At 75.1% G+C, this 54,795-nt stretch carries 63 protein-coding genes and 1 riboswitch (2 of these 64 cut by a window edge); of the genes, 33 read left to right on the forward strand and 30 right to left on the reverse strand.

Annotated elements, in window-relative coordinates:
- A protein-coding gene (locus HLA93_RS11590; RefSeq protein ID WP_222194532.1) for a DUF3140 domain-containing protein crosses the window boundary here: on the reverse strand, positions 1-190 show its 5' portion. The gene continues 164 nt to the left of window position 1, outside the view; 190 of the gene's 354 nt are visible here — the first part of the coding sequence; its start codon is at positions 188-190; its stop codon lies beyond the left edge, outside the window.
- Positions 191-241: 51 nt separating this feature from the next.
- Between HLA93_RS11590 and HLA93_RS11595 the strand changes: the two genes are divergently transcribed.
- The 11 genes from HLA93_RS11595 to HLA93_RS11640 all read left to right on the forward strand — a co-directional run bounded on the left by HLA93_RS11595 (position 242) and on the right by HLA93_RS11640 (position 7,003).
- Complete coding sequence (locus tag HLA93_RS11595; RefSeq protein ID WP_222194533.1) at positions 242-754, forward strand: DUF6328 family protein; 513 nt, start codon at positions 242-244, stop codon at positions 752-754.
- Between the two features lie 32 nt (positions 755-786).
- Entirely contained in the window at positions 787-1,710 is a 924-nt protein-coding gene (locus HLA93_RS11600) for a ribokinase (RefSeq protein WP_222194534.1), read from the forward strand.
- Positions 1,711-1,761: 51 nt separating this feature from the next.
- Positions 1,762-1,926, forward strand: a complete 165-nt coding sequence (locus HLA93_RS11605; protein ID WP_222194535.1) for a hypothetical protein — start codon at positions 1,762-1,764, stop codon at positions 1,924-1,926.
- Positions 1,927-2,280: 354 nt separating this feature from the next.
- Positions 2,281-3,306: a metal ABC transporter solute-binding protein, Zn/Mn family gene (locus tag HLA93_RS11610; protein ID WP_222194536.1), complete on the forward strand. Its 1,026-nt coding sequence runs from the start codon at positions 2,281-2,283 to the stop codon at positions 3,304-3,306.
- Positions 3,303-4,100, forward strand: a complete 798-nt coding sequence (locus HLA93_RS11615; protein ID WP_222194537.1) for a metal ABC transporter ATP-binding protein — start codon at positions 3,303-3,305, stop codon at positions 4,098-4,100. The genes HLA93_RS11610 and HLA93_RS11615 overlap by 4 nt, the downstream gene beginning before the upstream one ends.
- 3 nt (positions 4,101-4,103) lie before the next feature.
- Positions 4,104-4,985: a metal ABC transporter permease gene (locus tag HLA93_RS11620; protein ID WP_222194538.1), complete on the forward strand. Its 882-nt coding sequence runs from the start codon at positions 4,104-4,106 to the stop codon at positions 4,983-4,985.
- Between the two features lie 78 nt (positions 4,986-5,063).
- A complete protein-coding gene (locus HLA93_RS21540; RefSeq protein ID WP_281425274.1) occupies positions 5,064-5,189 on the forward strand; it encodes a hypothetical protein in 126 nt (41 codons plus the stop codon).
- 155 nt (positions 5,190-5,344) lie between these two features.
- Entirely contained in the window at positions 5,345-5,980 is a 636-nt protein-coding gene (locus HLA93_RS11625; protein ID WP_222194539.1) for a TetR/AcrR family transcriptional regulator, read from the forward strand.
- A 69-nt stretch (positions 5,981-6,049) separates the two neighbouring features.
- Complete coding sequence (locus tag HLA93_RS11630) at positions 6,050-6,472, forward strand: hypothetical protein (RefSeq protein WP_222194540.1); 423 nt, start codon at positions 6,050-6,052, stop codon at positions 6,470-6,472.
- Positions 6,473-6,509: 37 nt separating this feature from the next.
- Positions 6,510-6,662 (forward strand): hypothetical protein, encoded by a 153-nt coding sequence (locus HLA93_RS11635; RefSeq protein WP_222194541.1) that lies wholly within the window; start codon positions 6,510-6,512, stop codon positions 6,660-6,662.
- 161 nt (positions 6,663-6,823) lie between these two features.
- A complete protein-coding gene (locus HLA93_RS11640) occupies positions 6,824-7,003 on the forward strand; it encodes a hypothetical protein (protein WP_222194542.1) in 180 nt (59 codons plus the stop codon).
- A gap of 66 nt (positions 7,004-7,069) precedes the next feature.
- Here HLA93_RS11640 and HLA93_RS11645 read toward each other — a convergent pair whose 3' ends face one another.
- The 4 genes from HLA93_RS11645 to HLA93_RS11660 are packed head-to-tail and all read right to left on the reverse strand — an operon-like array spanning position 7,070 to position 10,788.
- A complete protein-coding gene (locus HLA93_RS11645; protein ID WP_439957979.1) occupies positions 7,070-7,693 on the reverse strand; it encodes a response regulator in 624 nt (207 codons plus the stop codon).
- On the reverse strand, positions 7,690-8,988 hold the full coding sequence (locus HLA93_RS21805) for a sensor histidine kinase (RefSeq protein WP_222194543.1): 1,299 nt from the start codon (positions 8,986-8,988) through the stop codon (positions 7,690-7,692). The genes HLA93_RS11645 and HLA93_RS21805 overlap by 4 nt, the downstream gene beginning before the upstream one ends.
- The gene (locus HLA93_RS11655; protein ID WP_222194544.1) at positions 8,970-9,794 is read right to left on the reverse strand and encodes an ABC transporter permease; all 825 of its coding nucleotides are present in this window, start codon (positions 9,792-9,794) and stop codon (positions 8,970-8,972) included. Before HLA93_RS11655 ends, HLA93_RS21805 begins: the two co-directional genes overlap by 19 nt.
- A gap of 46 nt (positions 9,795-9,840) precedes the next feature.
- Positions 9,841-10,788 (reverse strand): ABC transporter ATP-binding protein, encoded by a 948-nt coding sequence (locus HLA93_RS11660; RefSeq protein WP_222194545.1) that lies wholly within the window; start codon positions 10,786-10,788, stop codon positions 9,841-9,843.
- A gap of 176 nt (positions 10,789-10,964) precedes the next feature.
- Here HLA93_RS11660 and HLA93_RS11665 point away from each other — a divergent pair, with 176 nt between their 5' ends.
- Both HLA93_RS11665 and HLA93_RS11670 read left to right on the forward strand, forming a co-directional pair.
- A complete protein-coding gene (locus tag HLA93_RS11665) occupies positions 10,965-11,906 on the forward strand; it encodes a 3-methyladenine DNA glycosylase (protein ID WP_308128073.1) in 942 nt (313 codons plus the stop codon).
- Positions 11,907-11,923: 17 nt separating this feature from the next.
- A complete protein-coding gene (locus tag HLA93_RS11670; RefSeq protein ID WP_222194546.1) occupies positions 11,924-12,763 on the forward strand; it encodes a tyrosine-protein phosphatase in 840 nt (279 codons plus the stop codon).
- A gap of 174 nt (positions 12,764-12,937) precedes the next feature.
- Here the strand turns inward: HLA93_RS11670 and HLA93_RS11675 are convergent, their stop codons facing one another.
- The gene (locus tag HLA93_RS11675; RefSeq protein WP_222194547.1) at positions 12,938-13,093 is read right to left on the reverse strand and encodes a hypothetical protein; all 156 of its coding nucleotides are present in this window, start codon (positions 13,091-13,093) and stop codon (positions 12,938-12,940) included.
- Positions 13,094-13,398: 305 nt separating this feature from the next.
- Complete coding sequence (locus HLA93_RS21545) at positions 13,399-15,096, reverse strand: phosphoenolpyruvate--protein phosphotransferase (protein ID WP_222194548.1); 1,698 nt, start codon at positions 15,094-15,096, stop codon at positions 13,399-13,401.
- 225 nt (positions 15,097-15,321) lie between these two features.
- Between HLA93_RS21545 and HLA93_RS11685 the strand changes: the two genes are divergently transcribed.
- The 4 genes from HLA93_RS11685 to HLA93_RS11700 are packed head-to-tail and all read left to right on the forward strand — an operon-like array spanning position 15,322 to position 19,565.
- Positions 15,322-16,095 (forward strand): DeoR/GlpR family DNA-binding transcription regulator, encoded by a 774-nt coding sequence (locus HLA93_RS11685; RefSeq protein WP_308128074.1) that lies wholly within the window; start codon positions 15,322-15,324, stop codon positions 16,093-16,095.
- Positions 16,092-17,120: a 1-phosphofructokinase family hexose kinase gene (locus tag HLA93_RS11690; RefSeq protein WP_222194549.1), complete on the forward strand. Its 1,029-nt coding sequence runs from the start codon at positions 16,092-16,094 to the stop codon at positions 17,118-17,120. Before HLA93_RS11685 ends, HLA93_RS11690 begins: the two co-directional genes overlap by 4 nt.
- Before the next feature lie 17 nt (positions 17,121-17,137).
- Entirely contained in the window at positions 17,138-19,273 is a 2,136-nt protein-coding gene (locus HLA93_RS11695; RefSeq protein ID WP_222194550.1) for a PTS fructose transporter subunit IIABC, read from the forward strand.
- Positions 19,274-19,304: 31 nt separating this feature from the next.
- Positions 19,305-19,565, forward strand: a complete 261-nt coding sequence (locus tag HLA93_RS11700; RefSeq protein WP_222194551.1) for an HPr family phosphocarrier protein — start codon at positions 19,305-19,307, stop codon at positions 19,563-19,565.
- 71 nt (positions 19,566-19,636) lie between these two features.
- Here the strand turns inward: HLA93_RS11700 and HLA93_RS11705 are convergent, their stop codons facing one another.
- The 4 genes from HLA93_RS11705 to HLA93_RS11720 all read right to left on the reverse strand — a co-directional run bounded on the left by HLA93_RS11705 (position 19,637) and on the right by HLA93_RS11720 (position 22,746).
- Positions 19,637-20,257 (reverse strand): flavodoxin family protein, encoded by a 621-nt coding sequence (locus HLA93_RS11705; RefSeq protein WP_222194552.1) that lies wholly within the window; start codon positions 20,255-20,257, stop codon positions 19,637-19,639.
- Between the two features lie 107 nt (positions 20,258-20,364).
- Positions 20,365-20,823: an SRPBCC family protein gene (locus tag HLA93_RS11710; protein WP_222194553.1), complete on the reverse strand. Its 459-nt coding sequence runs from the start codon at positions 20,821-20,823 to the stop codon at positions 20,365-20,367.
- Positions 20,824-21,004: 181 nt separating this feature from the next.
- Positions 21,005-21,415, reverse strand: coding sequence for a hypothetical protein (locus HLA93_RS11715; RefSeq protein WP_222194554.1), 411 nt, complete (start codon positions 21,413-21,415; stop codon positions 21,005-21,007).
- A gap of 149 nt (positions 21,416-21,564) precedes the next feature.
- Positions 21,565-22,746 (reverse strand): AGE family epimerase/isomerase, encoded by a 1,182-nt coding sequence (locus tag HLA93_RS11720; protein ID WP_222194555.1) that lies wholly within the window; start codon positions 22,744-22,746, stop codon positions 21,565-21,567.
- Positions 22,747-22,894: 148 nt separating this feature from the next.
- Between HLA93_RS11720 and HLA93_RS11725 the strand changes: the two genes are divergently transcribed.
- Both HLA93_RS11725 and HLA93_RS11730 read left to right on the forward strand, forming a co-directional pair.
- Positions 22,895-23,836: a hypothetical protein gene (locus HLA93_RS11725; RefSeq protein ID WP_222194556.1), complete on the forward strand. Its 942-nt coding sequence runs from the start codon at positions 22,895-22,897 to the stop codon at positions 23,834-23,836.
- 5 nt (positions 23,837-23,841) lie between these two features.
- A complete protein-coding gene (locus HLA93_RS11730) occupies positions 23,842-24,216 on the forward strand; it encodes a GntR family transcriptional regulator (protein ID WP_308128075.1) in 375 nt (124 codons plus the stop codon).
- Positions 24,217-24,375: 159 nt separating this feature from the next.
- On the opposite strand, the gene HLA93_RS11735 is transcribed toward HLA93_RS11730, so the two are convergent.
- From HLA93_RS11735 to pdhA, 3 genes are read right to left on the reverse strand one after another with little or no spacing between them, the layout of a single operon-like run.
- The gene (locus HLA93_RS11735; RefSeq protein ID WP_222194558.1) at positions 24,376-25,860 is read right to left on the reverse strand and encodes a dihydrolipoamide acetyltransferase family protein; all 1,485 of its coding nucleotides are present in this window, start codon (positions 25,858-25,860) and stop codon (positions 24,376-24,378) included.
- 3 nt (positions 25,861-25,863) lie between these two features.
- Positions 25,864-26,841 carry an alpha-ketoacid dehydrogenase subunit beta gene (locus tag HLA93_RS11740; protein WP_222194559.1) on the reverse strand — a complete coding sequence of 326 codons (978 nt, stop codon included), beginning with the start codon at positions 26,839-26,841 and terminating at the stop codon, positions 25,864-25,866.
- Entirely contained in the window at positions 26,841-27,980 is a 1,140-nt protein-coding gene (gene pdhA / locus HLA93_RS11745) for a pyruvate dehydrogenase (acetyl-transferring) E1 component subunit alpha (protein ID WP_222194560.1), read from the reverse strand. Before pdhA ends, HLA93_RS11740 begins: the two co-directional genes overlap by 1 nt.
- Before the next feature lie 217 nt (positions 27,981-28,197).
- On the opposite strand from pdhA, the gene HLA93_RS11750 reads away from it, so the two are divergent.
- Positions 28,198-28,686 carry an Lrp/AsnC family transcriptional regulator gene (locus HLA93_RS11750; protein ID WP_222194561.1) on the forward strand — a complete coding sequence of 163 codons (489 nt, stop codon included), beginning with the start codon at positions 28,198-28,200 and terminating at the stop codon, positions 28,684-28,686.
- Positions 28,687-28,704: 18 nt separating this feature from the next.
- On the opposite strand, the gene HLA93_RS22030 is transcribed toward HLA93_RS11750, so the two are convergent.
- Positions 28,705-28,956 carry a DUF3253 domain-containing protein gene (locus HLA93_RS22030; protein WP_222194562.1) on the reverse strand — a complete coding sequence of 84 codons (252 nt, stop codon included), beginning with the start codon at positions 28,954-28,956 and terminating at the stop codon, positions 28,705-28,707.
- Between the two features lie 79 nt (positions 28,957-29,035).
- Here HLA93_RS22030 and HLA93_RS11760 point away from each other — a divergent pair, with 79 nt between their 5' ends.
- Genes HLA93_RS11760 through HLA93_RS11770 form a run of 3 tightly spaced genes read left to right on the forward strand, consistent with a single transcriptional unit; the run spans position 29,036 to position 30,023 of the window.
- On the forward strand, positions 29,036-29,272 hold the full coding sequence (locus HLA93_RS11760) for a hypothetical protein (protein WP_222194563.1): 237 nt from the start codon (positions 29,036-29,038) through the stop codon (positions 29,270-29,272).
- Between the two features lie 40 nt (positions 29,273-29,312).
- On the forward strand, positions 29,313-29,831 hold the full coding sequence (locus tag HLA93_RS11765) for a hypothetical protein (protein WP_222194564.1): 519 nt from the start codon (positions 29,313-29,315) through the stop codon (positions 29,829-29,831).
- A 54-nt stretch (positions 29,832-29,885) separates the two neighbouring features.
- Complete coding sequence (locus tag HLA93_RS11770) at positions 29,886-30,023, forward strand: hypothetical protein (protein ID WP_222194565.1); 138 nt, start codon at positions 29,886-29,888, stop codon at positions 30,021-30,023.
- Here the strand turns inward: HLA93_RS11770 and HLA93_RS11775 are convergent.
- The 4 genes from HLA93_RS11775 to HLA93_RS11790 all read right to left on the reverse strand — a co-directional run bounded on the left by HLA93_RS11775 (position 30,008) and on the right by HLA93_RS11790 (position 33,732).
- Positions 30,008-30,742: an aspartate/glutamate racemase family protein gene (locus HLA93_RS11775; protein ID WP_308128076.1), complete on the reverse strand. Its 735-nt coding sequence runs from the start codon at positions 30,740-30,742 to the stop codon at positions 30,008-30,010. The genes HLA93_RS11770 and HLA93_RS11775 overlap by 16 nt on opposite strands.
- The gene (locus HLA93_RS11780; RefSeq protein ID WP_222194566.1) at positions 30,739-32,064 is read right to left on the reverse strand and encodes a serine hydrolase domain-containing protein; all 1,326 of its coding nucleotides are present in this window, start codon (positions 32,062-32,064) and stop codon (positions 30,739-30,741) included. The genes HLA93_RS11775 and HLA93_RS11780 overlap by 4 nt, the downstream gene beginning before the upstream one ends.
- An 8-nt stretch (positions 32,065-32,072) precedes the next feature.
- Positions 32,073-32,414: a DUF3817 domain-containing protein gene (locus tag HLA93_RS11785; protein ID WP_222194567.1), complete on the reverse strand. Its 342-nt coding sequence runs from the start codon at positions 32,412-32,414 to the stop codon at positions 32,073-32,075.
- A 184-nt stretch (positions 32,415-32,598) separates the two neighbouring features.
- Entirely contained in the window at positions 32,599-33,732 is a 1,134-nt protein-coding gene (locus HLA93_RS11790; protein ID WP_222194568.1) for a C40 family peptidase, read from the reverse strand.
- A 16-nt stretch (positions 33,733-33,748) separates the two neighbouring features.
- A riboswitch (cyclic di-AMP (ydaO/yuaA leader) is annotated at positions 33,749-33,903 on the reverse strand.
- 447 nt (positions 33,904-34,350) lie between these two features.
- On the opposite strand from HLA93_RS11790, the gene HLA93_RS11795 reads away from it, so the two are divergent.
- Positions 34,351-35,970 carry a phytoene desaturase family protein gene (locus HLA93_RS11795; protein WP_308128077.1) on the forward strand — a complete coding sequence of 540 codons (1,620 nt, stop codon included), beginning with the start codon at positions 34,351-34,353 and terminating at the stop codon, positions 35,968-35,970.
- 153 nt (positions 35,971-36,123) lie between these two features.
- Positions 36,124-36,957 (forward strand): YhjD/YihY/BrkB family envelope integrity protein, encoded by an 834-nt coding sequence (locus HLA93_RS11800; RefSeq protein WP_222194569.1) that lies wholly within the window; start codon positions 36,124-36,126, stop codon positions 36,955-36,957.
- An 18-nt stretch (positions 36,958-36,975) separates the two neighbouring features.
- Here the strand turns inward: HLA93_RS11800 and HLA93_RS11805 are convergent, their stop codons facing one another.
- From HLA93_RS11805 to HLA93_RS11815, 3 genes are all read right to left on the reverse strand, one after another.
- Positions 36,976-37,557, reverse strand: coding sequence for a putative glycolipid-binding domain-containing protein (locus HLA93_RS11805; protein ID WP_222194570.1), 582 nt, complete (start codon positions 37,555-37,557; stop codon positions 36,976-36,978).
- A 92-nt stretch (positions 37,558-37,649) separates the two neighbouring features.
- Positions 37,650-38,504, reverse strand: a complete 855-nt coding sequence (locus HLA93_RS11810) for a PPK2 family polyphosphate kinase (RefSeq protein WP_222194571.1) — start codon at positions 38,502-38,504, stop codon at positions 37,650-37,652.
- A 22-nt stretch (positions 38,505-38,526) separates the two neighbouring features.
- On the reverse strand, positions 38,527-40,596 hold the full coding sequence (locus HLA93_RS11815) for a HelD family protein (RefSeq protein WP_308128078.1): 2,070 nt from the start codon (positions 40,594-40,596) through the stop codon (positions 38,527-38,529).
- Positions 40,597-40,696: 100 nt separating this feature from the next.
- Between HLA93_RS11815 and HLA93_RS11820 the strand changes: the two genes are divergently transcribed.
- Entirely contained in the window at positions 40,697-41,428 is a 732-nt protein-coding gene (locus HLA93_RS11820; protein ID WP_222194572.1) for a PRC and DUF2382 domain-containing protein, read from the forward strand.
- 236 nt (positions 41,429-41,664) lie between these two features.
- The gene (locus tag HLA93_RS11825) at positions 41,665-43,494 is read left to right on the forward strand and encodes an NAD(P)/FAD-dependent oxidoreductase (protein WP_308128079.1); all 1,830 of its coding nucleotides are present in this window, start codon (positions 41,665-41,667) and stop codon (positions 43,492-43,494) included.
- 37 nt (positions 43,495-43,531) lie between these two features.
- Here HLA93_RS11825 and HLA93_RS11830 read toward each other — a convergent pair whose 3' ends face one another.
- The 4 genes from HLA93_RS11830 to HLA93_RS11845 form a co-directional block, all read right to left on the reverse strand.
- A complete protein-coding gene (locus HLA93_RS11830; protein WP_308128080.1) occupies positions 43,532-44,200 on the reverse strand; it encodes an acVLRF1 family peptidyl-tRNA hydrolase in 669 nt (222 codons plus the stop codon).
- The gene (locus HLA93_RS11835) at positions 44,197-45,456 is read right to left on the reverse strand and encodes an alpha/beta fold hydrolase (protein WP_222194573.1); all 1,260 of its coding nucleotides are present in this window, start codon (positions 45,454-45,456) and stop codon (positions 44,197-44,199) included. Before HLA93_RS11835 ends, HLA93_RS11830 begins: the two co-directional genes overlap by 4 nt.
- Positions 45,456-46,670 carry an MFS transporter gene (locus HLA93_RS11840; protein WP_222194574.1) on the reverse strand — a complete coding sequence of 405 codons (1,215 nt, stop codon included), beginning with the start codon at positions 46,668-46,670 and terminating at the stop codon, positions 45,456-45,458. Before HLA93_RS11840 ends, HLA93_RS11835 begins: the two co-directional genes overlap by 1 nt.
- 290 nt (positions 46,671-46,960) lie before the next feature.
- Entirely contained in the window at positions 46,961-48,775 is a 1,815-nt protein-coding gene (locus HLA93_RS11845) for a phosphoenolpyruvate carboxykinase (GTP) (RefSeq protein ID WP_222194575.1), read from the reverse strand.
- A gap of 180 nt (positions 48,776-48,955) precedes the next feature.
- Here HLA93_RS11845 and HLA93_RS11850 point away from each other — a divergent pair, with 180 nt between their 5' ends.
- Positions 48,956-50,125, forward strand: a complete 1,170-nt coding sequence (locus tag HLA93_RS11850; protein ID WP_222194576.1) for an NADH:flavin oxidoreductase/NADH oxidase — start codon at positions 48,956-48,958, stop codon at positions 50,123-50,125.
- A gap of 58 nt (positions 50,126-50,183) precedes the next feature.
- Here the strand turns inward: HLA93_RS11850 and HLA93_RS11855 are convergent, their stop codons facing one another.
- Both HLA93_RS11855 and HLA93_RS11860 read right to left on the reverse strand, forming a co-directional pair.
- On the reverse strand, positions 50,184-50,684 hold the full coding sequence (locus HLA93_RS11855) for an SRPBCC family protein (RefSeq protein ID WP_222194577.1): 501 nt from the start codon (positions 50,682-50,684) through the stop codon (positions 50,184-50,186).
- Positions 50,681-51,010 (reverse strand): ArsR/SmtB family transcription factor, encoded by a 330-nt coding sequence (locus tag HLA93_RS11860; RefSeq protein ID WP_222194578.1) that lies wholly within the window; start codon positions 51,008-51,010, stop codon positions 50,681-50,683. Before HLA93_RS11860 ends, HLA93_RS11855 begins: the two co-directional genes overlap by 4 nt.
- An 84-nt stretch (positions 51,011-51,094) precedes the next feature.
- Here HLA93_RS11860 and HLA93_RS11865 point away from each other — a divergent pair, with 84 nt between their 5' ends.
- The 3 genes from HLA93_RS11865 (at position 51,095) to HLA93_RS11875 (ending at position 52,278) form a co-directional block, all read left to right on the forward strand.
- Entirely contained in the window at positions 51,095-51,331 is a 237-nt protein-coding gene (locus HLA93_RS11865) for a hypothetical protein (protein ID WP_222194579.1), read from the forward strand.
- A 113-nt stretch (positions 51,332-51,444) separates the two neighbouring features.
- Positions 51,445-51,687, forward strand: a complete 243-nt coding sequence (locus HLA93_RS11870) for an acyl carrier protein (RefSeq protein WP_222194580.1) — start codon at positions 51,445-51,447, stop codon at positions 51,685-51,687.
- A gap of 90 nt (positions 51,688-51,777) precedes the next feature.
- On the forward strand, positions 51,778-52,278 hold the full coding sequence (locus HLA93_RS11875) for an FBP domain-containing protein (RefSeq protein ID WP_222194581.1): 501 nt from the start codon (positions 51,778-51,780) through the stop codon (positions 52,276-52,278).
- Between the two features lie 6 nt (positions 52,279-52,284).
- Here HLA93_RS11875 and HLA93_RS11880 read toward each other — a convergent pair whose 3' ends face one another.
- Positions 52,285-52,758, reverse strand: coding sequence for an NUDIX domain-containing protein (locus tag HLA93_RS11880; RefSeq protein ID WP_222194582.1), 474 nt, complete (start codon positions 52,756-52,758; stop codon positions 52,285-52,287).
- Positions 52,759-52,808: 50 nt separating this feature from the next.
- Here HLA93_RS11880 and HLA93_RS11885 point away from each other — a divergent pair, with 50 nt between their 5' ends.
- Both HLA93_RS11885 and HLA93_RS11890 read left to right on the forward strand, forming a co-directional pair.
- Positions 52,809-53,771 (forward strand): NAD(P)H-dependent flavin oxidoreductase, encoded by a 963-nt coding sequence (locus tag HLA93_RS11885; protein WP_222194583.1) that lies wholly within the window; start codon positions 52,809-52,811, stop codon positions 53,769-53,771.
- Positions 53,772-53,774: 3 nt separating this feature from the next.
- Positions 53,775-54,227 (forward strand): GNAT family N-acetyltransferase, encoded by a 453-nt coding sequence (locus tag HLA93_RS11890; RefSeq protein WP_308128081.1) that lies wholly within the window; start codon positions 53,775-53,777, stop codon positions 54,225-54,227.
- A 44-nt stretch (positions 54,228-54,271) separates the two neighbouring features.
- Here the strand turns inward: HLA93_RS11890 and HLA93_RS11895 are convergent, their stop codons facing one another.
- Positions 54,272-54,795, reverse strand: the 3' portion of a protein-coding gene (locus tag HLA93_RS11895; protein ID WP_308128082.1) for a DsbA family oxidoreductase. 214 nt of this gene lie beyond the right edge of the window; 524 of the gene's 738 nt are visible here — the last part of the coding sequence; the start codon falls outside the window, past its right edge — the gene reads right to left on this strand; its stop codon occupies positions 54,272-54,274.

Genomic DNA, 54,795 nt, shown 5'->3' on the forward strand with positions numbered 1-54,795 from the left:
TGTGCAGCAGCTGCACGATCCGCCGGCCCGACTCGTGCCCGGTCGACTCCCCGGAGCCGTCCTCCTTCTGCCCCACCGACTGCGACTCCTCGGTGGCCAGCCACTCCTCCAGCTCGCCGGCGGTCATGTTCACCGCCTCGCCGAACTGGCGGCGGATCGTGTCGGCGTCCTCGGCCTGGTGCTCGGGCATGGGTGGTCTCCCCCGGGTGTCGATCGACTGCGCCTGCGGTACCGCAGCCAGGTGGCCGAGAAACGGAGCACCGCCGAACGGAGCGATGCCGAGCGGTCGGCGCGCGCCCGCGGCGAGAGCCCGGACGAGGTGCTGGACCGCAACGTCAACGAGGTGCTGCAGGAGATCCGGGTGGCGATCACCGCCGTCCAGGTGCTGTTCGCCTTCCTGCTGACCCTGCCGTTCCAGTCGCGCTTCGCCGACCTGGGCACCTTCGGGACGACGGTCTACGCGGTGACGATGATCAGCACCGCGCTGGCCACGGTGGTGCTCATCGCCCCGGTCTCCTTCCACCGGATGCTGTTCCGGCGGCGGCAGAAGGCGGCGATCGTGCAGTTCGCCGACCGGTCGCTGGTGGTCGGGCTGACCCTGCTGCTCACCGGCATCGCCAGCGCGGTGCTGCTGGTGCTGGACGTGGTGCTCGGCCGTGGCCCGGCGATCACGGTCTGCGCCGTCATCGTCGCCATCGGGCTGGTCACCTGGTACGGACTGCCGCTGCGGCAGCGGGCCATCGGGCCCTCCTAGGCTCCTCCCGTGCTGATCACCGGGAGCTCCCCGTGTCCGTGACCGTGGTGGGCAGCCTCAACGAGGACGTCGTGGTGACCGTCGACCGGCTGCCCGGCCGGGGCGAGACCGTCATCGGCTCGGCCGTCGCCGTGCTGCCCGGCGGCAAGGGCGCCAACCAGGCGGCTGCCGCCGGCCGGCTGGGCACCGGCGTGCACATGGTCGGCCGGGTCGGCGACGACCCCGCTGCCGGCCGGCAGCTGGCCGCGCTGGCCGACTGCCGGGTGAACGTGGGCCGGGTGCACCGCACTCCCGGAGCACCCACCGGGACGGCGACCATCCCGGTGGAGGCCGACGGCGGGGAGAACCTGATCGTCGTGGTGCCCGGGGCCAACGCCGAGCTCACCCCGGCCGACGTGGACGTCGAGTCGGTGCACCGGGCCGGCGTGCTGCTGCTGCAGCTGGAGACCCCGCTGGCCACCGTGCAGGCCGCCGCCACCGCCACCCGGGGCACCGTCGTCCTCAACCCCGCACCCCCGCAGCCGCTGCCGGCCGAGCTGCTGGCCCGGGTCGACGTGCTGGTGCCCAACGAGCCGGAGCTGCGCCGGCTGGCCGGCGCCGCCGAGGGCGACCTGACGCTCATCGACCTCGCCGGGCTGGCCCGCGGCCTGGCCGCCACGGACGTGGTGGTCACCCTCGGCCCGCGGGGCGCGCTGGTGGTGCCCGGTTCGGGCCCGGTGCTGCTGCAGGCGCCGCCGCCGGTCCAGCCGGTGGACACCACCGGCGCGGGCGACTGCTTCTGCGGGGCGCTGAGCAGTGCGCTCGACCGCGGCGAGACGCTGGCCGACGCGGTCCGCTACGCGGTCACCGCAGCCGCCCTCTCCACCACCGGGGCCGGTGCCCGCGGCGCGCTGCCCGACGACGACGCGGTCCGGGCGCTGTTGCCCCGCACCCCCGCGGCCACCGACGTCGGCTGAGACCTGCGGCGCGATGGTTGCCGCCGGGCGGGCCGGGGCACGGGGGCGGACATGACCGAGAGCACTGGACGCACCCCGCACACCGAAGAGCCCGCCGAGGGCGAGCAGCCGCGCGAGCACGGCGAGGACGCCGGCCGGACGCCGCACACGGAGCAGCCCGCCGAGGGCGGCCTGGAGGAGGGGCTGGACCCGGAGAGCCGGGTCACCGGGGTCTGACGCCGACCGGTCCGGGCCGGCACCGGTTCAGTCGCGTCGCGGCTGGTCGGTGCCCGGCTCGGCCGGGGAGCTCGGCTGCGGGCGCGGGTCAGGAGCAGGACCGGGCGCGGGAGCAGGCGCGGGCGCGGCCGGACGGCCCGGTGCCCGAGGCGCGCGGCGCGGCGGAGCGGTCGGCGGGCGGACCGGGGTCCGCCCCGGCTGGACGGGCACGTCCCGGACGCTAGCCGAGCGGGCCCGGACGGCGGCCGGTCGGGCGTGGGCCGGTGTGGCGGGGCCGACGTCGACGGAGAGTCGTCTCGGGGTGATACTGATTGTGACGACCATTCCCAGTAGCCGCCCCAGTGAGGACCCACCGTGCCCCGCCTTGCCCTCTCCCGCCGCCCGGCGCTCACCGCCCTGGCCGCCACCGCCACGCTGACCCTGGCCGCCTGCGGCGGGTCCAGCGGCGCCGGGACCACCACCAGCGAGGCCGACGCCGACAGCTGCCCCGGCGAGGTGCTCGACGTCGTCGTCTCGGTGAGCCAGTGGGGCTCCGTCGTCGAGCAGCTGGGCGGCGACTGCGCCAACGTCACCACCGTGCTGGCCTCCTCGGCGGTCGACCCGCACGACTACGAGCCCACCACCGCGGACATCGCCGCCTTCTCCGACGCCGACCTGGTCGTGCTCAACGGCGCCGACTACGACCACTGGGCCGCTGACGCCGTCGCCACCGCCGACTCCGACCCGGTCGTCGTCGACGCGGCCGAGGTCGTCGGCATCGAGGCCGAGGAGCACGCAGAGGAGGAGCACGCCGAGGAGGAGCACGCCGAGGAGGAGCACGCCGAGGAGGAGGGCCACCACCACGGCGGGGTCAACCCGCACCTGTGGTACTCCCCCGAGTACGTGCAGGACGTCGCCGCCGAGGTGACCGCGCAGCTCAGCGAGCTCTCCCCCGACGCCGCCGACCACTTCGCCGAGCAGGCGCAGGCCTGGGAGTCCGACCTGCAGCCCTACCTGGACGAGCTGGAGAGCCTCCAGACCGCCGCCACCGGGCGCTCCTACGCCGCCACCGAGAGCGTGTTCCAGTACACCGCCGACGCCATCGGCCTGACCGACGCCACCCCCGAGGGCTACCGGGACGCCGCCAGCAACGAGGCCGACCCCGCGCCCGGCGACGTGGCCGCCTTCGAGACGGCGCTGTCCGACGGCTCGGTGGACGTGCTGGTGTACAACTCTCAGACGGAGGGCAGCGTCCCCGAGCAGCTGCGCGCCGCGGCGGAGTCGGCCGGCGTGCCGGTCGTCGAGGTCACCGAGTCGGCGCCGGACGGGGAGTCGTCCTTCGTGTCCTGGCAGCTCGAGCAGCTGCAGCAGCTCTCGAACGCACTCGGTGGGGGTCAGTGACCGACGTCCCGACGACCGAACGGGCCGCCGCGCGGCCACCGGCGCTCGTCCTCGACGACGTCTCGGTGGTGCGCGGCGGCCGTGTCGTCTGGTCACAGGGCACGCTCACCGTGCCCACCGGCGCCGTGGTCGGGGTCATCGGCCCCAACGGAGCCGGCAAGACCACGCTGTTCCAGCTCGTCCTCGGCATGCTGCCCCCGGCCGGCGGACGGATCGAGGTGCTCGGTCGCACCCCGCACCGCGGTGACCGCCGGATCGGCTACGTGCCGCAGAACTACACCGCCGCCCTCGGCGAGACGGTGCGCGCCCGCGACCTGGTCATGCTCGGCGTGACCGGCGGCCGCTTCGGGCTGCGCCGAGCCTCCGCGGCCGAGCGGGCCCGGGTGGACGACGCGCTGGCCCGGGTCGGCGCCCTGGGCTACGCCGACCGCCGCATGTCGGAGCTCTCCGGTGGCCAGCAGCAGCGGGTCGCCATCGCCCAGGCGATCGTGGACGACGCCGAGCTGCTGCTGCTGGACGAGCCGCTGGCCAACCTGGACCTGCGCAACCAGCACGAGGTGGTCGCACTGCTCGGCGAGCTCACGCGCGAGCGCCGGGTGACGGTGATGGTGGTGGCACACGACCTCAACCCGCTGCTGCCGGTGCTCACCGACGCCGTCTACCTGCTCGACGGCCACCCGCACCACGACCCGATCGACGCCGTCGTCACCGAGGACCTGCTCACCCACCTGTACGGCACCCCGGTCCGGGTGGTGCGCACCGCGCAGGGCGATCTCTTCACCCGGGGCGGATGAGCCGTGGTCACCTTCCAGGAGAACTGGCTGCAGGTGCTGCAGACCACGTTCATGCAGCACGCCCTCATCGGCGGGTCGATGGTCGCGCTGGCCGCCGGGCTGATGGGCTGGTTCGTCGTCACCCGGCAGAACGCCTTCGCCGCGCACGCGCTCGCCCACATCGGCTTCCCCGGCGCGACCGGCGCGATCCTGGTCGGCGCCCCGGTGACGCTGGGCCTGGCGGTCTTCTGCGTCGGCGGCGGGCTGCTGATCGGGCTGTTCGGCAAGCGGGTCGCCGACCGCGAGGTGGCCACCGGCACGATCCTGGCCTTCGCCACCGGCCTCGGCGTGCTCTTCGCCTCGCTGGCCACCGCGAACGCCAGCGCCACCACGAGCGTGCTGTTCGGCAACCTGCTGGCGATCTCCACCGACCAGCTGTGGGTCTTCGGCGGGTTCACCGCGGTCGTCGTCGGCGTGCTCGCGGTCATCGCCCGCCCGCTCGTCTTCTCCTCGGTGGACCCGACGGTCGCCGAGGCGCGCGGGGTCCCGGTCCGGGCGCTGGGCGTGGCCTTCGTCGTCCTGCTCGCGCTCACCATCACCATGGCGGTGCAGGTCGTGGGGACGCTGCTGCTGTTCGCGCTGGTGGTGACCCCGGCGGCGGCCGCCCTGCGGATGACCGCCCGGCCGGGGCTGGTCGCCGCCATCGCGGTGGGCATCGCCCTGGGCAGCGTGTGGCTCGGCCTCGTGCTCTCGGCGATGGTCAACCTGCCGCCGAGCTTCTTCGTCACCACCCTCGCCGTCCTCACCTGGGTGGTCACCCTGCTGGTGACCCGGGACCGCGCGCCGCGCCAGACCACCGCCCCGGTGCTGGACGGGCCCCAGCTGGTCTCCGAGCGGGCCGGGTGATCGACGTCTCACCGCCTGACGGGGGGCAACCCGGTCGGGGACGGTTTTCGCCCCGCTGACCGGGGGAAGGTCGCAGGCATGCACGTAGACGACCGCGACCAGCAGACGGACGACGCCCGCACCCCTCTCACCGGCCAGGAGCAGACTGCCCAGCAGGCGGTCGCCCGGATGCTGGCCAACCCGCGGCGGATCCGCCGCACCTGATCGCGCGCGGGGGCCGCGAGCGCGGGGAGTCCCACTCGCCTCACCCACCCCCGCCGCCCCCCGGCGCCTCTCCCGCCCCGGACGTGCTGGTCAGGGCCCCGTTCCCGTCGGCGTGCCGCGAACCGCTCCGTCACGCCGTGCTGCACGATCGGGTCGTGACCGCCGCAGCCCTCCCCCTGCACACGTCCGAGGACGGTTCAGCTCCGGCCCGCCGCACCCGCGCGGAGCGGCAGGAGATCGTCCTGGACACCGCGGAGCGCCTGTTCTCCGCCCGCAGCTCGCGCAGCGTGGGCATGGACGAGCTGGTCCGCGAGACCGGCCTGGGCAAGATGACCGTCTACCGGCTCTTCAAGAGCAAGGACGACCTGGTCGGCGCCTACCTCTCGCGCAAGGCCGCCACGGTGCTGTCCTACATCGACACCGAGCTCATCCGGCTGCAGGGCGACCCCCGCGCCGCGCTGCTGTCCGTGGTCGACGCGGTGGAGCGGGACGTCACCCGCACCGGCTTCCGCGGCTGCCCGTTCACCAACGTCAGCAGCGAGTACGACGACCCGCAGCACCCGGCCCGCAGCGCGGCCGCCGACTACAAGTACGAGCTGCACATGCGGCTGCTCGGCCTGGCCGGGGAGCTGGTGCCCATCGGCGCCGAGGACCTCGCGGCCCAGGTGCACCTGATCATCGACGGCATGTACCTCTCCGGCGGGCTGCTCGGCCCCGACGGCCCGGCCTCGCACGGCCGGCAGCTGGCGGAGAAGCTGATCGACACCGCGATCCGGGACGCCACCTCCTGACGGTGGACCCCGCTGCCCCTGCAGCGGGGCCGACGGGCAGCGCGGCGCGGGGACCCGCAGGATCGGTGCATGACCGACCGCTCGCGCCCCGACCTCGACGACGACACCGTCACCGCCCTCGGCAAGCTCTCCGAGGCGCTGGAGACCGTGGAGCAGGCCCGTGGCCTGCTGTACGGCTTCCACCAGCTCACCGGCAAGGCCGACCTGCTGCTGCAGGACGCCGTCGCCGGCCTCCGCGACGCCGGGCACACCGAGCTCGCCGACGACCTCGACCGCGACCTGGTCGGCCGGAACGTGATCGCCGACCGGTGGACCTTCCAGATCGTCGAGGACTACGACGCGAACTACTGGTCCACCTTCCGGGACTTCGACCAGCGCGCCCGCGACGAGCTCTCCGGTGGCGACCGGCACGTGTTCGAGGCGCGGATGAAGCAGCGCGAGCGCACCGCCGGGCACCCGCGCCACGAGGCCGGCCCGGTGCTGGACGACTGAGGTCGCCACGGCGCCGTCCACGCACGACACTCGGGCGATGACGAGCGCAGGGAACGAGCCGCGAGACGACCGGGACGTCGAGCCGCTGGGCGGCGCGACCTCGCCGCCCCCGGGGGACGACGACGCCGACGGCATGGCCGGCCCGGTCTACCCCCCGCCGGAGACCGAGCCCGACGCCCACCGGCACTGACCCCGCCCCACCCCGCGGGGTCACCGGTGCATGGCGCCCCGGGAACACGGGCATGGGCGAGGACACCGGGGAGCGCGGCGACCTCCGAGCGCACCCCGACCGAGCCCTCCCTGGCGCAGCGCGCCGACCCGTCCTGAGCCCCTGATCGAGAGGTCCACCCCATGACCGAGCCCACCAGCAGCGGCTACCACGACTCCCCGGCCACCTCCGACCCCGAGGGCGACCTGGTCGACGGCACCCCGGGGCACGACCGCGGCGACGGCGGCGAGAAGGACACCGTCCTGCTCACCGACGACGCCGCCCAGCGCGAGGACTCCGTCGCCCGCCCCGGCAACGACTGAGGAAGGACCCCGCCCTCCGGCTCCCTCGCAGGGGCCCGCGCCGAGCGTGCAAGGCGTGGGGCCCTCCTAGATCCAGCCGTGCCGGCGCGCGGCCTCCACGGCGGCGTGCCGGTTCGGCGCACCCAGCTTCGCGGCGGCCGCCGAGAGGTAGTTGCGCACCGTCCCGGCCGACAGGTGCGCCCGGGTGGCGATCTCCTCCACCGGCGCCCCTCCGGCGGCGAGCTCCAGGACGTCGGCCTCCCGCGGCGTGAGCGGGCTGTCGCCGGCGCTGATCGCCTCGGCCGCCAGCTCCGGGTCCACGTAGCGGCCACCGCGGTGCACCGTGCGCACCACCTCGGTCAGCACGGCGGCGCTGACCGTCTTGGGCAGGAACCCGCGCACCCCCGCCTCCAGCGCCCGCTTCAGGTGCCCGGGACGGCCGTGGCCGGTGACGATGACCAGCCCGCAGCCGGGCAGCACCGTGCTCAGCTCCCCGGCGACGCTGATCCCGTCGCGGTCGGGCATCTGCAGGTCCAGCACGGCGACGTCCGGGCCCTGCGCCCGCGCCATCGCGAGCGCCTCGGCGCCGGACGACGCCTGGGCGACCACCTCGAGGTCGTCCTCCAGCCCGAGCAGGGCGGCGAAGGCGGAGCGCACCAGGTTCTCGTCGTCGGCCAGCAGCACCCGGATCACGCCGCTCCCCCCGGTCACGTCGTGCCCCCGTCCGGCAGTGTGGCGGTGAGGCAGAACCGGTCGCCGTCCCGGGCGGTGTCCAGCGACCCGCCGGCGCCGGCCAGCCGCTCACGCAGCCCGGCCAGGCCACTCCCCGGCCCGGCGCCGCCGGTGGACCCGGCCGGCACCCCGTCGTTGGTCACCGTCAACCGGACCTCCCCGCCTCCGCGCGCCAGCACGATCGCGCACTCGCCGGCCACGCTGTGCCGCAGCACGTTGGTCACCGCCTCGCGGACCACCCAGCCCAGCGCTGCCTGTACCGGCTCGGGCAGCGAGCCGGCGTCGTCCTCACCCTGCACCGTGCAGGCCACCCCAGCCGCGCGCAGCACCGAGCGGGCCCCGGCCAGCTCGCTGGTCAGGTCGGTGCTGCGGTAGCCGCGGACCACCTCGCGCACCTCCCGCAGCGACTCCTCGGCGAGCCGGTGGATGTCCGCCACCTCGTCGGCCGCCTCCGGCCGGGACCGGCGGACCAGCTCACCGGCCAGCTGGCTCTTCACCGCGATCGCCGACAGGTTGCGGCCCATCACGTCGTGCAGGTCCCGGGCGAACCGCAGCCGCTCCTCGGCCACCGCCAGCTGCAGCTGCACCCCCCGGGTGCGGTCCATCTCCACCACCACGTCCAGCACCCAGACGGAGAACCGGAAGGCCAGGACGACGCCGAGCGCCGCCACCGTCAGGGCGAGACCCTGCGCGGCGGCCGCGGCCGCCGGGCTGCCGGCGAGGTGGCTGGCGAACCCGCTCAGCACGCCGATCGTGACCGCGTGCGGGCTGAGCTGCCGGGTGGTCCAGGCCGTGGAGCACGCCGTCAGCACCATCCCCAGCGGCAGCGCCACCGACCAGGGGACGGCGGCGTTCAGCTCCTGCCCGTCGCTGCTGAAGGCCCAGACCCCGGCGGCGGCGGTCACGCCGGCGGCGGTGAACGCGGCGAGCACCGGACCGGGGGGCAGCTCGTCGCCGCGGCGGTGCGCGGCGAACCCGCTGCGGGTCACCACGATGCCCCCGGCCGCGGTGGCGACCGAACCGGCCAGGAACAGCGTCACGGGCAACCGCGGCGCCGGGCCGGCCGCCGAGCCCAGCACGGCGAGTGCGAGCAGCGGGAGCATCGCCAGGTACCCGTAGAACGACCAGCGTGTGTAGAGGTCCAGCCGCTGCGGGGCGCTGCGGCTCCTCCACCAGCGCGAGACGGTCGGCACGGCGGTCATGCTGCCGTACCGCTCGGGCCGGCTCCGGCGCCCCGGCGCGGGCACCGACCGGCTCAGCGGCGGGGTGCCCACCGGAACCACCGGACGGCGGCGAGCGTGCCCAGCGCCAGCCACCCGGCCAGCACGGCGAGCGGGAGGAGCGCGGCGGCCCAGGCCGCACCGCCGTCGACCAGCCTGCCGTCCCAGGTCACCCCGCCCAGGCCCAGCTGCAGCAGCTCGACGACCGGGGTCACCGGCAGGAACCGGGCGACCGCTGCCAGCGCGTCGGGGAACGCGCTGAGCGGGGTGATCAGGCCGGACAGCGCCGTCGTGGGGAGCACCAGCGGCAGGGTGGTGATCTGCGCGCTCTCCGCCGTCCGGGTGAAGGCCGTGCTCACCGCGGCCAGCACCGTCATGAGCGCGGCTCCGCCGAGCACAGCGATCAGCGGCAGCACAGGGTCCACCGGCGCGCTCCACTCCCCGATGGCCACCACGCCGGCCGCGACGAGAACGATCTGGCCGAGGGTGACGAGCAGGGTGGGGGCCGCGGTGCCGAGCAGCACCTCGGGCCCGGTCAGCTCACCGGTGCGCATCCGCTGCAGCACCAGCTCCTCGCGGCGGGCCACGTAGGTGGTGACCAGGTTGTAGTAGGTCAGGAAGACCAGCGTCACGCCGACGCCGGTGAGGATGAGCTGCGGCCCCAGCGGGACGTCGCTGGACAGGCCCAGCGCCGGGACGGCGGCCACCAGCAACAGCGGCACGACGACGGAGTTCACCAGCGCGGTGCGGTTGCGCAGGAACAGCCGGTTCTCCCCGGCGGCCAGGGCGGCGACGCGGCGCACCCGGCTGGGTGGGGCGACGGTGCGGACGGGGGCGGTCGGGGCGGTCGATGCGGTCATGGCGGGGTCCTCTCGGAGCGGGTGGCGGGCTTCGGGCCGGTGGACATCAGGGGGTCTCGGCGCCGGCGGCGACGGCGAGGAAGGCCTGCTCGAGCGAGGCGGCCCGGGCGTCGAGCGCCCGCAGCACCACCCGGTGCTCGGCGGCCCAGGCCAGCAGCTCGGCGAGCACCGGCTGCAGGGCGCGGGTGTGCCACTCCATGCGCGGCCGCTCGGCGACCACCTGGACGCCGGCCGGCCGCGGCGGCTCGGGGGCGTCCTGGTCGAGGGTGAACCGGATGGTGGCCGGCTGGGTCTCGGCGATCTCCTCCTGTGTCCCGGCCAGCACGATCTGCCCGTCGCGCAGCACCGCGACCCGGTCGGCCAGCTCCTCGGCCTCCTCCAGGTGGTGCGTGGTGAGCACCACGGCGGCGCCGCCGGCGACCAGGTCGTGCACCAGCCGCCAGACCTGCCGCCGGCTCTCCGGGTCCAGCCCGGTGGTCGGTTCGTCGAGCACGACCACGTCCGGGCGGCCGAGCAGCGCCAGGGCCAGGTCGAGCCGGCGCCGCTCCCCGCCGGACAGGCTGCGCACCCGGACGTCGGCGCGGCCGGTCAGCTGCACCTGCGCCAGGGCCTCGTCGACCGGGCGGGGGTCGGTGAGGGTGCCGGCCCAGGTGCGGAGGGTCTCGGCGACGGTCAGGTCACCGGGCAGACCACTGAACTGCAGCAGCACGCCCAGCCGCGGCCGTACCCGGGCCCGGTCGCGCACGGGGTCGGCGCCCAGGACTCGGACCGAGCCCCCGCCTGCCGGGGCGAGGCCCTCCAGCACCTCCAGGGCCGAGGTCTTGCCGGCCCCGTTGACCCCGAGCAGGGCGAAGACCTCGCCGGGCTGCACCTCGAAGGAGATGCCGCGGACCGCCTCGAAGTCACCGTAGCTGCGCCGCAGGTCGCGCACCTCGATCGCCGGGGCGGCCTCGGTCTGGACACGGGTGGGCGCGGGCGGGGCAGTGGGCTGCACGGGGACCTCCTCGGCGCGCCGCCGGCCACCGTCGGGCCGGTCCGTCGGACGCACCCCTGACGGTGCCGCCCCGGACCGGCCGGCACAGGTGCCTGCCGTCACCTCTTCCCGGCGCCACTGCACGGCCACCCCGTGACACGTGTCATGGCCGGCAGGTGCCCACCTACCCTGGGCCGGTGCTCCCGCTCGTCCACACAGCGTCGACCGCCCTGCCCGGGGCGCCGACCGCCCTGCCCGAGGCGGAGTGGACGGCGCGGGCCGCGGCGCACGAGCAGCGGATGGACCGCTGGCTGGTGCCGCACCGGGAGCGCCGCCGGGCCGGGGTCGCCCACCCGGTGCACGACTTCCTGTTCACCTACTACTCCGAGACGCCGGGCCGACTGCGGCGCTGGCACCCAGGCGTCGGCACCGCGCTGACCGGCGCACCCGCCGCCGACCGGCTGGCCTGGCCGTTCTACGCCGAGGTCGACGCGCTCACCGCCGACGGCCGGACCGTGCGCGCGGTGGGCCTGGACCTGCCGGCCTTCCTGGCCAAGCGGCGGGCCTCGGTCGGCTGGATCGAGGGCCTGCTGCGCGGCACCGCGGCCCGCCCCGGCCAGTTCGGCTGCTTCGGCATGCACGAGTGGGCGATGCTCTACCGCCCGGGCGCCGGCGAGGTGCGGCACGAGCAGCTGCCGCTGCGACTGGGGCAGGCCGGCACCGACGCCGTCGTCGAGCAGCACAAGGTGCAGTGCAGCCACATCGACGCGTTCCGCTTCTTCACCCGGGCCGCCGAGCCGCGCAACGCGCTCCGCCCGACCCGGGAGACCCAGCAGCAGCTGGAGCAGCCGGGCTGCCTGCACGCGACGATGGACCTGTTCAAGTGGGCCTACAAGCTCACCCCAGCGGTGCCCGGTGACCTGCTGGCCGACTGCTTCGCCCTCGCCGCCGACGTCCGGGAGCTGGACATGCGGGCCTCCCCCTACGACCTGCGGGCGCACGGGTACGCGCCGGTCGCGGTGGAGACGGCCGAGGGCAAGGCCGAGTACGTGGCCGCCCAGCGCGGCTTCGCCGCCCGCGGCGCGGTGCTCCGGGAACGGCTGCTCGGCGTGTGCGACGAGCTGCTCGGCGCGGCCTGACGTCGTACGGTCGAGGCGTGACGTCGACCCGCACCGACCGCTGGCTGCACCTGGACGGGACCACCAACACCCGCGACCTGGGCGGGCTGCCGACCACCGACGGCGGGACGACGCAGTTCGGGCGGGTCCTGCGCAGCGACAACCTGCAGACCCTGAGCGAGGCCGACGTCGCGGCGCTGGTCGAGGAGGTCGGCCTCACCGAGGTCGTCGACCTGCGCACCACCGCGGAGATCCTGCTGGAGGGCCGCAGCCCGCTCCGGGACGTCGACACCGTCGTCCACCGGCACTTCACCCTGCTGCCCGAGCGGGGCCGGCGCACCGACGTCTTCGCCGCCGAGGAGAGCGACGAGGAGGTGCGGGCGCAGTTGCCGGCCGACTGGGCGGAGTCGCTGCTCCCCCGCCAGGTCGCCCCGGGGGACGAGGGCGAGCCGCCCGCCGTCCGCTCCTACCTGGGGTACCTCACCGACGGCACCGAGAACGTGCTCGCCGCGCTGCGCTCCCTGGCCACCGGCGGACCCGGCGCGGCCGTGGTGCACTGCGCCGCCGGCAAGGACCGCACCGGCGTGGTCTGTGCCCTCGCCCTGGCGGTGGCCGGGGTGACCCCGGAGGCGATCATCGCCGACTACGCCCAGACCGCCGAGGTCATCGACGCGCTCGTCGCCAAGCTGGCCAGCAGCCCCACCTACGCCGAGGACATGACCCGGCGTGACGTGGCCAGCCACACCCCGCGGGCGGAGTCGATGCGACGCGTCCTGGAGCTGCTCGACGAACGCTGGGGCGGTCCGGTCGGCTGGCTGGAGCAGCACGGCTTCGGAGCCGAGGAACAGGCCGCGCTCCGCGCCCGCCTCCGCGACTGAGGAGGACCGTCCTCCTCACCCCTCGCGAGCTCGGGCGAGCCCCTGGACGGGGCCGCAGGTCGGCGACGACGCGCAACGCATGCCCCCGGACAGCAGAGGACCCCGGCTCCCTGAGGGAGTCCGGGGTCGCGGTGCGTTCCTGTGCTCGCCCTCGTCGTCGAGGGCGGGGGTCGATCAGCGCAGGACGTTGGTGAACTGGCTGCTGTTGGCCAGGGTCAGCAGCTCGTCGCGCATGGCGGGGCTGCTGGTGCGGGCGACGGCGGCGCTGAGGGCCCGCCGCGTACGCGACGCCTGCCGACGCTGACGCCAGCTGGAGGTCACGCTGCTCATGTCACTGCCTTCTTCCGGTGGTCCCGAGTGGGTGTTACACCTGCATTAAACCAGGCGCAACGGCTTCTATTCCATCGGATCCAAGGTCGTGTCGCTGAAGGTTCCGACGGATTCTTCACCCGAAGGGGGTATCGGCCATCGATCCGTCACCTGAGGGTCACTTGTCCAGCACCTACGCAGTGCAGTCGGTCACCTCGGCTGGGTGAACGCACCCGCATCCCGGACACGACGACGCCCCGCCGGTCCATCGACCGACGGGGCGTCGTCCTGGTGCAGCGTCCGGGCCCGGCACGCCGGGCGGGACGTCAGGAGGCGGCGGCGAGCACCTCGCGCACCGCGGCGCGTGCGGACGCCGGGTCCGCGGCGGCCAGCGCCGCCTCGGCGGCCCGCTGACAGGTGGCCAGGTCGACCGTCGCCAGCCGGGCGCCGACCCCGGCGACCGAGCTGGCCGCGCAGGACAGCGAGGTGATCCCCATGCCGACCAGGACGCAGGCCAGCACCGGGTCCGCGGCCGCCTCGCCGCAGACGCCCACCGGCTTGCCCGCCCGCTGCCCCGCGGCGGCCGTGGCCTGCACCAGCGCCAGCAGCGCCGGCTGCCAGGGGTCGGTCAGGTCGGCCAGGTCCGCCGACAGCCGGTCGGCGGCCAGCGTGTACTGCGACAGGTCGTTGGTGCCGATGGACAGGAAGTCCAGGTGCTCGAGGAACCGGTCGGCCAGCACGGCGACCGAGGGCACCTCGACCATCACGCCGGGGACCATGCCCCGCTCCCGCACCTGCGCGGCGAAGTCCGCGGCCTCGGCCACGGTGGCCACCATCGGCGCCATCACCCACGGCTGCGCGCCGGTCTCCCGGGCGGCCTGGGCGACGGCGTCCAGCTGGCGGGTGAGCAGGCCCGGGTCGCGACGGGCGGTGCGCAGCCCCCGGACGCCGAGGGCCGGGTTCGCCTCGTCCGGCGGGGTGGCGAAGGGCAGCGGCTTGTCCGAGCCGGCGTCCAGGGTGCGCAGCACGACCTTGCCGCCGGGGAAGGCGGCGAACACGTCGGCGTAGATGCCGGCCTGCTCCTCGACCGAGGGCTCCTCGCTGCGGCCGAAGAAGGCGAGCTCGGTGCGCAGCAGCCCGACACCCTCGGCGCGGGCGGCCGCGGCGGCCCGCGCCCCGGCGCCGTCCTGCACGTTGGCCAGCACGGCGACGGCGTGGCCGTCGCGAGTCGCGCCGGGGCCGCGGTACCCGGCCAGCGCGGCCGCCGCCTCCCGGGACGCGGCGACCCGGGAGGCGGCCTCCTCGGGCTCGGGGTCGACGGTGACCGTGCCGTGCTCGCCGTCCACCAGGACCACCGCGCCCTCGGGGACGTCGCCCAGCCCGCCGACGCCGACCACGCAGGGCAGGCCGAGCTGCCGGGCGATGATCGCGGTGTGGCTGGTCGCCCCGCCGAGCCGGGTGGCCAGGGCGACGATCCGGGTCGGGTCCAGGCCAGCGGTGTCGGCCGGGGCCAGGTCGTCGGCGAGCAGCACCGACGGGGTCTCCGGCGCCGGCACGCCGGGCTCGCCCTGACCGGTCAGCTCCGCGACGATCCGGTTGCGGACGTCGCGGACGTCGGTGGCCCGCTCGGCCATCACGCCGCCCAGGCTGCTGAACAGCTCGACGAACTGCTCCGCGGCCCCGACCGTGGCGGCCTCGGCGGAGGCGCCGTCGCCGATGCGCTGCTCGACGGTGGACAGCAGCCCGCGGTCCCGGGCCAGCTGCGCGGTGGTGTTCAGCACCTCGGCGCTGACCCCGGTGGCCGCGGCGGCACGCGCCGCCAGCCGCTCGGCGACCGCATCGGCGGCCGCGGCGAACCGGTCCTTCTCGGCCGCCCGCTGGTCCTCCGGGACGACCGGGCCGTCGGCCGGGGGCAGCTCGATCTCACCGACGGGGCGGACGACGGGCCCGACGGCGACCCCGGGCACCACCGGCGTGCCGGTCAGCACGCTCTCCTGGCTGAGGGCGGTCGGGGTGCTGGACATGGAGGCCTCACTGTCTGCTCGGACCCGCGGGCTCGGCGGGGACCGGGCTCGTCGTGGGGGTGGCGGTGGGAAGACTGTCGCAGCGACGATGATGCGGTCGGTGACCAGGGTCACCAGCGAGGCTTGACTTGTCAACTGATCCCACGTAGAACAACAGGAACAAAGCCCAGATGCCACACAGTCGGGCACAGGATCGCAAACCCGCACTGCGACGTTGCTCAGGGGGTGACCGTGTACGCCGAGGAACGCCAGCAGGCCATCGCCGGCCTGGTCACCCAGCGGGGCCGGGTCGCGGTCACCGCGGTCGCCGAGCACTTCGGCGTCACCACCGAGACGGTGCGCCGGGACCTCGCCGTCCTGGAGCGCGCCGGGATGCTCCGGCGGGTGCACGGCGGCGCCGTCCCGGTCGGCACGCTGACGGTGGTCGAGCCCGGGCTCGGTGAGCGGCGCACCACCCGGATCGAGGCCAAGCGCCGGATCGCCGCAGCAGCCCTCACGCTGGTGCCGCCGGCCAACGGCAGCCTGATCCTGGACGGCGGCAGCTCCACCGCCGCGCTCGCCGAGGTGCTGCCCGGCGACCGGTCCCTCGTCGCGGCCACCAACTCCGTCCCGATCGCCGCGCGGCTCTCCAACGCCCCCGGCGTGACGCTGCACGTGCTCGGCGGCCGGGTGCGCGGCGTCACCCAGTCCGCGGTGGGCGAGTCGACCGTGGCCGCCCTCGCCGAACTGCGCGCCGACGTGGTCTTCCTCGGCACCAACGGGATCAGCCTGGCGCACGGCTTCTCCACCCCCGACGAGGCCGAGGCCGCGGTCAAGCGCGCGATGACCCGGGCCGGGCAGCGGGTCGTGGTGCTCGCCGACAGCAGCAAGCTCGGCCGCGAGCACCTGGTGCGCTTCGCGGCCCTGACGGACGTCGACGTCCTGGTCACCGACGACGAGGCCGACCCGGCCGTCGTCGCCGAGCTCGAGCAACAGGGGATCGAGGTGCTCGTCGCATGAGGACGGACTCCGCACCGGCCGGACGTCGGGTGGTCACGCTGACCGCCAACCCCAGCCTGGACCGGACACTGGGCCTGCCCGGCCCGCTCGAGCGGGGCGCCGTCGCCCGGCTCGGCGCCCGCAGCTCGGTCGAACCCGGCGGCAAGGGCGTGAACGTCTCCCGCGCCCTCGCCGCCTCCGGGGCCGATGTCGTCTCGGTGCTGCCCGCCGCCGACGGCGACCCGATCGTCGTCGCACTGCAGGCACTCGGCCTGCCCCTGTCGACCGTGCCGGTCAACTCCCCGGTGCGCACCAACTACACGCTCACCGAGCCCGACGGCACCACCACCAAGCTCAACGAGCCCGGCGCCCGGCTGCACGAGCAGACCCTCGCCGCCCTGCAGGCCGCCGTCTGGGAACACGCTGCCGACGCCCGCTGGGTCGTGCTGTCGGGCTCGCTGCCCCCGGGCACCCCCGTCGACTGGTACGCCACCCTCGTGCGCGCGCTGCGCGGCACCGGCGCCCGGATCGCGGTGGACACCTCCGAGGCGCCACTGCTGGCGCTGCTGTCGGCCGGGCCGGACGCCGCACCCGACCTGCTCAAGCCCAACACCGAGGAGCTCGCCCAGCTCGCCGGGGTCGAGGAGGAGACGCTGACCGCCGACCCGGCCGCGATGCTGGCCGCGGTGGACTCGCTGCACGAGCGCGGCGTCGCCGAGGTGCTGCTCACCCTGGGCGCCGACGGCGCGCTGCTCTCCACCGCCGACGGCGGGCGCTGGTCGGCCCGGCCGCCCCGGGTGACGGTGCGCAGCACGGTCGGCGCGGGCGACTGCAGCCTGGCCGGCTACGTGCTGGCCGACCTCGCCGGCGCGGCCCCTGCCGAGCGGCTGCGCTCCGCGGTCGCCTACGGGTCCGCCAGTGCCGCCCTGCCGGGCTCCGCCGTCCCGACCTCCGGCCAGGTCGACCTGACCGCCGTGGAGGTCTCCGCGGGCCCGCCCGCGCACGCTGCTCCCGCCGCGGCCGCTCCGGTCGCCGGCGCTCGCTGACCACTCCCGGGGGAACCATGTCCGCTCTCATCACCACCGAGTTGGTGGCGCTCGACGCCGACCTCGGTGCCGACAAGGACGCCGTCGTCCGCCGGCTCGCCGGCCTGGTCGCCGGCGCCGGCCGCGCGACCGGCGCCGAGTCGCTGCACGCCGACGCGATGGCCCGGGAGGCGAAGGCGGCCACCGGGCTGCCCGGCGGCATCGCCATCCCGCACTGCCGGTCCGCGGCGGTCACCCAGGCCTCGCTGGCCTTCGCCCGGCTGCGACCGGCGGTCGACTTCGGCGCCCCGGACGGCCCGGCCGACCTCGCCTTCCTGATCGCGGCGCCCGAGCACGGCGACGCCGACCACCTCACCCTGCTCACCGCGCTGGCCCGCGCCCTGGTGCGACCGGAGTTCGTCGCCTCGCTGCGGGCCGCCGGGTCGGCCGAGGAGGTCGTCGCCCTGGTGCAGGACGTCGTCTCCCCCGCCGAGGCGCCGGCCGCCGCTCCGCAGTCCACCGGCGGGGCCACCGCCGCCGCCGCCCCGGCCACACCTCCCGCGACGACGGCGGCGCGCAGCATCGTGGCGGTCAGCGCCTGCCCCACCGGCATCGCGCACACCTACATGGCCGCCGACAAGCTCACCGCCGCGGCGAAGGAGCTGGGCGTCGAGCTGCACGTGGAGACCCAGGGCTCCTCGGGTTCCACGCCGCTGGACCCGTCGGTGATCGCCCGCGCGGACGCCGTCATCTTCGCCGTCGACGTCGGGGTCAAGGACCGGGACCGCTTCGCCGGCAAGCCGCTGGTGCAGTCGGGCACCAAGCGGGCGATGAACGAGCCCGAGGTGATGATCCGCGAGGCGCTCGCCGCCGCCGACGACCCGGACGCCCGCCGGGTGCCCGGCACCGCCTCGGGCGGCGCCGCGGCCCCGGCCGGCGGTGACCGGCCCAGCACCGGGTCGGAGATCCGCCGCTGGCTGCTCACCGGCGTCAGCTACATGATCCCGTTCGTCGCCGCCGGTGGCCTGCTCATCGCGCTGGGCTTCCTGTTCGGCGGCTACCAGATCGTCAACCCCGACCCGGACGCCGAGGGCCTGAGCTACGCCACGAACTGGGCGCTCAACAACACCTTCTTCGACCTGCCGAGCGCCGGCGGGATCGAGGGGCTGAACGACGGCTTCCTCGGCTACCTGGGCGCGCTGTGCACCGTGCTCGGCCAGGCGGCCTTCGGCTTCCTGGTGCCGGCGCTGGCCGGCTACATCGCCTACGCCATCGCCGACCGGCCGGGCATCGTCCCGGGCTTCGTCGTCGGCGCGGTCTCGCTGACCGTCGGCGCCGGCTTCCTCGGCGGCCTGGTGGGCGGCATCATCGCCGGCTTCGCGGCGCTGTGGATCAGCCGCTGGAAGCTGCCCGCCTTCGCCCGCGGCCTGCAGCCGGTGGTGATCATCCCGCTGCTGGCCACGCTGATCTCCAGCGGGCTGATGGTCGTCGTGCTGGGCCGGCCGCTGGCCTGGGCCCTCGAGGAGCTCGGCGATTGGCTCAACGGGCTGACCGGCGCCAACGCCGCCCTGCTCGGGATCGTCCTCGGGCTCATGATGTGCTTCGACCTGGGCGGGCCGGTCAACAAGGCGGCCTACGTCTTCGCCACCACCGGACTCACCGCCGCCGCCACCAGTGGCCCGCTGGTCATCATGGCGACCGTCATGGCCGCCGGCATGGTGCCGCCGCTGGCGATGGCGCTGTCCAGCACGCTGCTGCGCCCGAAGCTGTACACCCCGGCCGAGCGGGACAACGGCAAGGCGGCCTGGCTGCTCGGCGCCTCGTTCATCTCCGAGGGCGCCATCCCGTTCGCCGCAGCCGACCCGCTGCGGGTGATCCCCTCGATGATGCTGGGCGGGGCGACCACCGGAGCGATCGTGGCCGCCAGCGGGGTGGAGCTGCGCGCGCCGCACGGTGGGTTCTTCGTGCTGTTCGCCATCACCGGGATCGCCTGGTTCGTGCTCGCCATCGTCGCCGGCACGATCGTCGGCGGTCTGGCCGTCACCATCGCCAAGAGCATCGGGCGGACGCCGGCCGCCACCTCGCCGACCACCGACCTCACCGAGGACGTGGCCGGCGGCCCCGCCGCGGGCACCGCCCCGGCGCAGCCCGTCGCGACGCCCCCGGCACACTGACCCCAGCACGCCGACCAGAAAGCAGGCACCGATGCCCTCCAAGACCGTGACCGTCGGCTCCGCCGTCGGCCTGCACGCCCGCCCGGCCGCGCTCATCGCCGAGGCCGTCGCCAAGTCCGGGGTGCCGGTCACCCTGGCCACCCCCGGCGGCAACCCGATCGACGCCGGCTCACCGCTGATGATCATGACCCTGGGCGCCAAGCAGGGCACCGAGGTCGTCGTCAGCAGCGACGACGAGGCGGTGCTCGACCAGGTCGCCGGCATGGTCGCCAGCGACCTCGACGCCGAGTAGCGACACCCGGGCCCCTCGAGGGGCCGACAGGACAGCGCCCGTGCCCGGTGGGGACGGGCGCTGTCGTCGTGTCAGGAGGCGGGCGGGTAGGGCTGGTCCCTCAGCAGCCGAGCCAGGTGGGCGGCGTTGCGGGCCACGGTCGCGGTCGTCGTGGCGGTCGCCTCCGGGGTCTCGTCGAGGTCCTGGTAGTCGGTGCCGTGCATCGCCTCGCCGTTCCAGTACGTGGCGCCCTGGGCGGGAACGGTGAACCCGACGTCGTCCAGGGCCTGGAACAGGTCGGCGCTGATCTTGTGCGCGCCGTCCTCGTTGCCGACGACGGCGACGATGCCCACCTTGCCGAAGGTGTGCGGGCGGCCCTGCTCGTCGGTCTCGGAGATCTCGGCGTCCAGCCGCTCCACCACCCGGTTGGCGACGCTGCTCATCTGACCGACCCAGGTGGGGGTGGCGATCAGCAGGACGTCGGCGGCCAGGACCTTCTCCCGGATCGCGGGCCAGGCGTCACCCTCGCCCATGTCCACCTCGACGCCGGGCTTCACGTCGTGGTCGACGACCCGGAGCAGCTCGCCCTCCACCCCGTGCTCGGCGAGGGCGTCGAGCACCTGGCGGGCGATCAGGTCGGTGCTGGAGGGGGCGGGGGACGGCTTGAGGCTGCAGGTCAGCGCGAGGGCGCGGAGCGGGGTGGAGGTCGTCATGATCTTCCCTTGCCCTATTCGGTCGCGCACTGCACATCGATGTCGGCCCCGAACGCGACGGCGCCCGCCTCCTCCAGGTGGAGAGGGCGGGCGCCGTCGGGCCTGCGTCAGCCCTCGCGCGGCACGTCCCCGCGCCAGGCGCCGGTCTCGGTGCCGCGGCTCTCGATGAACTCCTTGAAGCGCTTGACGTCGGCGCTGATCTGCCGGTCGTCCACGCCGACCGCGGCGCCGACCTTCTCCACGACGCCCTCGGGCTCCCAGTCGATCTGGACCATCACCCGGGTCGTGGTGTCACTGATCTTGTGGAAGGTGACCACGCCGGCGTGGGACTTGCCGTCGGTGCTCTTCCAGGCCACCCGCTCGTCGGGGTGCTGCTCGGTGATCTCGGCGTCGAACTCGCGCTCGACCCCGCCGACCTTGGTGACCCAGTGGGTGTGCCGGTCGTCGAGCTGGGTGATCCGCTCGACCCCGTTCATGAACTGCGGGAACGACTCGAACTGCGTCCACTGGTCGTAGACCTGCCGGATCGGCACGTCCACGTCGATCGACTTCTCCACGTTCGCCATGGGGAGCCTCCTCTGCTCGGGGGTCTCGTACGTCCAGCAGCCCCCTACCCGACGGCGCCCGCCGGGTACACGCCCGGTGACCGGACGCACCCGTTCCGATCGACTCCTGTGGTGATCACCTCGGGCTGGTGGGTGCCTCGCGAGGCCGGAGACCCCGGCCGGCCCGATCTCGCGACGCCGCCTACGCGCGGGGCAGGCGCCAGCGGGCCGTGAGCACCAGCATGCCGAGGAAGGCGGCCACGGCCACCGCGCCGAGAGCGAGCACCAGCCAGCGCAGCCACTCGAACGACTCGGGCAGCACTCGCGCCGCGAGGCCGGGCAGGACGGCGACGCACCAGCTCACCGTCGCCGCCGTCGACCAGCTGCGTGCCCGCACCACCCGTGGGTCCTCGGCCACCGCGGGGTCCTGCCAGGTGCGCTGCAGGAAGCCGAGGCAGACCAGCGCACAGACGAAGGCGACGAGCAGGAGCAGCCCGACCGCCGGCCCTGCCTCTTCCCGGATGACCAGCAGGGCCAGCCCGGTCAGGACGCAGAGCACCGCCCCGGCGCCCGCGGCCAGCCCGATGCGGCGCCACAGGAGCAGGGTCGGCATCCCGAGCGGCTCCCGCAGCTCCTCACGCCGAGCGGTGGCACCGCTCCCCGTCCGGCTCATCGTCGAGGCCCTCCCAGGTCGGTCACCGCGACGCCGGCCGGCTCCGCTGTCCGGGTGCACCGAAGCACCGCAGCGGGGCCCTGTCCAGATCAGCGGGAGGCGAGGACGGCGGCGGCCACGCTGCCGCGGACTGGGCGGCCGGGCAGCAGGAGCATCTGCACCAGGTGGTAGGCGTCCGGCTTGCCCGCCCAGGTGCCGCTGCCCACGGCGCCCTCGGGGGTCAGCTCGTGGTGCCAGCTGCCCACCGACGGGTCGAGGAAGAGCCGTTCGCCCAGCTCGGCCCAGCGGTGCTGCAGGGTCGCCGTCCGCGGGTCGCCGGTGAGGGCGGAGCGGACCGCGGCGGCGGCCACCGCCTCGCAGAGCACCCAGTGCATGCGCGCCCCGACCACCGGCTGGTCGGACCAGTCGAGGGTGTACGGGAAGCCCTCGTGCCCGTCGGCCGCCCAGCCACGCTCCACCGCGGCGGTGAAGAGCGCGTCGGCGTCGGCGTGCAGCCAGCCAGGGGCGTGCTCGCCGAGGGCGGCCGCCAGGTGCCAGCACAGCCGGGCCCACTCGAACTGGTGCCCGACCGTCACCCCGTAGGGCCGGAAGGGGTCGGCCGGCCGGTCGCGGTTCAGCTCCGGCAAGGGCTCCCAGCGGTGCGTGAAGTGCTCGGGCAGCCGCCAGTCCCGCTCCCGGGTCCAGCCGTGCACGATCCGCTCGGTCGCCCGCAACGCACGGGTGCGCAGCCGTGCGGCCACGCCCGGGTCGGACGGCGCCAGGGCGTCGGCGGCCGCCAGCGTCGACTCCACCCCGTGCATGTTGGCGTTCGCGCCCCGGTAGTCCTCGGCCGTGGTCCAGCTGCGGTCGAAGGACTCCCGGGCCAGGCCCTCGTCGTCGTCCCAGAACCGCTGCTCCCACACGCCCAGCGCCTCGGTCAGCAGCTCGTGCCCGCCGGGGACCCCGGCGGCCGTGGCGGTGGCGCCGGCCAGCACGACGAAGGCGTGCACGTAGGCGGCCTTGGTGTCGTCGTCGGTGGCCGCCCGCCAGCCGCCGTGCTCGGCGTCGTGCAGCGGGCCGGTGCGCAGCGCGGTGACGCCGTGCTCGGCCAGCTCGGCCGCGCCGGGGTGGTCCAGCAGCGTCGCCAGGCCGAACACGTGCGTCATCCGGGCGCTGATCCAGGTCTCCACCGGGCGGCCAGGGAGCACGGTGCCGTCGTCCCCGGCGTAGCCGAACCCCCCCGGGACCCGGGACCGAGCGGCGAAGGCGAGCACGCGGGTGAGGTCGGTCACCGGGGAACCGTAGCGCCGCCACCGGATCGGGCCGCGCACTCCCGGCCACCGGCGCCACCGGACACTCCCTGGCCGCCCTTGCGCCCGGCCGCACGGACGTGACATTGTCCCAATTGCTTGGCACATTGACTCAGTGATGGGATCGGCGATGCGACTCCTCCCCCTCCTCCTGGTGCTCGCGACGGTGGTCGGCGTCACGGGCCTCACCGCGCTGGCCGTGCGCCGCCCGTTCGCCAGCCACCAGGCCACGGTCGCCGAGGCGCGACAGCACGCAGGTCGCATCTCCGCAGCCGCCCTGGTCGTCGGGCTGCTGGCCGGCGTGGCCACCGGCTACCTGGCCCTGATGTCGCGGTTCACCGGCGAGGCCATTCCCGGGCGGCTGGGCGTGGCGGTCATCTCGGCACCGCTGGCCTTCGGCATGGCCAGCACCGGGGTGGTGCTGCTCGGCGAGCTGACCTGGCCGCGCCCGGCCGGCGACGTCCGCCGCGCCCGCCTGGTGCGCCGCGGCCTGTTCGACGCCGGGCCCCGGTGGCTGCTCCGGCTGGCGGTCGGGACGTTCACGGCGGGGCTCCTGCTGGTGGCTGCCGGCGCCCTCACCGCCGGCCCCGACGGGCGCACGATCACGGTGCGCGCCGGGTACGAGAGCGTGCTGGGTGCCGCCTCGCCCTACGCCGGTCCCGAGTACGGCGTCCCGACGGCGACCGGCCTGGTCGGCCTGGCGGCGCTCACCGTGGGCGCGCTGTGGGCGGTCGCCCACCGGCCCGCGCTGGGCACCGCGGACGAGCGGGTGGAGGAAGTGCTGCGGCAGGCCTCGGCCCACCGCGTCCTCCGCGGCGCGACCTCGGCCGCCCTCATCGCGGTCGGCGGGCTGCTGACGGTGAGTGCACTGTCGCTGCGGAACGCGGCGGCAGGGGCCGCGAGCAGCGCGACGGCCAACGGCCTCCCGGTGGGGACGGCGGCCGGCGTGCTGCCATGGGTCGGCGGGGTGCTCGCCGTCGTGGGGGCGCTCGGGATGGTCGCCGGTCTCGGCGTGCTGGCCGCCCGCGCACCGCGTCTCCCCGCCGAGACCCTGCCCACCGGCGGACGGTGACCCCGGTGGACATCACCGTCGACGTCACCAGCCCGACGCCGCCCTACGAGCAGATCCGCGCGCAGGTGGCGGGCTTCATCGCCAACGGCCTGCTCCTCGCCGGAGCCCGCCTGCCGACCATGCGGGCCCTCGCCGCCGACCTGGGTGTCGCGGTCGGCACGGTGGCCCGGGCCTACCGGGAGCTGGAAGCCGGTGGGCTGGTCGCGAGCCGCCGGCGCACCGGCACGGTCGTGACCGGGTCACCCACGGCGCCCACCCCGCCGGCCGCGGTCCGCGAGGCAGCCGACGAACTCGCCGCGCGGGCCACCCGGGCGGAGCTGGACGAGGAGACGACGGTGGCCGTGCTCCGTGCCGCGTTCGCGAAGGCCTCGCGGGCATGACGAGTCACCCGGCCACTGCCCGGCCCGACCGGGACAGAGCCCCCGCGGACGAGCCCGCGTCCGTGGTCGCGGCACGCCAGCTCGCGGCGGAGGCCGCCCAGCGGGCCCGGCGGCTGCCCGATCTGCCCCGTCGTCCCCGCTGAGCTGCCGGCGCCGGCCTCAGAACGCCAGCGCCGTGCCGGGGTCGTGCAGCAGCGCACCGACGTCGGCCAGGAACCGCGAGCCGAGCTCCCCGTCGATGACCCGGTGGTCGAACGACAGCGCCAGCTGGGTCACCTTGCGCGGCACGACCTTGCCCTTGTGCACCCACGGCATGTCCCGGACGGCGCCGAAGGCCAGGATCGCCGACTCCCCGGGGTTGAGGATCGGCGTCCCGGTGTCGACGCCGAAGACGCCGACGTTGGTGATCGTGATCGTGCCGCCGGTCATGTCCGCCGGCGGGGTCTTCCCGGCCCGGGCGGTCGCGGTCAGCTCGGTGAGCGCCCCGGCCAGCTCGGCCAGCGAGAGCCGGCCGGCGTCCTTGATGTTGGGCACGACGAGCCCGCGCGGGGTGGCCGCGGCGATGCCGAGGTTCACCGCCCCGTGGACGACGATCTCCTGTGCCGCCTCGTCCCAGGAGCTGTTCACCATCGGGTGCCGCTGCGCGGCGAGCAGCACGGCCTTGGCCACGAACAGCAGCGGGCTGACCTTGACCCCGGCGAGCTCCGGCCGGGCGGCGAGCCGGTCGCGCAGCTTCATCGTCCGGGTGACGTCGACGGTGAGGAACTCGGTGACGTGCGGGGCGGTGAAGGCGCTGGCCACCATCGCCGCAGCGGTGTGCTTGCGGACCCCCTTGATCGGGATGCGGGTGTCCCCGGCCGTGCTCTCGCGCGCGAAACCACCCGCGGTTTCGCGCGCGTGAGTGCGCTCGGCGGGCGCACCGAGGACGGCGTCCACGTCGGCGCGGGTGATCACCCCGCCGGGGCCGGTGCCGGTGACCGTGGTCAGGTCGACGCCGAGGTCCTTGGCGTACTTGCGCACCGGCGGCTTGGCCAGCGGCCGCAGCGCCCCCCGGCCGGGCGTCGACGACGTGGCCGGTGCCGGGGCAGCCGCGGCAGCGGCCGCATGGGCCTCGGCTGCCCGGCCTGCCTCCAGACCGCCGTGCCGGACCGGCTTGACCGTGGCGTCGGGCGCGGTGGCCAGCAGCGGCGGCCGCTCGCTGCCGGAGCCGTAGTCGGCCTCCGGGAGGACCTGCGGGGCGGTCGCCCGGGCCGCCGCGGTCTCCGCCGGCTGACCCCGCCGGGGACGGCGCTTGGCCTCGGTGCTGCGCGGGCCGTAGCCGACGAGCACGGCGGTGCGGCCGTTGGCGTTGGTCTCCCCGATCAGCCCACTGCCGGCCGGCTCGGCGGCGCCGCCCCCTGCCCCGACGTCGATGGTGATGATCGGCGCGCCGACGTCCACCGTCGTCCCGGGCTCGAAGAGCAGCTCGGTGACCGTGCCGGCGAACGGGCTGGGCAGCTCGACGGCCGCCTTCGCCGTCTCCACCTCGCACAACGGCTGGTTCACCGTGACCGTGTCGCCCACGGCGACCAGCCACGACAGGATCTCGCCCTCGGTGAGCCCTTCACCGACGTCGGGCAGCTTGAACTGGCGCAGGTCGGCCATCGGTCAGAACCCCAGCGATCGGTCGACGGCGTCGAGCACGCGGTCGAGGTCGGGGAGGTACTCCTCCTCCAGCTTCGACGGCGGGTACGGCGTGTCGTACCCGCCCACCCGCAGCACCGGCGCCTCCAGCGAGTGGAAGCAGGTCTCGGTCACCCGGGCAGCGATCTCCGCCCCCAGCCCCAGGGTCACCGGCGCCTCGTGGACGACGACGCAGCGGCCGGTGCGGCGCACCGAGTCGAACACCGGGTCCAGGTCCAGCGGGGAGACCGTGCGCAGGTCGATGACCTCCAGCGAGCGGCCCTCCTCGGCGGCGGCCTCGGCGGCCTGCAGCGCCGTCTTCACCATCGGGCCGTAGGCCAGCACGGTGACGTCGTCTCCGCCGCGGACCACCCGGGAGCCGAACAGCGGGCCAGGGGCGGTGTCGGTGTCGACGGCGCCCTTCTCCCAGTACCGGCGCTTGGGCTCCAGGAAGACGATCGGGTCGGGTGCGGCGATGGCCTGCTGGATGCCCCAGTAGGCGTCGGCCGGGGTGCTGACCGCGACGACCTTGAGGCCGGCGGTGTGCGCGAAGTACGCCTCCGGGCTCTCGCTGTGGTGCTCGACCGCGCCGATGCCGCCACCGAAGGGGATGCGGATGACGATCGGCATCTGCAGCCTGCCCTTGGAGCGGGCGTGGATCTTGGCGACCTGGGTGACGATCTGGTTGTAGGCGGGGAAGACGAAGCCGTCGAACTGGATCTCGCAGACCGGCCGGTAGCCGCGCATGGCCAACCCGACGGCGGTGCCGAGGATGCCGGCCTCGGCCAGCGGGGTGTCGACGACCCGGGCCTCGCCGAAGTCCTTCTGCAGGCCGTCGGTGATCCGGAAGACCCCGCCGAGCTTGCCGATGTCCTCACCCATGAGCACGACCTTGGCGTCGTCCTCCATGGCCTTGCGGAGGCCGAGGTTGAGCGCCTTGCCGATGGTCAGCGTCTCGGCCATCAGTGGCCCTCTCCCTCGAAGGACGCGTGGTAGGCCACGAACTCCTCGCGCTGGCGGGCCAGCTCGGGGGTCTGCTCGGCGTAGACGTGGTCGAAGATCTCGGTGCCGGCCGGGTCGGGCATCTCCACCGTGCCCTGCCGGATCCGGGCGGCCAGCTCGTCGCCCTCGGCGTCGACCGAGGCGAAGAAGTCGGCGTCGGCGATGCCGGCGCGGGACAGGTGGGCCTTGAGCCGGGCGATCGGGTCGCGCAGCTTCCACTCCTCCAGCTCGCTGGCCAGCCGGTAACGGGTCGGGTCGTCGGAGGTGGTGTGCGCGCCCATCCGGTAGGTGAACGCCTCGATGAACGTGGGGCCCGAGCCCTCCCGCGCGGCGGCGAGCGCTGCCCGGGTGACGGCCAGGACGGCGAGGACGTCGTTGCCGTCGACCCGCACGCCGGGGAAGCCGAAGCCCGCGGCGCGCTGGTAGAGCGGCACCCGCGACTGGCGCTCGATCGGGACGCTGATCGCGTACTGGTTGTTCTGGCAGAAGAAGACGACCGGCGCGGCGAAGGTGGCCGCCCAGATCATCGCCTCGTTCACCTCGCCCTGGCTGGTCGCGCCGTCGCCGAGGAAGGCCAGCGTGGCGCTCTCCGCGCCGTCGCGCTGCAGGCCCATCGCGTAACCGGTGGCGTGCAGGGTCTGCGCGCCGATGACGACGGTGTAGAGGTTGAAGTGGGTGGCCACCGGGTCCCAGCCGCCCTGGTCGACGCCGCGGAACAGGCTGATCACGTGCAGCGGGTCGACGCCGCGGGTCCAGGCGACGCCGTGCTCCCGGTAGGTCGGGAAGGCCATGTCGTCGGGGGCGAGCGCCCGGCCGGCGCCCACCTGGGCCGCCTCCTGGCCCAGCAGCGAGGCCCAGATGCCCAGCTCGCCCTGCCGCTGCAGCGCGGTGGCCTCGACGTCCCAGCGGCGGACCAGGGCCAGGTCGCGGTAGAGCCCGCGCAGCTCGTCGTCGGAGACGTCGAGGGCGTAGTCGGGGTGCTCGACCCGCTCGCCCTCGGGGGTCAGCAACTGCACCAGCTCCGGCTGGCCGGGCAGGTGGGGGGCCCCGGCCCCGGGTACGGGGTCGACCACCTCGGTGGTCTGCTGCAACGCCGTCACGCCACTCTCCTCGCCGTCTCGCGGAGCCCGGGGTCACCGGAGCGCCCGTCGCTGGACGTCCACTGCGGCACCGGGGTGTGGCGCCACTCACACATGGTGGCACGTCGGTGCGCTGCTGTGGAGCAGATCACCGCGCGGCCGATCTGCGCAACACCCCGCCCACGTGGTGAGCACCATGACCAGTAGTAGGACGTCCTCGCATGTCAGACTGAGCAGCGTGCCCGCACTGGACGCCACCGACGCCCGGCTGCTGCTCGCCCTGTCGCAGGACCCGCGGGCCACCGTGCTGGCGCTCTCCCAGCAGCTGGGGCTGGCCCGCAACACGGTGCAGTCACGGCTGGCCCGGCTGGAGTCCGGCGGTGTGCTCGACCCGTTCGAGCGGCGGGTCCGCCCGGAGGCGCTGGGCTACCGGCTCGGCGCCTACGTGACCGTGCAGGTCGTGCAGCGCAGCCTGGCCGACGTGGGCGAGGCGCTGGCCGCGATCCCCGAGGTGCTCGAGGTCATCGGCCTGTCCGGTGTCGCGGACCTGCTGGTCCAGGTGGTGGCCCGGGACGCCGACGACCTGTGGCGGATCACCGAGCAGGTGCTGGCCATCCCAGGGGTGCAGCGCACCGACACCAACCTGGCGCTGCGCCGGTTCGTCGACCACCGGATGACCCCGCTGCTCGAGCGCGCCGCGGGTGCCGCCCGGACGTCCGAGGACTGACCGACCGCCCCGGCGGGCTCAGCGGGGACGCCGGACCCGCACGGGTCCGCGCGCCGTCGCCACGTCGACGACCTCGCCGCGCTGGGTGACCTCCACCTCGCCGGCGGCGGCCAGCCGGCCGGCCGCCGCGCGCGCGGCGGGCATCAGCTCGCGCCAGCCCTCGGGGGCGACGGCGCGGGCGGCCTCCGACGGGCAGATCGAGGTGCCGGTCCGCCGCTGGTCCAGCAGCGCCCCGATCGTGCGCTCGAGCACCTCGTCAACGTCCGCCACGCCCCCAGCCTCCTCCTGCGGACGGCGGCGCGCCGGGACCGCTGGCGCAGACCACCCCGGCCCGAGGATGCTGCGCGCCGTGGGCCGCCTGCTGACGACCGTGCTGCTGGGCTGCGCGCTGCTGCTCACCGGCTGGGCCGCCGCGCCGCCCGCCGCGGCCTGCAGCTGTGCGGGCGCCACCATGCTGCAGCAGTTCGCGGCGGCCGACGTGGTCTTCACCGGCACGCTGCTGACCCTGCTCGCCGGGGTGCTCGCCGTCCGCCGGCGCCGCCGACTCGAGCGCCCCGCCACGGTGCTGGTGCTCACCCGGGACTGAGGCCGTTTGCCCGTCCGCCGGGCCCGGGTAGGCGGCGATCATGGCGAAGCGCACAGCGATCGGGACCATCGGCGCGGGCCGGCACGGGATCAGCACGCTGGGGTGGGTGCTGCGCGGGGCCGCAGCCGGCGCCGCCGGCTCGACGGCGCTCAACGCCGTCACCTACCTGGACATGGCCGGGCGTGGGCGGGGCACCAGCTCCACGCCCGAGCAGACCGTCGAGGCGCTGGCCGAGAAGGCGCACGTCTCCATCCCCGGCGACGAGGAGACCCGGCAGAACCGCGTCCAGGGGCTCGGTCCGCTCACCGGCCTGGTCGCCGGTGTCGGCGTCGGGGTGCTGGCCGGGCTGGCCCGGGCGGCGGGCTTCCGCTCCGCACCGCTGGTCGGCACGGCGCTGACCACCGTCGGCGTGCTGATCGGCTCGAACGGCCCGATGACCGCGCTGGGCATCACCGACCCGCGGACCTGGTCGACCACCGACTGGATCAGCGACGTCGTCCCGCACCTGGCCTACGGCGTGGTGGTCAAGACGACGATGGACGCCTTCGACCCGGCCTGAGCCCTCCCGGGCGGCGGAGCACCGCGGCCCCGGCACAGGCAGCAGACCGGGCGCGTGGACGAGATCACCACCGAGGCCGAGCTCCGCGAGCTGTTCGGCCAGCCGCTGCCGCGGGCCGCGACCAAGGACCGCCCGGCACTGCACGAGATCGACCGCCAGTGGCTCGCCGCCGGCCGCTACCCGACCGCCTGATCGTCCCCGGCCAGCGCCGCGGTGACCGCCGCCTGCACGTGCAGCCGGGTGGTCGGGAAGACCGGCACCGGGCTGTCGTCCGACCCGATGAGCAGCTCGATCTCCGTGCAGCCCAGGACCACGCCCTGCGCCCCTGCGTCGACCAGCCGCCGGATCACCTGGCGGTAGGCCTCGCGCGACTCCTCCCGGACGACGCCGAGGCACAGCTCCTCGTAGATGACCCGGTGCACCAGGGCGCGGTCGTCGGCCGGGGGGACCAGCACCCGCAGCCCGTGCCCGGCGAGCCGGTCCCGGTAGAAGTCCTGCTCCATGGTGAAGGCGGTGCCCAGCAGCCCCACCGTGTCGATGCCGGCGGCGGTCACCGCGGCCGCTGTGGCGTCGGCCAGGTGCAGCAGCGGGATGTCGACGGCCGCCTGCACCTGGTCGGCGACCTTGTGCATGGTGTTGGTGCACAGCACGAGCAGGTCCGCCCCGGCGGCCTCGAGCCCCCGGGCGGCGTCGGCGAGCAGCTCGCCGGCCTCCGCCCACTCCCCGGCTACCTGCAGCCGTTCCACCTCGGCGAAGTCCAGCGACGCGAGGATGCAGCGCGCGGAGTGCAGGCCACCCAGCCGTTCGCGCACCAGCTCGTTCGCCAGTCGGTAGTACTCGGCGCTGGACTCCCAGCTCATCCCGCCGAGCATCCCGATCACCCGCTGCCGCCGCACGGGCGACAGGATCACCCCTGCCAGCCGCGCTCGTCCACCCCTCCGGGCACGGGGGCGTCGGGGTCGTACGGGGTACGGGTGAAGACGAACGTCGCCAGGTCCAGGTGGTCGGGGGCGATCCGCAGGGTCTCCCCCGCGTAGTAGCCGTCCAACCCGACCCAGGTGCCGTCCTCCCGGGCGGTGAACCGGCTCGCCCGCCCGGCCCGGCCCGGCAGCGGCCCCAGGTGCAGCAACCCGCCGGGCTGCGCCCGCAGCACGTGCGGCGCCGGCCCCCAGAACCAGACGCCCAGCACCTCCAGCGGGACCGGCGGAGTGGACGGCGTCCACGCCTCGACCACGCGGGGCTCGGCGGACCGGACGTCGGAGAGCAGACCCGGCACCAGCGGCTCGAGACCGCTCGTGGTGTTGGCCAGGCTCACCGCGCCGAGCTGCTCGACCCGGTCGACGAACACCCCGGCCAGGAACCCGGGCATCGAACCGCCGTGCCCGACGAGCGTGTGCCCGTCGACCCGGAGCACCTGCAGGCCCAGCCCGTACGCCGACCAGCCGGGCACCGACGGGTCGACCCCCGCCGGCACCGTCATCTCCTCCTGCGTGGCCGGGGCCAGCACGTCACCGGTGTCGCCGAGCAGGAAGGCACCGAACCGGGCCAGGTCGGCCAGCGTGGCCCACAGCTGACCAGCGGCGGCCATCACCCCGGCGTCGTGCTCGGGTTCGGGCAGCACCACATCGGCCCACGGGTGCACCGCACACCCCTGCGCCGCCCGCCCGCTGGGCCGGGGCGTCGTGCGGGTCATGCCCAGCGGGCCGAGCACCTCGTCCCGGACGACGTCCTCCCACGGGCGCCGCCGGTGCCGGGCGACCAGCTCACCGAGGAGGCCGAAGCCGAGGTTGGAGTAGTGGAACCGCCGGGCCGCACCGAGGACCACGTCGGTGTCGGTGAGCTGCAGGTCGGCCAGCGACCCACCGGGCACCCGCTCCCACCAGCCGCCGGGGCTCTCGGAGGTCGCGCCGGCCAGGTGGGCGAGCAGCTGGCCGATGGTGCGGTCGCCCAGCGGCGTGCCGGGGAGGTGCTGCTCGAGCGGGTCGTCGAGGCCGAGCCTGCCCTCGTCACGCAGCCGCATCACCACGACGGCGGTGACCGTCTTGCTGATCGAGCCGAGCCGGTACTGCACGTCGGTGTGCGGCTCGTCGACGTCGCCGCGACCGGCCGACCAGGCCAGGCCGCCGTCCCGGACGACGCCGGCGACCAGGCTCGGCGCGCGGCTGTCCCGCTGCACCCGGGCGGTGCGGGCGAGCAGCGTGCGGGCGGTGGCGGGGAGGACCGGCTCGACCACGGTGGGGCTCAGCGGACCGGCTCGGCGGTGTCCACCGGTAGCCGGCCGGTGCGGTGCGCCCAGCGCTCGAACCAGATGGTGACCAGCGGCGGGATCGAGGCGGCCAGGGCCAGCACGGCGGTGAGCGGCGTCCAGCGGAGCACCCGCCAGGCCAGCAGGGTGACCAGCACGTAGGCGACGAACACCGCGCCGTGCACGGGGCCGGCGATCTGCACGCCGACCTCGGTGGTCTCCGGGACGTACTTGACGAACATGCCGGCCAGCAGCAGCACCCAGGACACCGCCTCGGCGATGGCGACGGCCCGGAAGGCGCGGGCGACGGTGCGCGGATCGGTCAGGGCGGCGGGCACGGTGCTCCTCGGTGTCGGGCCGGTGGCGTCCCGACCATCGTGCCCGGCGCGAGCGTGCCGGGGCAGCGGCGGATGCGTGATCGTCACCACCGGGGGCGTGGCGCGGTCGGGCCCGGACGCGCCGGTGCCCCGGCCGCCGTCAGGCGACCGGGGCACCGGTGGGTGTCGCGGGGTGGTGCGGGTGTCAGCCGACCCGGCGCATCGCGGTGATGCTGCCCATGACGTCGATGCTGGCCACCTTGACCACGTCACCCGACGTCGGCGCGTGGACCATCTGGCCGTTGCCGATGTAGATGCCGACGTGGCTCACCGGGGAGTAGAAGGCGATGATGTCGCCCGGCTGCAGCTCGGACCGGGAGACGGCCCGGCCGACGGTGGCCTGCTGGCTGCTGCTGCGCGGGAGGTTGACCCCGGCGGCGGCGTAGGCGTACTTGACCAGGCCGGAGCAGTCGAAGGAACCCGGACCGTTGCCGCCCCACACGTAGGGCTTGCCGCGCTGCGCCATCGCCGCGTTGACCGCGGTGGCGCCTGCGCCGCTGCCGGCCACGACCGGCGTGGACGCTGCCGGGGCAGCAGCCGACGAGGACGCCGACGAGGACGATGCGGACGGCCGGTCGGCCCGGGAGGCCGACTGCGAGGCGTTGCGCTCTGCCGCGGCCGCCGCGACCGCGGCAGCGTGCTGCTGCTCGGCCAGGATGCGGGCCCGCTCGCGCTCCTCGGCGGAGAGGCGGTCGTACTCGGCCTGGTACTCGGCGATCTGGGCGTTCAGGTCGGCCTGGCGTGCGGCGACCTCGTCGACCAGGGCCTTGGCGTCGGCAGCGGCCTTCTCGGCGGCGGCCTTCGCCTCGTCGGCGGCGACGGTGGCCTGCTGCGCGTCGCCCAGGATCTCGTTGTTGTGCCCGGCGATGCTGTCGAGCGTGCCCATCCGCTCGAGCATCTGCTCGGCGGACTCGCTGGTCAGCATGGCCTGCAGCGAGGTCAGCTGCTCGCCGGTGAAGGCGCTGCGGGCGACCTGACGCACGTGGTCACGGGCCTCGGCGACGGCGGCCTCGGCGGCCTGCAGCTCAGCGGCGGCCTTCGCGGCGGCGTCCTGCTGGGCGGTCAGCTGGTCGCTGGCGGCGTGCATCTCCTCGGTGACGACCTCGAGGTCGTGACCCCGCTCGGCGATGAGGGCGGCGGCCTCCTGGGAGGTCTCCGGCGTTTCGGGAGCGGCGAGTGCGGGAAGCGGAGAGAGGGCGACGCCACTGGCGGCGACAACGGTGAACAGGACCCGGCGGCCGGAGCGGCCACGCCGAGCAGAGGTGTGCGTACTCGCCATGTTCGGCGGGTGTGTCCTTTCTTCCACCTGCCGCCTACCGAGTTAGCTGACGGGTTCGGGCGGGAAGACGCCCGGCACCTCGGGCCCGGAACGGGCCGCGAGGAGCTTCACCCCAGTGCTGCGGTGGGTCCCCGGTCCACGAGCCCGCGAGTGTTGCGGCGAGCCGTGTGGTTCGGCGGCGGCCCTGTCGGTCGTCACCCGGGTGGGCGACTGCGTTGCCCGTCAGGACCGCTGGTGACCGTACGTGCGTTATGGGCTCGTGACAAACGGCTGGACGCAATTTGTGGAGAAACTCCCGGCGTGTGCTGCAACACGCTCACCGAGCGTGACAGGCACGCCGGGTTTCCGGCACCGCCGGGACTGAACCCCCTGCCCGGAGGCCGGGTCGATGGTCCGACACGCGACCTGACCTGGACGCTCGGACCGCTGGTCACGAGGGGACCGAGACGTCCAGCGCGGCGACTCCGACCGGTCGTTGGCGTCCGCCTGGTGACGCTCCGCAACCGCCGCGCTGAACCGTCGGCCGGTGCGCCGCGCGGTCCACCGACGGGACGGGCACGACCCCACGACCGCCGGGGCCGCGGCCGCGGGCTGGGGCCGGCACGCCAGGATGACCGGGTGCCGACCCTCGCCACCACCACCTGGGACGACCCCGCCGTCGCCGCGCTGACCGCCGCCCAGCAGGTGGACCTGCGGGCCCGGTACGACGCCGTCGTCGTGGGCGGCGGCCACAACGGCCTGACCGCCGCCGCCTACCTCGCCCGGGCCGGCTGGTCGGTGCTGGTGCTCGAGCGGCGGGCCGCGCTCGGCGGCGCCGCGATCAGCGAGCAGGTGTTCCCCGGCGTCGACGTCCGGCTGTCCGCGTACTCCTACCTGGTCAGCCTGCTGCCCGACCGGGTCGTGTCCGACCTGCGGCTGCCGATCAGGCTGCTCGACCGGCCGGTCGCGTCCTTCACCCCGCTGCTGCGGAACGGCCGCCCGGGCGGGCTGCTGGTCGAGCGGGACGAGGGGCCGGAGACGGCAGCCTCCTTCCGGGCGCTGACCGGCTCGGACGCCGAGCTCGCCGGCTGGCAGCGCTTCTACGGCCGGCTCAGCACGCTGGCCGAGGACCTGGCCCCCACGCTGACCGAGCCGCTGCCCACCGAGGCGGAGCTCACCGCACGGCTGCGCGACCCGGGGATCTGGCACGACCTGCGACAGCGTCCGCTGGCCGACGTGGTGGCCGACCACCTGACCGACGACGACGTCCGGGGCATCGCGCTCACCGACGGGCTGATCGGCACCTCCGCCGACGTGCACGCCGCCGACGGCCTGGCCGGGCGTTGCTTCCTGTACCACCTGGTCGGCAACGGCACGGGCCGCTGGCGGGTGCCGGTGGGCGGGATGGGCGCGGTCAGCGGCGCCCTCGCCGACGCCGCCCGGGCCGCCGGCGCCACGCTGGTCACCCGCGCCACCGTCACCGGCCTGGACGCCCGGCCCGACGGGGTCACCGTGCACTGGACCGACGACGACGGCACGCCGCACGCCGTCGACGCCGGCCACGTGGTCAGCGGCGCCGCACCGACGGTGCTGGACGAGCTGCTCGGCGCACCGGCGCCGGCCCGACCGTCGGGGTCGCAGCTGAAGGTCAACATGGTGCTGCGCCGGCTGCCCGGGCTGCGGTCGGGGGCCGACCCGCACCGGGTGTTCGGCGGCACCGTGCACGTCGACGAGGCGGCCGGCCGGCTCGACGCCGCGTACGCGCAGGCCGCGGCCGGGCGGCTGCCCGACGTCATCCCGTTCGAGGTGTACTGCCACTCGCTCACCGACCCGTCGATCGTCGGCGGCACCGGGCTGCACACCCTGACCCTGTTCGGGCTGCACACCCCGGCCGAGCTCTACGCCACCGACCCGGCGGGCACCCGGGCGGAGGCCGTGCGGCGGGTCGTCGCCCAGCTCGACGCGCACCTGACCGAGCCGCTGGCCGACTGCCTGGCGCTGGACGCCGACGGGCGGCCGTGTCTGCAGGCGTCCTCACCGCTGGACGTCGAGGCTGCACTGGCGATGCCCGGCGGGCACATCTTCCACGGCGACCTCTCCTGGCCGGTCGCGCTCGACCCGGCCCAGGCCGGCACCTGGGGCGTGGCGACGGCGCACCCCCGGGTGGTGGCCGCCTCCTCCGGCGGCACCGTGCGCGGCGGCGCCGTCAGCGGCCTCGGCGGCTTCGCCGCGGCCCAGCACCTGCTCGGCCACCGCTGACCCGGACGCCGGCCGGGGACCGGGTCGGGTGACGTAGAGCCGGGCCACCTGACGTCGAGCCGCGCCCTGACCCGGCTCGACGTCGGATGGCGCGGGTCGACCCGGTCCGCGGCCCGGCGCGCGCAACCGGCGGCGGCGTGATCACCTGACCGGGTGCAGGTGGCGAGGGAGGCGCGCGGCCTGCTGGGCGCCATACGGGCACGGCTGCGGGGCCGGGACACCGCGCTCATCGCCGCGGGGCTGACCTTCTACGCCGGGATCGCCGTCGTCCCGGCGCTGGTGCTGTCACTCGGGCTGACCAGCTGGGTGGCCGGCGCGGACGCGGTGCACACCCTGACCGGCCGGCTGGCCCAGGTGCTCCCGGCCGAGCTGGGCGCCCCGGCGGCCGTCGCCGAGCTGGCTGCCGCCGGCACCGACCTGAGCCCGGTCGAGGCGCTGCTCACCCTGCTGCCCATCTCGCTCTACGGCGAGGGGCTGCGGCGGGCGATGCTGCGGTTCAGCCCGGAGCACGACCGGTTCACCGCCTGGCGCGGCCGGCTCTTCGCCCTGCCGATGCTGCTGCTGGCACCGCTGTTGGTGTACCCGTTGCTGCTGGTGGCCGACCTGCTGGCCCGGCTGTCCGAGACCCCCGGGTTCGCCGCGTGGCTGGGCGGGTTCACGGCCGGCTACTACTCGGTGCTCTTCGCCCTCACCCTGCCGCTGGTGTGGACCTTCCGGGTGGTGGCCGCCGGCCGGCTGCGCTGGCGGGCGGTGCTGGCCGGCGCACTGTTCACCGCGGCCTCGCTGTCGGGCTTCCTGCAGGGCTTCGTGCTGTTCCTCTCCCTGCCGCTGGACCTGGGTGCGCCCTTCGGCGGGCTCACCGTGGTCGGCGGGGTGGTCGCCGTCGGCTTCTGGCTGTTCCTGCTGCAGTTCGTGGTGCTCTTCGGCTGGCTGGCCACCCAGGCGCTGGACGAGCGGATCGCCCGCGGAGCCCCGGCCGAGGGCTGACCGAGCCCCGAGGGGTGCTCAGAGGTGCCGCACGGCGCTGCCCGGGTAGTCGAGCACCAGCCCGGCCGGGTCGAACACCAGCTGGCAGCTGAAGTCCGAGGCCGGGGACTTGTAGTGGTACTGCTGGTGCGGGCCGTCGTCGTGCAGCCGGGTGTAGGACTGCTCCAGCCGGTCGACCCCCAGGCCCACGGCCGCCACGAACGCCGCCGGGGCCGACGCGCGGCGGCCCACCCCCAGGCCCAGCCGGTGCACCGGCAGCGCGTTGGTCATCACCGAGCACTCCAGGTCGACGTCCAGGCAGCCGTCCAGGTCCGGGGCCGGCAGCCCGTCGACCAGCCACCGCCCCTCCCCGACCGCCTCCAGCACGGTGCTGCGGGGGCCGGCCGGCGAGCGGCCGGCGACCGCGGCCCGGCGGGTGGTCCAGTCGCCGTCGAGGTCGAGCAGGTACTCCACCGTCCAGGGCACGCCGTCCTGCACGGCCGTGGTGCAGCCGGCGACCTGGACGCCGACCCCGGTCCGCCGGAAGTGCACGACCTCGAAGCCGGTCCGCGCCTGGTGGTGGCGCCACGCGGCGGCGTACGGCAGCTCGGCGAAGGTCACGCGTGCGTCCCGTCCTCGGCTCGGCGGGCGAACCCCACTCGGCGCGCTCCGGCTACCCGGCCGTGCGGCGGGGCACACCCGCCGCACGGCGGTCAGCCGGTGACCGGGTGCTCCTCGATCAGCCGGTCCCGCTGCTCCGCGACGTCCCAGGCCGGCTCCGGCAGCCGCGGGTCCAGCTCGTCCACGGTCTCCAGCAGCAGCCGCCCGACGGCCCAGTTGCGGTACCACTTGCGGTCGGCCGGCACGACGTACCAGGGCGCGGTGTCGGTGCTGGTGCGGTCCAGCACCGTCTCGTAGGCGCGCTGGTAGGCCGGCCACAGCGCACGGTCGTCGAGGTCGGAGGGGTGGAACTTCCACCGCTTGGCCGAGTCGTCGAGCCGGGCCAGCAGCCGCTGCTTCTGCTCCCAGGGCGACAGGTGCAGGAAGACCTTGACCAGGGTGACGCCGTCGTCGGTGAGCTGCTGCTCGAAGCGCACGATGTCCCGGTACCGCCGCTCGATGACCGCGGGGGTCGCCAGCTCGCGCACCCGGCCGACCAGCACGTCCTCGTAGTGCGACCGGTCGAAGACGCCGAGCTTCCCCGGGCCGGGCACCGCGCGGCGCACCCGCCAGAGGAACCCGTGCCGCAGCTCCTCGGGGGTCGGCTGCCCGAAGGCGGTGACCGAGACCCCTTGGGGCTGCACGGCGCCGACGACGTGCCGGACGACGCCGCCCTTGCCGCTGGTGTCCATGCCCTGCAGCACCAGCAGCACCCGCCGGCGGCCGCCACCCGCCGCCTCGGCGTAGAGCCGTTCCTGCAGCTCGGCCAGCCGCCGCCCCTCGGCCGCCGCGACGTCCTTGGTGCGGTCCTTGTCGCCGGGGGCCAGCGTCGTCGCCCGCGGGTCGAGGTCGGCGAGTGCGACCGGGGCGGCGGGGGCGCGCAGGGCTGAGCGCAGGGAGTCGACCATCCCCGCAGCCTAGGGACCCGCCTCAGCCGGCGAGCTGGGCCGGCAGCTCCTCCCGGTGCAGCACGACCAGGGTGCTCACCGCCCGGGTGAGGACGACGTAGAGGCGGTGCAGCCCGCGGGGCTCGGCGGCGACGATCGCGGCGGGCTCCACCACCACGACCGAGTCGAACTCCAGGCCCTTGGCCAGGGTCGCGGGCACCACGGAGACGCGGGTGGTCTCCGCGCCGTCGTCGGTGAGCGCGGCGACGTCCAGGCCGGCGGCGACCAGCAGGTCGACCACCTCGGCCACCGAGGCGTCGGCGCAGACCACCCCAGTCGATCCCTCCCCGGCCGCCAGCTCACCGACCACCTCGACCAGCGGCTCGGCCAGCAGCGTGACCGGCCGCAGGCGCAGCGAGCCCGGCTCCCGGCGCACCGCGGTGGCCTGGCCCAGACCGGGGGCGAGCGAGGGCAGCAGCCGGTTGGCGAAGTCGAGCACCTCGCCGGGCACCCGGTAGCCGCGGGTCAGGGGCCGGACCGTGGTGTCGGGGCGGCCCAGGGCGGTGAGCGTCTGCGACCAGTCGGCCACCGACCAGGGGCTGGTGGCCTGGGCCAGGTCGCCGAGGACGGTCAGCGACCCGGCGGCGAGCCGGCGGGCCACCGCCCGGCACTGCATCGGGGAGAGGTCCTGCGCCTCGTCGACGACCACGTGCCCGTAGCCCGGCGTGCGCTCCAGCATCCCGGCCACCTCGTCGACCAGCACCGCGTCGGCCGGGGTCCACCGGGCGGCCCGCACCGAGCGCGGCGGCTTCGGCCAGTGCAGCAGCGCCTGCTCCTCCTCGGTGAGCACGCCCTGGGCGGCCCGGGCCAGCCGCTCGGGGTCGGTGAACAGGTCGTGCACCAGCCCGGCGGCGTCCACGGCGGGCCAGACCGCGTCGCAGAAGGCCCGCACCTCGGCGCTGCGGGCGCACCGCCGGGTCTCGGCGTCCGTCGGGCTGCCGCCACCGGCCTCCTTGAGCCGGCGGGCGTACTCGGCCAGGCTCATGGCCAGCCGCTCCCGGCCGGCCGCGTAGTGCACCAGCTGCTGCTCGTCGACGCCGCTGGTGCCGGCCCGGCGGAGGTCGTCGACGAAGCGCTTGAGCCGGTCGTCCCCGATCCGGTACTTCCGCCCGGACAGGGTCACCTGCACCGAGTCCGTGGGCTTGCGGACGCCGCCCCACAGCGCCCGCCGCAGCACCTCGGCCATCCGCGGGTCGCCCTTGAGGACGGCGACCTCCGGGGCGTCCTGGGCGCGCACCGTCACCCGCGCGGTGAGGCTCTCCACCGTCGCCTGGTCGACCTCCACCTCACCGAGCGCGGGCAGCACCTGTTCGATGTAGCGGAGGAACGCCTTGTTCGGGCCGACGACCAGCACGCCGGTGCGGGCCAGCTGCTCGCCGTGCGTGTACAGCAGGTAGGCGGCCCGGTGCAGCCCGACCGCGGTCTTGCCGGTGCCCGGGGCGCCCTGCACGCAGATCGACTCGGTCAGCGGGGCCCGGACGATGTCGTCCTGGTCGGGCTGGATGGTGGCCACGATGTCGCGCATCGGGCCGCTGCGCGGGCGCTCGATCTCCTGCCGCAGGATGTCGCCGGTGCCGCCGTCGTCCTGACCCTCGTCCAGGTGCTCGTCCTCGTAGCTGGTCAGCTCCCCCTCCGCGAAGCCGAACCGGCGGCGGCGGGCCAGACCCTGCGGTTCGGCGGCGCTGGCCTGGTAGAACGGCCGGCTCATCGGCGCCCGCCAGTCGATGACGACCGGGTCACCGGCGGCGTCCCGGACGTGCCGGCGGCCGATGTGGAAGGTCTCCGGCACGCCGTCCGGGCCCGACCCGGCGGAGCCGTCGGTGCGGCCGAAGAACGCCGGGACACCGGGGTCGTGGGCCAGCGAGCGGAGCCGTTCGGCGCGGGCGGCGCCCAGCCGCTCGGAGGCCCAGGCGTCGACGCCGGCGTCGGCGACGGACACCGCGGCGGCGCGCATCTGGGTGAGGCAGTCGGCGGCGCGGAGCAGGTGGTCGCGCTCGGCGGCGAGGACGGGATCGGTGGTGGTCCGGGTTCCTCCGGCGGCGGCGGCAGACACGGTCGGAGGACGTTACGCGCGGCCGACGACCGGGTCGACCGACTTGCCGGCCGACGCGCCGGGGATGTGTAGACCCCGGCGTTCCGGATCATCCAGAGGCATGGCCAGTGACTCCGCTCTGCCCCCGGTCATCGGGGCGATCGCCGACGACCAGGACGGAAAGCCCCTGGGCACGGTCACCGCCGTCTTCCTGGACGACGTGACCGGTCAGCCCACCTGGGTCGGGCTGACCCCGGGCCTGCACGCCCACACCGACACCGACGAGGTGCCGGTGATCGCGCCGGTCTCCGGGTCCGACCTCGTCGACGGACGCCTCCGGCTGTCCGTCTCCGCCGCCGCCGTGGGGGCTGCGCCCCGGGCGTCCCAGCCCGATCGGCTGACCCCCGCGGAGGAGACGACCCTCCGCGCCCACTACGCCGGCGCGTCGCCCCGGGCCACCACCGGGGCCGCAGCCGACTCGGCGATGACCCGGTCCGAGGAGCAGCTGGACGTGACCACGGTCGTGGAGCCGTGGACCCGTGCCGTGCTGCGGATCGAGGAGGTCACCGAAGAGGTCATGGTGCCGGTCACCGTGACCCGGCAGCGTGCCCGGATCGAGCACCTGCCGCTGACCACCCGCGACAGCGCCCGCGATGCCGGTGCGCCGGGCAGCCGGCGGGAGACCAGCACCAGCGAGTGGGTCACCCTCTACGCCGACGAGCCGGTGGTCACCGTCGAGCGGCGGCCGGCCGAGCGCGTGCGGCTGGCCACCTCGTGGGTCACCGAGCAGACCACCGTCTCCGACCAGCTGCGCAAGGAGCAGGTGGAGCTGACCACCACCGACACCCTCTGAGCCGGGTGGCTCGGCGCGCCCCTGCACCGGGACGCCCGTCGGCACGATCCGCGTCGCGCGCGGCGGTGACCGGCACCGGCGATCACCGGATGTGATGTGGGTCTCACTCGGCGTCCGCGGCGCTCGATGCTCGGGGCCGCCCCGGTGGCACGGGCTCCCGCCCGGCCGCCGGCGGGTGGTCAGCTGCACCTGGCCGCCGGTGGCGGCCACTCCTCCGACGACGCAGGAGCCGCGCGGTGACCCAGACCCTGGACCCGACCGACACCCCGACCACCGACGCCGACGACCCCGGCAGCCCGGTCGAGGCCTGGCTGGAGGAGTTCCAGTCGGCCCTGACCGCCCGGGACGTCGACCGGGTGGCCGAGCTCTTCGCCCCCACCTGCTTCTGGCGCGACCTGGTCGCCTTCAGCTGGAACATCACCACGGTCGAGGGGCACGACGGCGTCCGGGACCTGCTCCGGGCGACGCTGGACCGCACCGACCCGCGGGACTTCCGGGCCGGCGAGCCGCCGACGACCGCGGACGGGGTCGACGAGGCGTGGGTCGAGTTCGAGACGGCGGTCGGGCGGGGCCGCGGGCACCTGCGGCTGCGCGAGGGCCGCGCCTGGACGCTGCTCACCACGCTGTACGAACTGACCGGGCACGAGGAGCCGGTCCGGGACCGGCGGCCGATGGGCGCCGAGCACGGCATCCACCGGGACCGGGAGACCTGGCGGGACCGGCGCGAACGGGAGGCCCGGGAGCTGGGGTACCGCACCCAGCCGTACGTGCTCGTGGTCGGCGGCGGGCAGGGCGGGATCGCCCTCGGGGCCCGGCTGCGGCAGCTCGACGTCCCCACCATCGTCATCGACAAGCACCCGCGCCCGGGCGACCAGTGGCGCAGCCGCTACAAGTCGCTGTGCCTGCACGATCCGGTCTGGTACGACCACCTGCCCTACATCAAGTTCCCGGACAACTGGCCGGTGTTCGCCCCGAAGGACAAGATCGCCGACTGGCTGGAGTCCTACACCCGGGTGATGGAGCTGGACTACTGGTCGAACACCCGGGCGATCAGCGCCGCCCACGACGAGGCGACCCAGGAGTGGCGGGTCACCGTCGAGCGGGACGGCGTGCCGGTGGAGCTGCGCCCGGCGCAGCTGGTGCTGGCCACCGGGATGTCGGGCAAGCCGAACGTCCCGGTGCTGCCGGGCCAGGACGTCTTCCGCGGCGACCAGCACCACTCCTCGGCCCACCCCGGCCCGGACGCCTACCGAGGCAAGCGCTGCGTCGTCATCGGCTCGAACAACTCGGCCTTCGACATCTGCGGGGCGCTGTGGGAGGTCGGCGCCGACGTCACGATGGTGCAGCGCTCCTCGACCCACATCGTCCGGTCGGACTCGCTGATGGAGATCGGGCTGGGGGCCCTCTACTCCGAGCAGGCCGTCGCATCGGGCATCACGACCGAGAAGGCCGACCTGACCTTCGCCTCGCTGCCGTACCGGATCATGCACGAGTTCCAGATCCCGCTCTACGACCAGATGCGCGAGCGGGACGCCGACTTCTACCAGCGGCTGGAGGCGGCCGGGTTCGACCACGACTGGGGCGACGACGGCTCGGGCCTGTTCATGAAGTACCTGCGCCGCGGCTCCGGCTACTACATCGACGTGGGCGCCGCCGACCTCGTGGCGAACGGCGACGTCCGGCTGGTGCACGGGCAGGTGGACCACCTGACCGAGGACTCGGTCGTGCTGGCCGACGGCACGCAGCTGCCGGCCGACCTGGTCGTGTACGCCACCGGCTACGGCTCGATGAACGGCTGGGCGGCCGACCTGATCAGCCAGGAGGTCGCCGACCGGGTGGGCAAGGTGTGGGGGCTGGGCTCGGACACCACCAAGGACCCGGGCCCGTGGGAGGGCGAGCAGCGGAACATGTGGAAGCCCACCCAGCAGGAGGCGCTGTGGTTCCACGGCGGCAACCTGCACCAGTCGAGGCACTACTCGCTGTACCTGGCGCTGCAGCTCAAGGCCCGGCAGGTGGGCATCCCGACGCCGGTGTACCGGCTCCAGGAGGTCCACCACACCTGCTGACCGCCCCCTGAGGGGCCAGAGTCGCGACTTCGGCCCCTCAGGCGCGGTCGGTGGGTTCGACGATGTGCACCCGCACGGCGCGGAACTGGGCCGGGGTGGTCAGCAGCACGGCCTTGGTCGGCTCGCCGACGTCCAGCGGCCCGAGGCGCGGCAGGTCGGCCAGCCGGCGCAGCCGGGGGTCGGTGAGCACCTCGGCGGCCAGGCCCTTGTCGCCGCCGGTGGCCAGCGCGACCACGTCACCGGCGTGCGGCAGGAGCACCCGCGCGGCGGTGTCGGCGGCGTGGCTGACGACGGCGTCGGTCTGGTGGCCCCGCCGCCGGGCGAACCGCTGCTGCGACCAGCCGCCGGCCGCGGTACGCCCCTGCACCTGCCGGGCGTCGACCTTGGAGACCACGAGCTCGAGACCGTCGAACACCCCCACCGCCCAGCGGCCGCGCCGCACCAGCAGGACGGCGGTGCACCGGGGCACCCGGGCCGCCGCGGTGAACGCGGTGAGCGGTGCCGGCCCCGGGGTCCAGCCGTAGGGCGCGGTCAGCGTCACGGTGGTGCCGTCCTGGCAGGTCACGGTGAGCACGCCCGCGTCGTCGGCCCGCACGTCGGTGAACGCGCCGTGCCGCTGTGCGACACCGTCCAGCCAGCGGTCCAGCCGCTCGGGCGCGACGCCGAGCACCCGGCCCCCGCCGGCGGCCGGGCGAGGAGCGGTCACGGGTGGTCGGCGCGCCAGGCCAGCAGCCGGTCGAGCACGTCCCCGGTCCGCAGCCCGTCGTGCTCGAACTCGTTGGTCACCCAGGTGCGCACGTTGCCCACCCGCGCCGCGGTCTCCAGGGACAGCCCGGCGTCGACGTACATGTCGTCGGCGTAGACGGCCGCGTCGACCGGGACGTCGTTGGCCGCCAGCCGCGCCGGGTCGTAGAGCGGCGGGAACTCCGGCACCTCGGCCAGCGCGTGGGCCACCGGGCCGAAGGGCCGCAGCGACGCGATCTCCTCGAACATCCACGGGAACACCATCTCGCCGGTGAACGGCAGCGGACGCACGGCCTCGTCGAACTCCGGCCCGCGCTCGGCCTCCGCCGCCCACCCCGTGGCGCCCGGCCCGCTGGCGTAGATGACCTCCTGCAGCGTCATGTACAGCGGGTTGTCCCAGTAGGAGGTGCGCTGCGCGACGGCGTCCAGGAACCCGTCGGCCAGCTCGCCGTCGTCGTCCAGGGCCTCGTCGATCAGCCAGTGCAGCTCCTCGGCCCCCGACCGGGTGCCCAGCGCGTGGCCGAGGGTCTGCAGCCGCCGCACCGTGAGCCGGTCACCGTCGGGCAGGTGCACCGGCTCGGCGTCCAGCCGGTCGGCCACCGACGCCAGCCGGCCGGCGTCGGCCGGGTACCGCGCGTAGAACTGCCCGGTCTTGGCCGCCACCCGCGGCCAGGTCCGCCGGTAGACCTCGCGGGGGCCCGCGGTGAGGCCGGCCAGGCCCCCGGTGACCAGGCAGCGGTCCAGCCCCTCGGGCGCGGTGGACAGGTAGGTCAGGGTCAGGAAGCCGCCGTAGCTCTGGCCGAGCGTCGTCCACCGCCGGCCGCCGTAGACGGTGCGGCGCAGCTCCTCGGCGTCCCGGACGATCGAGTCGGCGCGGAAGGCCAGCAGGTGGCGCGCGGCGGCGGCCGGGTCGGGGAAGGCGCTGATCCGGCGACCGGTGACCCGGGAGCTGCGGCCGGTGCCCCGCTGGTCGAGCAGCACGACGCGGAAGTCGCGCAGTGCCCGGGCGATCCAGCCACCCAGGGTGGGCCGGGGCCCCTTGCCGCCCGGCCCGCCCTGCAGGAAGAGGAGCAGCGGCAGGTCGTCGTCCCGGCGGTCGGGGGCGACCAGCTCCCGGGCGAACACGGTGAGGCTGCCGGCGTCGGGAGCACCCCAGTGCAGCGGCACCGGCACCTCGTGCTCCCGGACGATGGCGCCGGGGATCACGTACTCGACCATCAGCGGGCCAGCGCGGCGGTGGCGGCGTGCTCGGCGGGGACGTGCAGGCAGCGCTGCCCGAAGGCCACGGCGATCGCGGCCAGTCCGGCGGCGACGGTGGCCACCAGGAAGCTCGCGTTGGCGCCGACCGAGTCGACGATCTTGCCGGCGACCGAGGCTCCCACGGCGACCCCGAGCGCGAGGGCGGTGCCGATCCAGGTGAACGCCTCGGTGACGGCCGACCGCGGCACCAGCACCTCGGCGAGGGTGAAGGCACTGATCAGCGAGGGCGAGACGGCGATGCCGGCGAGCACCACCACCGGCAGCATCACCCAGTAGCTGGAGATCAGCGCCAGCGGCACGGTCAGCACGGTCAGCACGGCCAGGGCCGCGACCAGCCGGTGGCGCAGCGGCACCTGCCAGTGCACCGTCCCCCAGCCGATCCCGGCCAGCATCGACCCGGCGGCCAGCCCGGCGATCAGCAACCCGGACAGCGACCGGGCGCCCACCTCGTCGGCGAACGCGACCAGCGCGATCTCCAGGGTGCCGAGGATCGCGCCCACCGCGGCACCCACCACGAACAGCACCCGCAGGCCCTGCACCCGCATCGCCGAGGCGCCGCGGCGGTGCTCGTGCTCGGCCGGGGGCGGCTCGGTGTGCCCCTGCGCGGCGAAGAGCAGGCTGCCCACCGCGGCCAGGGTGAAGGCGGTGACCACCCCGGACGTGGTGTGCCCGGTGGTGGACAGGAAGGTGACCAGCACCGGCCCGACGATGAAGACGAACTCGTCGACGACGGACTCCATCGCCAGCGCGGTGGGCAGCCGGGGCGTGCCGCGCAGCAGGTGGGTCCAGCGGACACGGATCATCGAGGAGACCGGCGGGATGCTCGCCCCGGCGAGGCCGGCGGTGAGGAAGACCGTCCACAACGGCCAGTCGGCGCGCACGGAGAACAGGAAGCCGACGCCGGAGACGATGAAGACGGCCAGCACCCCGAGCAGCACCCGGCGCTGGGCGTGGGTGTCGGCCAGCCGCCCGATGAACGGCCCGGAGATCGCGGTGGCGACGGCGCCGACCGCGGCGACCGCGCCACCCAGCCCGTAGGAACCGGTCTCGGACTGGACCAGCAGCACGCTGCCCAGCCCGATCATCGACAACGGCAGCCGCCCGATGAACGCGGCCAGCACCATCGGCAGGGCATGCGGGGTCCGCAGCACGTGCAGGTACGGGTTGGGCACGAGCGGACTGGCTCCGTGGTGTGGGTGATGCCTCGGGATGGGCGCGCCGCCGCCACGCTAACCGACCCGGCGCCCACCCGCGGCGCGACGCGGACGACGCCGTCCGGACAGGCGACGAGGCCCCGCCCCCGACCACGCTGTCGGGGATCGGGGCCTCGCCAGAGGGCCGGACGGCCGCGGCCTCGCTGCCACGGTGCCCGACCCGGCTGATGCGGTCGCGGAGCGACCGTCGGCCCCGTCCGGAGGCTCGCCCCCGAGCTCGCGAGGGGAGAGGGGGACGGGGCCTCTCGTCAGGCCAGGCGGCTCTTGAGGATCTCGAGCTCGTCCCACATGGTGCTGGGCAGCTTGTCGCCGAACTTCTCGAACCACTCGGTGATCTGCGGGACCTCGGCCTGCCACTCGTCCTTGTCCACCCGCAGGGCCTGCTCGACCTGCTCGCGGGTCATGCCCAGGCCGGAGACGTCGAGGGAGTCCGGGGTGGGCACGTGCCCGACCGGGGTCTCCTCGGCGGCCGCGGTGCCCTCCAGGCGCTCGACGACCCACTTGAGCACCCGGCTGTTCTCCCCGAAGCCCGGCCACAGGAAGCCGCCGTCGGCGTCCCGGCGGAACCAGTTCACGTAGAAGATGCGCGGCAGCTTGCTGGCGTCGTGCTGCTTGCCGGTGTCGACCCAGTGCTGGAAGTAGTCACCGGCGTTGTAGCCGATGAACGGCAGCATGGCGAAGGGGTCGCGGCGGACGACGCCGACGGCGCCGGTGGCCGCGGCGGTGGTCTCCGAGGAGAGCGTGGCGCCCATGAACACGCCGTGGTTCCAGTCCCGCGCCTCGCTGACCAGCGGGATCGTGGTCTTGCGCCGGCCACCGAAGAGGATCGCCGAGATCGGCACGCCCTTCGGGTCCTCGTACTCCGGCGCCAGGATCGGGCACTGGGTGATCGGGGTGCAGAACCGGCTGTTCGGGTGGCTGGAGGGCTCGTCGGACTCCGGCGTCCAGTCCCGCCCCTTCCAGTCGGTGAGGTGGGCGGGGGCCTCGTCGGTCATCCCCTCCCACCAGATGTCGCCGTCGTCGGTGAGCGCGACGTTGGTGAACACCGAGTTGCCCTGGTCGATGGTGCGCATCGCGTTGGGGTTGGTGTCCCAGCCGGTGCCCGGGGCGACGCCGAACAGGCCGTACTCGGGGTTGAGCGCGTAGAGCCGGCCGTCCTCGCCGAAGCGCATCCAGGCGATGTCGTCGCCGAGGGTCTCGACCTTCCAGCCCGGGATGGTCGGCTCGAGCATGGCCAGGTTGGTCTTCCCGCAGGCACTGGGGAAGGCCGCCGCGACGTAGTACGTCTTCTGCGCCGGGCTGGTCAGCTTGAGGATCAGCATGTGCTCGGCGAGCCAGCCCTCGTCGCGGGCCATCACCGAGGCGATCCGCAGCGAGTAGCACTTCTTGCCCAGCAGCGCGTTCCCGCCGTAGCCGGAGCCGTAGGACCAGATGGCCCGCTCCTCGGGGAAGTGCACGATGTACTTGGTGTCGCTGCACGGCCACGGGACGTCGGCCTGGCCGGGCTCCAGCGGGGCGCCGAGGGAGTGCATGGCCGGCACGAACGGGCGGTCCTCCCCCATCGCCTGGAGCACGCGGCTGCCGATCCGGGCCATCACCCGCATGGAGACGACGACGTACTCGGAGTCGGTGAGCTCGACGCCGAACATCGGGTTCTCGGCCTCGACCGGGCCCATGCAGAACGGGATGACGTACATGGTGCGGCCGCGCATGCACCCGCGGTACAGCTCGGTCATCACCGCCTTCATCTCGCCCGGGTCCATCCAGTTGTTGGTCGGGCCGGCGTCGGCCTCGTCGACCGAGCAGATGAAGGTGCGGTCCTCGACCCGGGCGACGTCGCTGGGGTCGGAGGCGCACCAGAACGAGTTCGGCTTCGCGTCCAGGCGGCGGAAGGTGCCGGCGTCGACCAGCTTGGTCGTCAGGCGCTCCCACTCCGCGTCGCTGCCGTCGACCCAGACCACCTGGTCGGGAGTGGTGAGCTCCACCATCTCCTGCACCCAGGCGAGGAGGCGGGCGTGCGTGGTGGGGGCGTTCTCGAGACCGGGGGTGGCCACGGAAGTCACGGCGTCTCCTCCTTCGGGGGCGCACCGGCGCGGGCGCCGACGCTGGCTCACGGACGGTCCCCCGGCCACGTCGTCGGAGCCGGGGGATCAGGCGAGACTACTCGTATAGGACGTCTACTTGCAGTGTGACGTGGGTCGCCCTGGGGATGCCGGGCGACGGCCACCTGGTTGGGTGGCACCGTGACCGGACCTCACCTCCTGCAGCCCCTGACCCTGCGCGGGGTCACCCTCCCCAACCGCCTGGTCGTCGCCCCGATGTGCCAGTACAACGTCACCGACGGCGTCGTCGGCGACTACCACCTGGTGCACCTGGGCCGGTTCGCGCTGGGCGGGTTCGGCCTGGTGATGGTGGAGGCCACCGGCGTCACCGCCGACGGGCGGATCAGCCCCGGCGACGTCGGCCTGTGGAACGACGAGCAGGTGCCCGGCCTGGCCCGGGTGGCCGCCTTCCTGCGCGAGCACGGCAGCGTGCCGGCCATCCAGCTCGCGCACGCCGGCGGCAAGGCCAGCACCCTGCGCCCCTGGGACGGCAACGGCCAGGTCACCGCAGAGAACGCCCGCCCCGGCGACGTCCCGTGGACACCGGTCTCTCCCAGCGGCGTCCCGATGGGCGAGGGCTGGTCGGCCCCGCACCCGCTGTCGGCCGAGGAGCTGGTCGGCGTGCGCGAGGCCTTCGTCGCCGCGGCGCGCCGCTCGCTGACCGCCGGCTACCAGGTCGTCGAGGTGCACGCCGCGCACGGCTACCTGCTCAACCAGTTCCTCTCCCCGCTGACCAACCTGCGCGAGGACGAGTACGGCGGCTCGCGGGAGAACCGGATGCGCTTCCCGCTGGAGGTCGTCGCCGCCGTCCGCGAGGTGTGGCCGGCCGACCTGCCGCTGGTGGTCCGGGTCTCCGCCGTCGACGCCACCCGGGAGGGGGTGACGCTGGAGGACACCATCGCCTTCGCCCGCGAGCTCAAGACCCTGGGCGTGGACGCGATCGACGTCTCCGGCGGCGGCATCGGCCCGGGCTGGGAGCACCCGATCGGCTACGGCTACCAGGTGCCCTTCGCCGCGGCGATCCGCGAGCAGGCCGGCATCCCGACGATGGCCGTGGGGCTGCTCGTCGACCCCCAGCAGGCCGAGGCGGTCGTCGCGGGCGGGCAGGCCGACCTGGTCGCGGTGGCCCGCGAGGCGCAGGACGACCCGAACTTCGCCGTCCACGCCGCCCGGGCGCTGACCGGCTCCTACGAGACCTACCCCGTGCAGGCCGGCCCGCGGCTGGCCTCCCGCGACCGGCTGCTGGGCCGGCTGGGGCCGTGGGCCGGGCCCGACCCGGTCCAGGTCGAGCAGCCCGCCGGTCAGGCCTGAGCCGCCCGGCCTGAGGTGGAGCCGCGTCGTGGGGCGGCTCCACCTCAGGCGGACCGGCTCAGCCTGCGGCGCGACCGTAGGCGGGACCGGTGGCGGCGAGGAAGTCGTCCCAGCTGCCCGGCGCCGGGCGACCGTCGACCTCGGCGTCGAACCTGTCCAGGTACCAGTGCCAGCCCAGCACGTAGTCGGTGACCTCGGTGCCGGCGGCGAACACCTGGGTGAAGACCAGCACGGTCTCCTCTCCCTCCCGGCTGAGGTCGAGCTGCACCCGCCAGCCCTCCTCGGTCTCCCAGTCGACCACCAGCCGGCGCGGCTCGTCGCACTCCACGATCCGCATCGGCTCTCCGACCGGGGTCTCCTCGTGGGTCATCGTGAAGGTGCCGCTGCCGCCGACCCGCCGCTCACCCTCGTAGGTGCCGATCCAGCGGGCCATCCGGTCGGGCTCGGTGAGCGCCGCCCAGACGTCCTCGATCGGGTCGGGCCAGCTGCGGCGGAACTGCAGCCGCACGCCCTCGGGCAGCTCGGTGACCTGCCCCAGCCGCTCGTCCGGTGTCGTCATCGACCGTCCTCCTGCGTTCGGGCCCGCCGTCCGCGGGCGATCTCGGTGTCCAGCGCGCCCAGCCGCTGCGCCCACAGCCGCCGGTAGGGGGCCAGCCAGGCGTCCAGCTCCGACAGCGGCCGGGGGTCCAGCGCGTACACCCGGCGCTGCCCCTCGGCCCGGACCTTCACCAGCCCGGCCTCGCGGAGCACCCGCAGGTGCCGGCTGATCGCCGGACGGCTGACCGGGAACTGCCCGGCGAGCTCGCCGGCGCCCTGCTCGCCAGCGGCGAGCAGGGCGACGATCTGCCGCCGGGTCGGGTCGGCCAGGGCCGCGAGCGCCTCCACGGAGAGATGTGTAACAGACAGCTTACGTAAACGTCCAGTTACGCACGACGATTCGGACGACGCCCGGCCGGGCAAGCGACCCGCATGACCGTCACCGACCCCGACACCCCCGACCCGCTCAACGACCCGCGCACCACCCAGGCCGACCCCGGCGCACTGGGCCAGGGCGAGGACCTCGCCTCCACCGCGGACGACGACGTCGCGACCGGCGAGGACGAGCTCGCCACCTCCCGCACCGAGGCCGACGAGGCCGGCGGTGGGGACGTCACCGGCGGGTTCGCCGGCGCGGTCGGCGAGGCTCCGACCAACGACCAGACCTGAGACGGACCGGTCCGCCCACGCCGTGTGTCGCCCCGAGGCCGGCCGGGTAGCGCGGGGGCGCAACCGTCCGACGGCCGAGCAGACGGCCCCGTGTGAACTCCCGAGGAGGACCCATGGCCACCGGTGAGACCGGCTTCGCCGACGTCACGTTCGACCTGATCTCCGTCCAGTACCACTCGCTCAAGGCCGGGCACGACTACGGCCAGTACGTCCGGGACGCCGAGAACGCCGGCCTGGACGACGTCGCCTCGTTCTTCCGCGAGGTGATGGAGCAGGACTCCCAGCGCGCCCAGCGGGCCCACGACCTGCTGCGCACGCTGTCCGGCACCGAGCACGGCGGCCCCGCCACCAGCTGACGCCCACCGCCGGGAAACCCGGGTGCGACGGGACGGGAGCGGTACGTAGCCTCTGCGGCCGCCCCGTCCCGACGGCCCTGGAGGTCTCCCGTGCACGCCCTGACCGAGGCGGCGATCCGTCGCTCACTGGTCAACTGCTCCCGCAGCGAGGCCGCCGCGCTCGCGCTGCCCCGCGACTTCGCCGAGCTGGACTGGGCGTCGCTGGACGTGCTCGGCTGGCGCGACCCCAAGGCCGAGCTGCGCGGCTACCTGGTGCACGAGCAGGACGGCGAACCGATCGGCATCGCGCTGCGGGCCGCGGACACGAAGATGTCCAGCCGCCGGTCGGCGATGTGCCTGCTCTGCCACTCCGTGCAGTCGGCCGACGCGATCTCGCTGTTCACCGCCCGCCGGGTCGGCGAGGCCGGGCGCAACGGCAACACGGTGGGCACCTACGTCTGCGCTGACCTCGACTGCGCCAGCCGGGTGCGCGTGGTGCCGCCGTCGGCCCAGCACCTGGACGACGAGCTGCAGGCCCTCGCCGTGGAGGAGCAGGCCGCGGGGCTGCGTCAGCGTCTCCGGGCGTTCACCGCCGACGTGACCCGCCGCTGACCGGGCTCAGAAGCCGTGCGTGCCGATCGGGCTGACCGCCCCGGCGCGCAGCTGCTCGATCACCTGGAGCTCGTGCGGCACCACCGGCTCGGGCAGCGCGTCGAGCGGGAACCAGCGCAGCTCGGCGGCCCGGTGCTCCTCGGCCCGGCGCGGGGTCCCCGCCCAGCGGCGGCAGCCGAAGAAGAAGTCGACCCGCTCGTCGACCGGGCCGTGCGGGGCCGCGGTGCGGTGCAGCACGCCCAGCGGTTGCAGGTCGGCCGGGTCGACGAGCACGTCCAGCTCCTCCCGGGCCTCGCGGACGGCGGCATCGAGCACCGACTCCCCCGCCTCGACGTGGCCGGCGGCCGCGGCGGCCCAGTGCTCGTCCATGAAGCCGGTGCCCCGGCGGAGCTGGAGCAGCACCTCGTTCCCCGACGGGGACCGGCCCGGGCGCAGGAAGAGCACGTAGGCGGCGGGGACGACGCGGAACCGCTGGGTCACCCCGCGACCGTAGTGCTGCGCCCACCGGCGGCGGGGACGACGATGGGCCGGTGATCAAGACCCCGCTGACCCGCTGGTTCGACCTCGACGTCCCGGTGTTCGGGGCACCGATGGCCGGCGTCGCCGGTGGCGCGCTGGCCCGCGCGGTCTCCCTGGGCGGCGGGCTGGGGATGATCGGGGTCGGCTCGGACACCCCGGTCGAGTGGCTCGCCGAGCAGGCCCGGCTGCCCGCCGAGGCCGACGTCTCGCACGGCGTCGGGCTGATGGCCTGGGCGCTGGAGCGCCGCCCCGAGCTGCTGGCCGCGGCGATCGCCACCGAGCCGGTGCTGGTCTCGGTGTCCTTCGGCGACCCGGGCCCGTTCGTCGGACCGCTGCACGACGCCGGGATCGCCGTCGCCACCGCGGTGAACTCGCTGGCCGACCTGGACCGTGCGATCGACGCCGGAGCCGACGTGATCGTCGCCCAGGGCACCGAGGCCGGCGGGCACACCGGGCAGCGAGCCACCCTGCCGCTGCTCCAAGAGGTGTTGGGCGCCACCGACCGGCCGGTGCTCGCGGCCGGCGGGGTGGCCACCGGCGCGGGGCTGGCCGCGGTCCTGGTGGCGGGCGCGGCCGGCGCCTGGGTCGGCACGCCGTTCCTGGCATGCACCGAGGCGGCGAACACCCCGGCCGCCCGCGAGCGGGTGCGGGCCGCCGCCGGCGACGAGACGGTGCTGACCAGCGCCTTCGACATCGCCCAGGGGCTGCCGTGGCCCAGCCGCTGGCCGGGCCGAGCCCTGGTCAACGACTTCACCCGGACCTGGCACGGCCGGGAGGACGAGCTGCGCGGCGACACCGCGGCCGCCGACCTGGTGCGCCGGGCCCGAGCCGAGGGCGACCTGGCGAACGCCCCGGTCTACGCCGGGGAGTCCGTCGGCCTGGTCAGCACCGAGGAGTCGGCCACCGACGTCGTCCGGCGGCTGGCAGCGGACGCGCGCAAGGCGCTCGAACGCGTCCCCCGTCTGCTGGGCTGACGAGTGGAGATCCGCGACGCCGACGAGGCCGACCTCCCGGCCGTGGTGGCGCTGTACGCCGACGACGTCCTGGGTGCCACCCGGGAGGACCCCGGCCCGCCACTCCCGCAGCGATACCGCGACGCGTTCGCCGCCATCGCCGCCGATCCCCGCCACCGGCTGGTCGTCATGGAGGACGACGGCCAGCTCGTGGCCACCCTCCAGCTGTCGTTCCTGCCGCAGCTGGTCCGCGGCGGCGGCGAGCGAGCTCAGATCGAGGCGGTCCGGGTTGCGGTCGCCCACCGCGGCAGCGGCCTGGGGCGTGAGCTCGTGGGGTGGGCCGTCGAGCAGGCTCGCGAGCACGGCTGCGCGTTGGTGCAGCTGACCACTGACGCGGCCCGCCCGGAGGCCCGCCGCTTCTACGAGTCGCTGGGCTTCCAGGGCACCCACGTGGGGATGAAGCTCCCGCTGACGTGAGGGAGGAACCAACTCTCTCGTGTTCTGTGCGACGCCCAGCGCCATCAGACCGAGCAGGTGCCGTCCGCGCAGCCCTCGGCGGCCGGGACGGTGGTGAGCGGATGGGTGTCGGCCCAGGCCCGCTCGAGCAGCTGCAGCAGCACCTCGGCCGGCTGCGCGCCGGCGGCACCGTAGGTGCGGTCGACGACGAAGAACGGGACGCCGGTCGCCCCAAGGGCGCGCGCGGTGTCGATGTCCTCCCGCACGGCGGGCAGGAACCGGCGGTCGGCCAGGGCGGTGCGCACCTCGGCCTCGTCCAGCCCGACCTCGACGGCCAGCGGCACGAGGGCGTCGACGTCGAACACCGACCGTTGCTCGGTGAAGTACGCGCGCAGCAGCCGCTCCTTCATCTCGCTGCGCAGCCCGTGCTCGGCGGCGAGGTGGATGAGCTGGTGGGCGAGCAGGGTGTTGCCGCTGACCCCGTCGGCCAGGTGGTACTCCAGGCCCTCACCGGCGGCGACCTCCTCGACCCGCTGCATCTGGGCGGCCATCTGCTCGACGCTGCTGCCGTACTTGGCGGCCAGCGCCG

Source organism: Modestobacter italicus, assembly GCF_019799965.1.
GTDB classification, from domain to species: Bacteria; Actinomycetota; Actinomycetes; order Mycobacteriales; family Geodermatophilaceae; genus Modestobacter; species Modestobacter italicus_A.

What these genes read in the sequence shown, in the direction of transcription:
- HLA93_RS11605 (WP_222194535.1), top strand. Translation starts at nt 1,762, where the DNA reads ATGACCGAGAGCACTGGACGCACCCCGCACACCGAAGAGCCCGCCGAG.
- HLA93_RS21540 (WP_281425274.1), top strand. Translation starts at nt 5,064, where the DNA reads ATGCACGTAGACGACCGCGACCAGCAGACGGACGACGCCCGCACCCCT.
- HLA93_RS11630 (WP_222194540.1), top strand. Translation starts at nt 6,050, where the DNA reads ATGACCGACCGCTCGCGCCCCGACCTCGACGACGACACCGTCACCGCC.
- HLA93_RS11635 (WP_222194541.1), top strand. Translation starts at nt 6,510, where the DNA reads ATGACGAGCGCAGGGAACGAGCCGCGAGACGACCGGGACGTCGAGCCG.
- HLA93_RS11640 (WP_222194542.1), top strand. Translation starts at nt 6,824, where the DNA reads ATGACCGAGCCCACCAGCAGCGGCTACCACGACTCCCCGGCCACCTCC.
- HLA93_RS11655 (WP_222194544.1), bottom strand. Translation starts at nt 9,794, where the DNA reads ATGACCGCATCGACCGCCCCGACCGCCCCCGTCCGCACCGTCGCCCCA.
- HLA93_RS11675 (WP_222194547.1), bottom strand. Translation starts at nt 13,093, where the DNA reads ATGAGCAGCGTGACCTCCAGCTGGCGTCAGCGTCGGCAGGCGTCGCGT.
- HLA93_RS21545 (WP_222194548.1), bottom strand. Translation starts at nt 15,096, where the DNA reads ATGTCCAGCACCCCGACCGCCCTCAGCCAGGAGAGCGTGCTGACCGGC.
- HLA93_RS11690 (WP_222194549.1), top strand. Translation starts at nt 16,092, where the DNA reads ATGAGGACGGACTCCGCACCGGCCGGACGTCGGGTGGTCACGCTGACC.
- HLA93_RS11695 (WP_222194550.1), top strand. Translation starts at nt 17,138, where the DNA reads ATGTCCGCTCTCATCACCACCGAGTTGGTGGCGCTCGACGCCGACCTC.
- HLA93_RS11700 (WP_222194551.1), top strand. Translation starts at nt 19,305, where the DNA reads ATGCCCTCCAAGACCGTGACCGTCGGCTCCGCCGTCGGCCTGCACGCC.
- HLA93_RS11705 (WP_222194552.1), bottom strand. Translation starts at nt 20,257, where the DNA reads ATGACGACCTCCACCCCGCTCCGCGCCCTCGCGCTGACCTGCAGCCTC.
- HLA93_RS11710 (WP_222194553.1), bottom strand. Translation starts at nt 20,823, where the DNA reads ATGGCGAACGTGGAGAAGTCGATCGACGTGGACGTGCCGATCCGGCAG.
- HLA93_RS11715 (WP_222194554.1), bottom strand. Translation starts at nt 21,415, where the DNA reads ATGCCGACCCTGCTCCTGTGGCGCCGCATCGGGCTGGCCGCGGGCGCC.
- HLA93_RS11725 (WP_222194556.1), top strand. Translation starts at nt 22,895, where the DNA reads ATGCGACTCCTCCCCCTCCTCCTGGTGCTCGCGACGGTGGTCGGCGTC.
- HLA93_RS11735 (WP_222194558.1), bottom strand. Translation starts at nt 25,860, where the DNA reads ATGGCCGACCTGCGCCAGTTCAAGCTGCCCGACGTCGGTGAAGGGCTC.
- HLA93_RS11740 (WP_222194559.1), bottom strand. Translation starts at nt 26,841, where the DNA reads ATGGCCGAGACGCTGACCATCGGCAAGGCGCTCAACCTCGGCCTCCGC.
- HLA93_RS11765 (WP_222194564.1), top strand. Translation starts at nt 29,313, where the DNA reads ATGGCGAAGCGCACAGCGATCGGGACCATCGGCGCGGGCCGGCACGGG.
- HLA93_RS11790 (WP_222194568.1), bottom strand. Translation starts at nt 33,732, where the DNA reads ATGGCGAGTACGCACACCTCTGCTCGGCGTGGCCGCTCCGGCCGCCGG.
- HLA93_RS11810 (WP_222194571.1), bottom strand. Translation starts at nt 38,504, where the DNA reads ATGGTCGACTCCCTGCGCTCAGCCCTGCGCGCCCCCGCCGCCCCGGTC.
- HLA93_RS11820 (WP_222194572.1), top strand. Translation starts at nt 40,697, where the DNA reads ATGGCCAGTGACTCCGCTCTGCCCCCGGTCATCGGGGCGATCGCCGAC.
- HLA93_RS11835 (WP_222194573.1), bottom strand. Translation starts at nt 45,456, where the DNA reads ATGGTCGAGTACGTGATCCCCGGCGCCATCGTCCGGGAGCACGAGGTG.
- HLA93_RS11855 (WP_222194577.1), bottom strand. Translation starts at nt 50,684, where the DNA reads ATGACGACACCGGACGAGCGGCTGGGGCAGGTCACCGAGCTGCCCGAG.
- HLA93_RS11865 (WP_222194579.1), top strand. Translation starts at nt 51,095, where the DNA reads ATGACCGTCACCGACCCCGACACCCCCGACCCGCTCAACGACCCGCGC.
- HLA93_RS11870 (WP_222194580.1), top strand. Translation starts at nt 51,445, where the DNA reads ATGGCCACCGGTGAGACCGGCTTCGCCGACGTCACGTTCGACCTGATC.